This window comes from Clostridium algidicarnis, from assembly GCF_000703125.1.
Taxonomy (GTDB): domain Bacteria; phylum Bacillota; class Clostridia; order Clostridiales; family Clostridiaceae; genus Clostridium_L; species Clostridium_L algidicarnis.
In genome coordinates this window covers 1377613-1435283 of the sequence record NZ_JNLN01000001.1, presented here as the reverse complement: position 1 = coordinate 1435283, position 57671 = coordinate 1377613, and the positions used below count along the sequence as shown (strand labels likewise).

48 protein-coding genes, 3 tRNA genes and 6 rRNA genes (2 of these 57 only partly in view) are annotated in these 57671 nt (G+C 32.9%); 14 read left to right on the top strand and 43 right to left on the bottom strand.

The genetic code is table 11. From position 1 onward, the window contains the following. On the top strand, window positions 1-582 hold the 3' portion of the coding sequence (locus tag BV55_RS0107105) for a M15 family metallopeptidase (protein ID WP_207640793.1). The gene continues 141 nt to the left of window position 1, outside the view; only the last 582 of its 723 coding nucleotides appear in the window; the start codon falls outside the window, past its left edge; it ends in the stop codon at window positions 580-582. A gap of 645 nt (window positions 583-1227) precedes the next feature. Here the strand turns inward: BV55_RS0107105 and BV55_RS15320 are convergent. From BV55_RS15320 to fsa, 3 genes are all read right to left on the bottom strand, one after another. After that, window positions 1228-1380, bottom strand: coding sequence for a YvrJ family protein (locus BV55_RS15320; RefSeq protein WP_084170506.1), 153 nt, complete (start codon window positions 1378-1380; stop codon window positions 1228-1230). A gap of 85 nt (window positions 1381-1465) precedes the next feature. Then, on the bottom strand, window positions 1466-2008 hold the full coding sequence (locus tag BV55_RS0107090; protein ID WP_051652540.1) for a DUF1836 domain-containing protein: 543 nt from the start codon (window positions 2006-2008) through the stop codon (window positions 1466-1468). Between the two features lie 306 nt (window positions 2009-2314). Beyond that, window positions 2315-2956, bottom strand: a complete 642-nt coding sequence (gene fsa, locus BV55_RS0107085; RefSeq protein WP_029452124.1) for a fructose-6-phosphate aldolase — start codon at window positions 2954-2956, stop codon at window positions 2315-2317. Window positions 2957-3594: 638 nt separating this feature from the next. On the opposite strand from fsa, the gene BV55_RS0107080 reads away from it, so the two are divergent. Continuing rightward, on the top strand, window positions 3595-3834 hold the full coding sequence (locus BV55_RS0107080) for an AbrB/MazE/SpoVT family DNA-binding domain-containing protein (protein WP_029452123.1): 240 nt from the start codon (window positions 3595-3597) through the stop codon (window positions 3832-3834). A 320-nt stretch (window positions 3835-4154) separates the two neighbouring features. Here BV55_RS0107080 and rsmI read toward each other — a convergent pair whose 3' ends face one another. From rsmI to BV55_RS0107055, 5 genes are all read right to left on the bottom strand, one after another. Then, on the bottom strand, window positions 4155-4991 hold the full coding sequence (gene rsmI, locus BV55_RS0107075) for a 16S rRNA (cytidine(1402)-2'-O)-methyltransferase (RefSeq protein ID WP_029452122.1): 837 nt from the start codon (window positions 4989-4991) through the stop codon (window positions 4155-4157). Between the two features lie 53 nt (window positions 4992-5044). Then, window positions 5045-5815, bottom strand: a complete 771-nt coding sequence (locus tag BV55_RS0107070; protein WP_029452121.1) for a tRNA1(Val) (adenine(37)-N6)-methyltransferase — start codon at window positions 5813-5815, stop codon at window positions 5045-5047. Between the two features lie 345 nt (window positions 5816-6160). After that, window positions 6161-7384: a C40 family peptidase gene (locus tag BV55_RS0107065; protein WP_029452120.1), complete on the bottom strand. Its 1224-nt coding sequence runs from the start codon at window positions 7382-7384 to the stop codon at window positions 6161-6163. 184 nt (window positions 7385-7568) lie between these two features. Beyond that, window positions 7569-7757, bottom strand: coding sequence for a hypothetical protein (locus tag BV55_RS0107060; protein ID WP_029452119.1), 189 nt, complete (start codon window positions 7755-7757; stop codon window positions 7569-7571). A 50-nt stretch (window positions 7758-7807) separates the two neighbouring features. After that, a complete protein-coding gene (locus BV55_RS0107055) occupies window positions 7808-8008 on the bottom strand; it encodes a hypothetical protein (protein WP_029452118.1) in 201 nt (66 codons plus the stop codon). A 164-nt stretch (window positions 8009-8172) separates the two neighbouring features. Here BV55_RS0107055 and BV55_RS0107050 point away from each other — a divergent pair, with 164 nt between their 5' ends. Further along, a complete protein-coding gene (locus BV55_RS0107050) occupies window positions 8173-9510 on the top strand; it encodes a peptidoglycan bridge formation glycyltransferase FemA/FemB family protein (RefSeq protein ID WP_029452117.1) in 1338 nt (445 codons plus the stop codon). A gap of 64 nt (window positions 9511-9574) precedes the next feature. On the opposite strand, the gene BV55_RS0107045 is transcribed toward BV55_RS0107050, so the two are convergent. Then, complete coding sequence (locus BV55_RS0107045; RefSeq protein ID WP_029452115.1) at window positions 9575-9874, bottom strand: hypothetical protein; 300 nt, start codon at window positions 9872-9874, stop codon at window positions 9575-9577. Window positions 9875-10036: 162 nt separating this feature from the next. Between BV55_RS0107045 and BV55_RS0107040 the strand changes: the two genes are divergently transcribed. Together BV55_RS0107040 and BV55_RS0107035 are read left to right on the top strand one after the other, a co-directional pair. Then, a tRNA-Pro gene (locus BV55_RS0107040) sits at window positions 10037-10112 on the top strand. Between the two features lie 259 nt (window positions 10113-10371). Then, a complete protein-coding gene (locus BV55_RS0107035) occupies window positions 10372-11718 on the top strand; it encodes a [Fe-Fe] hydrogenase large subunit C-terminal domain-containing protein (RefSeq protein WP_029452114.1) in 1347 nt (448 codons plus the stop codon). 114 nt (window positions 11719-11832) lie between these two features. Here BV55_RS0107035 and BV55_RS0107030 read toward each other — a convergent pair whose 3' ends face one another. The 6 genes from BV55_RS0107030 to BV55_RS0107005 all read right to left on the bottom strand — a co-directional run bounded on the left by BV55_RS0107030 (window position 11833) and on the right by BV55_RS0107005 (window position 18393). After that, a complete protein-coding gene (locus BV55_RS0107030; RefSeq protein ID WP_084170505.1) occupies window positions 11833-12720 on the bottom strand; it encodes a LicD family protein in 888 nt (295 codons plus the stop codon). A gap of 138 nt (window positions 12721-12858) precedes the next feature. Continuing rightward, window positions 12859-13968, bottom strand: a complete 1110-nt coding sequence (locus BV55_RS0107025) for a glycosyltransferase (protein ID WP_029452112.1) — start codon at window positions 13966-13968, stop codon at window positions 12859-12861. A 66-nt stretch (window positions 13969-14034) separates the two neighbouring features. Continuing rightward, window positions 14035-14886, bottom strand: coding sequence for a LicD family protein (locus BV55_RS0107020; protein ID WP_029452111.1), 852 nt, complete (start codon window positions 14884-14886; stop codon window positions 14035-14037). A gap of 17 nt (window positions 14887-14903) precedes the next feature. Continuing rightward, window positions 14904-15893, bottom strand: a complete 990-nt coding sequence (locus BV55_RS0107015; protein WP_029452110.1) for a LicD family protein — start codon at window positions 15891-15893, stop codon at window positions 14904-14906. Between the two features lie 56 nt (window positions 15894-15949). Then, window positions 15950-17038 carry a glycosyltransferase family 4 protein gene (locus tag BV55_RS0107010; protein ID WP_029452109.1) on the bottom strand — a complete coding sequence of 363 codons (1089 nt, stop codon included), beginning with the start codon at window positions 17036-17038 and terminating at the stop codon, window positions 15950-15952. A 5-nt stretch (window positions 17039-17043) separates the two neighbouring features. Continuing rightward, a complete protein-coding gene (locus tag BV55_RS0107005) occupies window positions 17044-18393 on the bottom strand; it encodes an O-antigen ligase family protein (protein WP_029452107.1) in 1350 nt (449 codons plus the stop codon). Between the two features lie 318 nt (window positions 18394-18711). On the opposite strand from BV55_RS0107005, the gene BV55_RS0107000 reads away from it, so the two are divergent. Further along, window positions 18712-19536, top strand: coding sequence for a polysaccharide deacetylase family protein (locus BV55_RS0107000; protein WP_051652433.1), 825 nt, complete (start codon window positions 18712-18714; stop codon window positions 19534-19536). 116 nt (window positions 19537-19652) lie between these two features. Here the strand turns inward: BV55_RS0107000 and BV55_RS0106995 are convergent, their stop codons facing one another. Beyond that, window positions 19653-20399, bottom strand: a complete 747-nt coding sequence (locus BV55_RS0106995; protein WP_029452104.1) for a peptidylprolyl isomerase — start codon at window positions 20397-20399, stop codon at window positions 19653-19655. Window positions 20400-20708: 309 nt separating this feature from the next. Here BV55_RS0106995 and BV55_RS0106990 point away from each other — a divergent pair, with 309 nt between their 5' ends. Beyond that, complete coding sequence (locus BV55_RS0106990; RefSeq protein WP_242850859.1) at window positions 20709-21452, top strand: hypothetical protein; 744 nt, start codon at window positions 20709-20711, stop codon at window positions 21450-21452. A gap of 57 nt (window positions 21453-21509) precedes the next feature. Here BV55_RS0106990 and BV55_RS0106985 read toward each other — a convergent pair. The 6 genes from BV55_RS0106985 to BV55_RS0106960 all read right to left on the bottom strand — a co-directional run bounded on the left by BV55_RS0106985 (window position 21510) and on the right by BV55_RS0106960 (window position 29022). Beyond that, a tRNA-Phe gene (locus BV55_RS0106985) sits at window positions 21510-21585 on the bottom strand. A 9-nt stretch (window positions 21586-21594) separates the two neighbouring features. Further along, a 5S ribosomal RNA gene (gene rrf / locus BV55_RS0106980) occupies window positions 21595-21711 on the bottom strand. A gap of 48 nt (window positions 21712-21759) precedes the next feature. Continuing rightward, a 23S ribosomal RNA gene (locus BV55_RS0106975) occupies window positions 21760-24663 on the bottom strand. A gap of 486 nt (window positions 24664-25149) precedes the next feature. Next, a 16S ribosomal RNA gene (locus tag BV55_RS0106970) occupies window positions 25150-26661 on the bottom strand. The 16S, 23S and 5S rRNA genes sit together here with 1 tRNA gene alongside, the layout of an rRNA operon. A gap of 523 nt (window positions 26662-27184) precedes the next feature. Continuing rightward, the gene (locus BV55_RS0106965) at window positions 27185-27931 is read right to left on the bottom strand and encodes an NAD-dependent protein deacylase (protein WP_029452102.1); all 747 of its coding nucleotides are present in this window, start codon (window positions 27929-27931) and stop codon (window positions 27185-27187) included. A gap of 41 nt (window positions 27932-27972) precedes the next feature. Further along, window positions 27973-29022 carry a patatin-like phospholipase family protein gene (locus tag BV55_RS0106960; protein WP_051652431.1) on the bottom strand — a complete coding sequence of 350 codons (1050 nt, stop codon included), beginning with the start codon at window positions 29020-29022 and terminating at the stop codon, window positions 27973-27975. A gap of 214 nt (window positions 29023-29236) precedes the next feature. On the opposite strand from BV55_RS0106960, the gene BV55_RS0106955 reads away from it, so the two are divergent. Further along, complete coding sequence (locus BV55_RS0106955; RefSeq protein ID WP_198023202.1) at window positions 29237-29605, top strand: hypothetical protein; 369 nt, start codon at window positions 29237-29239, stop codon at window positions 29603-29605. 224 nt (window positions 29606-29829) lie between these two features. Next, window positions 29830-29982, top strand: coding sequence for a hypothetical protein (locus BV55_RS15565; protein WP_157469625.1), 153 nt, complete (start codon window positions 29830-29832; stop codon window positions 29980-29982). Window positions 29983-30221: 239 nt separating this feature from the next. On the opposite strand, the gene BV55_RS0106945 is transcribed toward BV55_RS15565, so the two are convergent. From BV55_RS0106945 to BV55_RS0106920, 6 genes are all read right to left on the bottom strand, one after another. Then, entirely contained in the window at window positions 30222-31205 is a 984-nt protein-coding gene (locus BV55_RS0106945) for a CPBP family intramembrane glutamic endopeptidase (protein WP_051652430.1), read from the bottom strand. A gap of 292 nt (window positions 31206-31497) precedes the next feature. Then, window positions 31498-32736: a competence/damage-inducible protein A gene (locus BV55_RS0106940; RefSeq protein WP_029452098.1), complete on the bottom strand. Its 1239-nt coding sequence runs from the start codon at window positions 32734-32736 to the stop codon at window positions 31498-31500. Between the two features lie 285 nt (window positions 32737-33021). Continuing rightward, window positions 33022-33159 (bottom strand): hypothetical protein, encoded by a 138-nt coding sequence (locus BV55_RS15685; protein ID WP_169994233.1) that lies wholly within the window; start codon window positions 33157-33159, stop codon window positions 33022-33024. Between the two features lie 42 nt (window positions 33160-33201). After that, entirely contained in the window at window positions 33202-33366 is a 165-nt protein-coding gene (locus BV55_RS15680; protein ID WP_169994231.1) for a hypothetical protein, read from the bottom strand. Between the two features lie 159 nt (window positions 33367-33525). After that, window positions 33526-34473 (bottom strand): ROK family protein, encoded by a 948-nt coding sequence (locus BV55_RS0106925; RefSeq protein ID WP_029452097.1) that lies wholly within the window; start codon window positions 34471-34473, stop codon window positions 33526-33528. Window positions 34474-34600: 127 nt separating this feature from the next. Further along, window positions 34601-34840 carry a hypothetical protein gene (locus BV55_RS0106920; protein ID WP_029452096.1) on the bottom strand — a complete coding sequence of 80 codons (240 nt, stop codon included), beginning with the start codon at window positions 34838-34840 and terminating at the stop codon, window positions 34601-34603. A gap of 393 nt (window positions 34841-35233) precedes the next feature. On the opposite strand from BV55_RS0106920, the gene rbr reads away from it, so the two are divergent. Further along, window positions 35234-35821, top strand: coding sequence for a rubrerythrin (gene rbr / locus BV55_RS0106915; protein WP_029452095.1), 588 nt, complete (start codon window positions 35234-35236; stop codon window positions 35819-35821). Window positions 35822-35962: 141 nt separating this feature from the next. On the opposite strand, the gene fusA is transcribed toward rbr, so the two are convergent. From fusA to BV55_RS0106870, 8 genes are all read right to left on the bottom strand, one after another. Continuing rightward, window positions 35963-38038: an elongation factor G gene (fusA, locus tag BV55_RS0106910; protein ID WP_029452094.1), complete on the bottom strand. Its 2076-nt coding sequence runs from the start codon at window positions 38036-38038 to the stop codon at window positions 35963-35965. A gap of 220 nt (window positions 38039-38258) precedes the next feature. Beyond that, window positions 38259-38333 (bottom strand) — tRNA-Asn (locus tag BV55_RS0106905). A gap of 29 nt (window positions 38334-38362) precedes the next feature. Beyond that, window positions 38363-38479: ribosomal RNA gene (gene rrf, locus BV55_RS0106900) — 5S ribosomal RNA — on the bottom strand. A 48-nt stretch (window positions 38480-38527) separates the two neighbouring features. Beyond that, window positions 38528-41431, bottom strand: a 23S ribosomal RNA gene (locus BV55_RS0106895). Between the two features lie 486 nt (window positions 41432-41917). Beyond that, window positions 41918-43429 (bottom strand): 16S ribosomal RNA (locus BV55_RS0106890). Window positions 43430-44237: 808 nt separating this feature from the next. Continuing rightward, a complete protein-coding gene (locus tag BV55_RS0106880; RefSeq protein ID WP_029452093.1) occupies window positions 44238-44633 on the bottom strand; it encodes a hypothetical protein in 396 nt (131 codons plus the stop codon). A 97-nt stretch (window positions 44634-44730) separates the two neighbouring features. After that, complete coding sequence (locus BV55_RS0106875) at window positions 44731-45840, bottom strand: M20/M25/M40 family metallo-hydrolase (RefSeq protein ID WP_029452092.1); 1110 nt, start codon at window positions 45838-45840, stop codon at window positions 44731-44733. A gap of 169 nt (window positions 45841-46009) precedes the next feature. Continuing rightward, a complete protein-coding gene (locus tag BV55_RS0106870; RefSeq protein WP_029452089.1) occupies window positions 46010-47581 on the bottom strand; it encodes an AbgT family transporter in 1572 nt (523 codons plus the stop codon). A 364-nt stretch (window positions 47582-47945) separates the two neighbouring features. Between BV55_RS0106870 and cls the strand changes: the two genes are divergently transcribed. Further along, on the top strand, window positions 47946-49376 hold the full coding sequence (gene cls, locus BV55_RS0106865; RefSeq protein ID WP_029452088.1) for a cardiolipin synthase: 1431 nt from the start codon (window positions 47946-47948) through the stop codon (window positions 49374-49376). Between the two features lie 54 nt (window positions 49377-49430). Here the strand turns inward: cls and BV55_RS0106860 are convergent, their stop codons facing one another. Then, window positions 49431-49880 (bottom strand): VanZ family protein, encoded by a 450-nt coding sequence (locus tag BV55_RS0106860; RefSeq protein ID WP_029452087.1) that lies wholly within the window; start codon window positions 49878-49880, stop codon window positions 49431-49433. Between the two features lie 168 nt (window positions 49881-50048). Here BV55_RS0106860 and BV55_RS0106855 point away from each other — a divergent pair, with 168 nt between their 5' ends. Continuing rightward, entirely contained in the window at window positions 50049-50648 is a 600-nt protein-coding gene (locus BV55_RS0106855; RefSeq protein WP_035794624.1) for a uracil-DNA glycosylase, read from the top strand. A gap of 134 nt (window positions 50649-50782) precedes the next feature. On the opposite strand, the gene BV55_RS0106850 is transcribed toward BV55_RS0106855, so the two are convergent. From BV55_RS0106850 to BV55_RS15755, 6 genes are all read right to left on the bottom strand, one after another. Next, window positions 50783-52399: a bifunctional metallophosphatase/5'-nucleotidase gene (locus tag BV55_RS0106850; protein WP_029452084.1), complete on the bottom strand. Its 1617-nt coding sequence runs from the start codon at window positions 52397-52399 to the stop codon at window positions 50783-50785. A gap of 316 nt (window positions 52400-52715) precedes the next feature. Further along, entirely contained in the window at window positions 52716-53369 is a 654-nt protein-coding gene (locus tag BV55_RS0106845) for a hypothetical protein (RefSeq protein WP_029452083.1), read from the bottom strand. A gap of 14 nt (window positions 53370-53383) precedes the next feature. Next, window positions 53384-54034 carry a PspA/IM30 family protein gene (locus BV55_RS0106840; RefSeq protein WP_029452082.1) on the bottom strand — a complete coding sequence of 217 codons (651 nt, stop codon included), beginning with the start codon at window positions 54032-54034 and terminating at the stop codon, window positions 53384-53386. A gap of 25 nt (window positions 54035-54059) precedes the next feature. Further along, window positions 54060-54824: a hypothetical protein gene (locus BV55_RS0106835; protein WP_198023201.1), complete on the bottom strand. Its 765-nt coding sequence runs from the start codon at window positions 54822-54824 to the stop codon at window positions 54060-54062. 518 nt (window positions 54825-55342) lie between these two features. Then, window positions 55343-55543, bottom strand: coding sequence for a hypothetical protein (locus BV55_RS0106830; protein ID WP_029452080.1), 201 nt, complete (start codon window positions 55541-55543; stop codon window positions 55343-55345). 89 nt (window positions 55544-55632) lie between these two features. Then, window positions 55633-55845: a hypothetical protein gene (locus BV55_RS15755; RefSeq protein WP_029452079.1), complete on the bottom strand. Its 213-nt coding sequence runs from the start codon at window positions 55843-55845 to the stop codon at window positions 55633-55635. 577 nt (window positions 55846-56422) lie between these two features. On the opposite strand from BV55_RS15755, the gene BV55_RS0106820 reads away from it, so the two are divergent. Together BV55_RS0106820 and BV55_RS0106815 are read left to right on the top strand one after the other, a co-directional pair. Continuing rightward, window positions 56423-57244 (top strand): transporter substrate-binding domain-containing protein, encoded by an 822-nt coding sequence (locus tag BV55_RS0106820; protein WP_029452077.1) that lies wholly within the window; start codon window positions 56423-56425, stop codon window positions 57242-57244. Between the two features lie 15 nt (window positions 57245-57259). Continuing rightward, on the top strand, window positions 57260-57671 hold the 5' portion of the coding sequence (locus tag BV55_RS0106815; protein ID WP_029452076.1) for an amino acid ABC transporter permease. The gene runs 245 nt beyond the window's last position; only the first 412 of its 657 coding nucleotides appear in the window; it begins with the start codon at window positions 57260-57262; the stop codon falls past the right edge of the window.

Below are 57671 nucleotides of genomic sequence, written 5' to 3'. Positions count from 1 at the left end.
GACATTGATTACACAAAAGATCTTAGTGGACTAGTTCCTATAAATATAAGTGAATATGATTTTGTTTTAGATCTTAGATATGCTACAGACAATAACTTCACTGGTAAAAAGGTATATGATGCTTACGTTTCTGTACTCCAAAAGGATACTTTAAATAAACTTATAAGTGCTAATGAGGACTTTAAAGCTTTAGGTTATAGAATAAAGATTTGGGATGCTTATAGACCAGGGCAGGTCCAAGAATACTTTTGGAGTATAGTTCAAGATAGAAGATATATTGCAAGTCCTTACTATAATGGTTCTCGACATAATAGAGGTACTGCTGTGGATTTAACCTTAGTGGATAGCAAAGGTAAAGAGCTTGAAATGCCTACGGGTTTTGATGAGTTTAATACAACAGCCTACAGAAACGCCGTTATGACAAATAGCGCTAAAAAAAATGTGGATTTGTTGACAGAGGTAATGGTCAAAAATGGATTCTCTCCTATAGAAACTGAGTGGTGGCATTTTGATGATATCAATGCAGATAATTATTCTATACAAAACTATCCTCTTTCTAAATTTTTAGTAAATGTGAATTAATGATTAAATAATTTTACTTATATATTAATTAATTTGACATTAAAGATTAATTAATATATAATCTTATTATACCCCCTAGGGGTAGCAAAGCAAATTTAATAATTCTTATATATTTTGGATAACTTTCATTTATTAATACACTATAAATTCATAAATATAAGGGAAACTAATAATATATATTTTATAAGGAGGCAATATAATGAAATTTAATATTGATGAAAATACATCTATTGCTCTAAAAAAATCTTTAGATACTAAAAATAAAGATGCAGTAAGGGTAGTTATAAAAGGTTTTGGCTGAGGTGGCCCTAGTTTTGGAGTTGTTCTGGATGAACAACAATCAGAGGATGATATCTATGTTGAAAACGGAATAAAGGTTGTAGCAGATAAGGAATTTTCCTTTCTATTTGATGATGCTAAAATAGTTCACACTAAAGGAATCTTTGGAGATAACTTTAATATAGTAACAAAATCATCTGATGATGCTGGAAGCTCTTCTTGCAACTAAGCATAAATATATAATAACAAACAAAAAGTCATAAGATTATGTATCTCATGACTTTTTTATTAATTAATTATTTATCTATCTGCATTTCTATCTATCTTCCTACTCACCTATCTGACTACCTACTAACATTCTACCATTCAAGAACTCTTAAAAAAAGTATTTAAAGCTGTGGATAAGGCATTTATGCTTGTAGTTAAGCTTTCTAGCTTTCCTTCGATCCTTATAAGTAAGTATAAAGATACCGCTATAGGAAATCCTACATTGCCTATAAGTGAAATAAAGCCTTCCATATTTATCATCTCCCCTCAATGACTAAATATGCAATTCTTTATAAAGTTCTACATTATATAATATGCCAGTAAAACAAGTTTCCAGTTACTCGTGGTAATCTTCTATTATTCTTTGTACTATTTTTTTTATTACACTAGCTTGTGCTACTAGATTCATAACCATTATGAAGATCTTTATCCTGCCTTCATCACTGTCTTTTAAATTAAGTTCAGCTACTATACTGTTTAGTTTTTCTTCGTTAAAAAATTTATGTTCTGTTAAAAATTCATTTACGCTTTCTTTTTGTATATCTGAAAAAATCTTGTATGCTTTTTCAAAGGATATTATATCATCTGATCTATCATTTATGTCGTTAAATGCTAATCTGAAAACCTTTCTTATTTCTTCTGTAGTAAGCACTGGTCTCATATAACTTAGTAATAAAAGTTGTGCTAGATGAAGCTTTGTATATCCTCTTTTTTTGCTATCTTCTGGCTTTGATATAGCCTCGCTTTTAATGTAGTTTTGAACTATATTATTTGTATATTTTTCTTCTACAAATTTATCATTTAAATAATCAATAACCTGTGATAAAAACAGATCATATTGAGGTAAATCTTCATAGGGTACTAAATTACTATTGGACATCTCTTCTGCTAATTCTAATATGTAATTTACATCAAATTTCTTATCACTCAATAATAAAACCTCCTTTTAATTAATAAATTAAAATTATAAAATATAAGTTACATTTTATAATCCACACTTTATAAGTATTTTTAATATATAATAACATTATACGGTATTCATAAACCCTTTACAAGGTTTCATTATTGGTTATATTGAAATAATCTGTATTATTGTGTATTAATATAATTGATTATTTAAAACAAATAAAGGGATCAGAAAGCTTAATTAATTAGAATTCTGATCCTTTTATACTGCTATATTAGCTTATTTTGATGATTCATAGTCTTCTATGAATTTTTTAATTCCTGAATCTGTTAATGGGTGACTTATCATTTGAACTATTACTTTATATGGTATAGTTGCAATATTTGCACCTGCCTTTGCACATTCCAAAACATGCATTGGTGTTCTTACACTAGCTGCTATAATTTCTGTTTCTATTCCATAAATACTAAATACTTCTGCAATGTCTTGCACCACTGGAATACCACCGTTTCCTATATCATCAAGTCTTCCAACAAATGGGCTAACGTAGCTTGCTCCTGCCTTTGCAGCCAAAAGTGCTTGTTGAGCTGAAAATATTAAAGTTACATTAGTCTTGATTCCTTTTTTTGATAAAGCGCTTACAGCTTTTAGCCCTTCAGCACACATTGGGATCTTAATCACTATGTTTTTATGAAGTTTTATTAATTCTTCAGCTTCTTCTATCATCTTAGTATGCTCTAAACTCATAACTTCTGCACTTATAGGTCCATCTACTATAGAGCAAATTTCCTCTATAACTTCTTTAATATTTCTTCCCTCTTTTGCAATTAAACTAGGATTAGTGGTAACACCATCTATAACTCCAAGTTCTGCTGCCTTTTTTATCTCTTCTATATTAGCAGTATCAATAAATATTTTCAAAATAATTCCTCCTCTTATTTTGGACTTGCTTTGCAATAGTTTACATCTGAATATTTATAAAGTTATCCTTCATAATCTAAAATGGTTTTACTTGTTTTATATACTTGCAAAGCTTTACCTATAATGTATATAATTATATCATATAGCATCATAACTTTACAATTTTAAAACTTTATTAATTAATACTCATTTAAATTTTTTCTAAATATTATTTAATCAATTAATATATTTTCTATATCTTATTCATAAATAAATCTTTAATGGGAATTTTATCAATATTTTTCTTTACCACTTTCTGCCTACTCCTGCTACTCTAATAAATAATTTGACAAAATATCCAGTGTAAAAAAAAACTTTCTTATAAGTTTGTGAAATATTTTTGTGAACTTTATTATCACCTTCTTCATTGTATTGCTATTACATCCTTGTATACCAGGCCTTAAGCTTATTCAAAATGTTTATTATACTTTTATTAACATACTTGACATTTCAATAATATGGTAGTATATTAACATTTGAAACAAATCTTCTAGTTAATATTTCAATTAGAAAAACAGTATCTTAAAAGGTTGACTTTAAGTGGGATTTTTGTTATTATTTAAATGTAAATGTCGAAAGATGTAGAAGGAGGAAACATGATGAAATCAACAGGTGTTGTTAGAAGAGTAGATGAACTTGGTAGAATAGTAATTCCAATAGAACTAAGAAGAACTTTGGATATTGCTGAAAAGGATGCTTTAGAAATATATGTAGATGGCGAACAAATCATATTAAAGAAATATGAGCCAGCTTGTATTTTCTGCGGAGACGCTAGAGATGTAACAAACTATAAAGGAAAAAATATTTGTAAAAGCTGTATGGAAGAATTTAAGAAGTAGTATCTTTTAGATAAATACTTTCAAAATACTTTTAAATAAGTTTATTTAATATTTTAACTTTAGAGTTATTCTAACCTTAAATTACATGCGAATGTAATTTAAGGTACTTACAAAAATTAAACTGTTATCTTTAGGATACAGTTATTAATAAAACCAATAAGATATTGTAGCATTTAAGTTAATTTTACTAAAACTAACTTAACCGCTACATGACTTATTGGTTTTTTTATTTAATATAAACTTATCATAAAAATAGCTTTTGGCTTACATTCCTAATCTTTTCCTTAAAATATATAATAGTATCACTCACTTAATACTATTTACTCAATGCTGTGCTTATAAACCTCTGACTTTGGCATCTTTCTATCTTTTGCTACCATTTTAATTGCTTCCTTTTTTGATATACCACCAGCTATATATTTTTTTATATGTTCTTCAATAGTCATATCTATCCAAAGACTTTCTTTTTCCTCTGATATCTCTTCCGCACTTTTACCTGAGATTACAATTACATATTCTCCCCTAGGCTGAACTGTATCATAGTGAGAAATTATATCATCAATGCTTCCTCTTAAAATTTCTTCATATAATTTAGTAAGTTCTCTGCAAATTCCAATATTTCTATTACCTAAATTTTCTCTTAAAAATGCAAGTGTATCCTTTAATCTATGTGGCGCCTCATATAATATAAGAGTTTCTGTCCTATCTTTTAAGTCTTCTATTATCACTTTTCTATCCTTGTTTTCTCTTGGTAAAAACCCTCTAAATAAAAATTTAGTTGAGTCAAGTCCAGAATAAACCATAGCTGTAATAAGAGCTGTTGCTCCTGGAAGAACTTCTATTTCTATAGACCTTTCTATACACTTTTTGATTATAATACTTCCCGGGTCAGAGATGCCAGGGGTTCCAGCATCACTTACAATTGCAATGTTCTCACCTTGTACTATCTTATTTAATAATTCTTCACTTTTAAATTGCTCATTATGCATATGATAACTTATAAGTGGCTTTTTAATATTAAAATGATTAAGTAACTTTAAGGTTTGCCTTGTATCTTCTGCTGCTATTATATCCACCATATTAAGTACTTCTAATGCCCTTAAAGTTATATCTTTTAAATTACCTATTGGTGTTGGTACTATATAAAGTTTTGCCATATCTTCCTCCTATTTCAACAACTTCTAATGACTTTAAATAACTTCAGATTATTTTAATCACCTTTAACCGTTATATTTTCATTATAAATATTTTTTATTTCTTCGCTATACTCTCCATTTTCCTCATAAATATACAGGGGTGGCTCAAATTTTAGGAAGGCTCCACCATCTCTTTGCCCTTCCACTAAAACTATGTTAGGTGCCTTTTTACTATTAGGATGTACAAGCCTTATAGTCTTAGGTTCTATTTTATGCTTTCTCATAGTACACAGTATGTCTGCTAGCCTTTCTGGTCTATGTACCATGAACATACGACCATTGTCCTTTAATAATATTCTAGAGGCTATTATAACATCTTCTAATGTACAAGCTATCTCATGCCTTGCAATAGCATCCTTATCACTTACATTTAAGATTCCTGACTTATAAACCTTATATGGCGGATTTACTGTTAATACATCTACCTTATCTAAGGTCTTTAAATACTTTAAATCTTTTAGATCTGCACATTTAAAATCTACTTTTTCTTTAAGATCATTTATTATTACAGACCTTTTTGCCATATCTACCATGTCATTTTGTATTTCCAGGGCAGTTATTTTGGAAAATTCTTTTTTACCTGCTATTAAAAGTGGAACTATTCCAGTACCGGTGCAAAGATCCATTATATTACTGTTTCTTTTTGTTTTTGCAAAGTTTGCTAAAAGTACAGCATCTACACCAAATCTAAACCCTCCTGTCTTTTGTATTATATGTATTCCTTTAAGCTGAAGATCATCTAAAGTTTCATCTTCTTTTATGTAGTTTTTATAATCTTCTATCATGATTTAAATCAACCCCTTATTATCCTACTAAATTTTATGGTATTAATATTTTAAACTTAACAAAAAAGCTTTCGGCAAACCCGAAAGCTTTTTTAGGTATTATAAATATATCCTAAATAAGCACGATAGCCCATTTTTCCCCTTAGACTATCATACTTTTAAAGTCTTTATATTTTATCCCATGCTACCATCCGTAACATCCCTATCCTCTTCAAGGTGTGGGATGACGGCTACAACGCCCCTTTATAAGTTCTTCTAAGCATAAGATGGACAGATGTATTCATTATAAGCAAACTCCACCTGAGTCTAAGAATCACTTGATATCTATTAATAATAAGCTACATACTATTTTAAAATTCTTCTAGCACTACTAAATCCGTATATTTGGCCTACTTCTACATTTCTACCTGTACGTGGAGCATGAATCATCTGTCCTCCACCTACGTATATGCCAACATGTCCCACACCATTTGTGAATACTAAATCACCAGGTTGAAGGTCATTATAGGATACAGGAGTTCCACCACCTATTTGATCATAGGTAGTCCTACCTATTCCGTATCCAAAAGCATTATAAACATATGAAGTAAATCCTGAGCAGTCAAATCCTGATGGTGTTGTACCACCATATACATAAGGTATTCCCATAAAATTATAAGCATAATTTACTATGGAGTTACTTGATGCTGGTGCTACGTTACTTCCACCTCTTGATGGAACTATGCTTGGTGCTTTAGCTGCGGCTTCTTTATTCTTAATTACATCTTTACCTTTTTCAATTAAATCAACAACTTCTTCGTCAATAACTACGATGGTTTTTCTAGTTTCTCTTAGTGCTGCTATGGCACTTTTTATATCATCTGATGAACTAGATGAATCTGTAATTATATTTTTTTGAAAAGCTATGATTTTTCTTTCTTTTTCTTTAAGATTAACTTTTATCTTGTCGCTTTCTTCTTTAGCCTTGTCTACTAACTTTTTTTGGTCTTGTTTTTTTATATTTACTTCTGATAATTGCTTTTCATTTTCTATCTTTAATTCATTTAAAGATTTAACTTCACTATCTAAAGCTTGTTTTTTATTATCAAGTTCTAATTTTGTGTCATTAAGCTCTTCTATGATTTTTTTATCTAAATCCATTAATTTGCCTATTGCCTTAACCTTTGAAAAAAGATCTGACATACCTTCAGCTTTAATAATAAGCTCTAGGTATCCTGGTGATCCACTTTTATAAATTGCTCTCATTCTTGTGTCAAAGATTTCTTGCTTTTCTTTAAGCTCTTGTGTTGCCTTATCGATGTCTTTCTTTATTGTTTGTATGTCTTTTTCTTTTTGATTCATAGTAGCTTTGTTTTCATTTAGCTTGTCTTGAAGCCCACCAATTTGTGAATCTAGCTCTTGAAGCTCAGCTTCTAATCCATTTAACTTATCTTCTGCCTTCTCAAATTCTTGTTGTTCTTGCTTTATTTCTGCTTTTTCTGCATCCGTAATCGGAGCTGCAAACGCTTGTACACCAGAAGTCATGATAATCCCCATGGTCATAAAGACTGCTATTAATTTTTTATTCACTATTCCACCCCACTAAAATTTTATTTATACAGGGGTAGTCCCCCATTAGTGTTTCACATCACTGTGACTATTATATACTAAATAAAAACTTCAAACAATAGCAAACTCACTTTTTTACAGACTGTACACAAAGGCTCCTGTCTTGCACCTATTATGATTATATGACTATCTCTTTTTGTAGTATTTATAACCCTTTCCATAAATCACAAGTAGACATATTTAATGTGTTCATTTTATAGAACCCCTGTTTTTCGTTGCAATATCCACCATCGCTTAAAACCTCTATATATCTAGGATTTAAAGCTCTCTTTTTTTGAAAATGTTTACAAGACGCACAAATCTTTTCGTCATAAAAAAATTTACTCATTTTCATAAGATTCCTCCCTTTTTGCTAATATCTACCAATAAACGGGGATAAAGCATTTATGAACTTTTAATGAACATTGTTACTTCATTGTAACTTTTATCTTTTTTATGCCCATTTTTCTTAAACTTACCAATATATCTTTCATTATTATGATGATTTATAATATTTAGATCTTTATTTATTCTATGCTTTATACTGCACTTTATGTGCTTTATTATAATTATTAGCCATTTCCCTTCTTTATATTCACTACTCATATTTAATTCCACCAATTATCTCTATATTGGACATGTCTTTTTTACTTTGGCTAGTCTTGAAATAAGACTTATCTTAATATAAAATATAGTAAGGTAATTCACAAGTTATATATAAATTAAGAGTACAATAAGGATAAACATAGATGAAAAGGAGATTATATAGATTGTATAATTTTATAGAAGTTAAACCTAATGACATTGATAACTTTAGCAAAGAACATTTGAAAGGTCACATATTCCAAACTTCCGGATGGGGTAAGGTAAAAAAAGATTGGATTCCTAAATATATAGCAGGATATGATTCTAATAATAATAATATGATTTTATCTTGTATGATGATTTTAAGGAAAATACCTAAAATGACTTATTACATAGGTTATATTCCTAGGGGCTTCGTGGCAGATTATAACAATAAAGATTTACTTATAGAATTCACAGAATATCTTCGTGAATTTTCAAAATCTAACAAAGTTGCTTTTATTACAATAGATCCTGACATACATTTAAAAGAGGATGAAAAGCTAATTTATAATAGTGAGAAGATTTCAGGATTTTTACAAAGCATTGGATATAATCATAAAGACTCTGTAAACTTTGAAGGAATTCAGCCTAACTTTGTATTTAGGTTAGACCTTCCTACTTCTGAAGACAAGGAAGCTGCAAAAAAGAAGGTGTTTAAAAACTTTTCTAGTAAAACTAGATATAATATAAGAGTTGCTGAAGAGCGTGGACTATCTTATGAAACTTATGATAAATCTAACATAACAGATGAAGTTCTTGAGGAATTTCATAAAATAATGGTGGTTACAGGGAAAAGAGATAACTTTATAACTAGAAATAAGGAATATTTTAAAGAAATGATAAATGACTTATTTCCTTTCTCTAGGTTATATATGATTAAGTATAGTTATGCAAAAGACCTTGAAAGGCTTACTGAGAAGCTTAAAAAACAGCAGGATGCAAATTCTAGAGCTGTTATAAAAATTGAAGAAATTAAAAAAGAGCTCTTAGGAGATATTACTGAAGATAAACTAGAAAAGCTTAATAAAAAGCTTCAAGATAATGAGAATAAACTAAAAGAGTCCGAAAGACAAATAGAAGGCTTTAAAAATAGAATGGAAGATATAAAGCCATATGAAGGCCAGGAGTTCTATATCTCTGGTGCTCTATACTTATATTATGGTGGCAAGGCCTGGTACCTTTACGGTGCCTCTGATGACGTTTTAAGAGATGCTATGCCAAACTTCCTTATGCAATACGCCATGATCAATGACAGTATAGACCTTGGCTGCTATTTATATGACTTTAGAGGAGTTTCTGGAGATTTAAACCCTGAAAACCCTTTGTATGGACTATATAAATTTAAAAAAGGCTTTAATGGAAAGTTTGTAGAGTTTATAGGTGAATTTGATTTGGTAATTAAAAAACCTATTTATAATGCCTTTAAATATGTATTCCCTAGATTTAAAGAAATAAGAAGTAAACTTCGAAATAAAAAGTAACCGTGAAATAATAAATAGACTATAACCTTAAATATCTATAAACAGAGCCTAATATAAGCTATGTTTATAGATATTTTTTTACCTTCATGGATTGCATTAAAGAAGCACCTAGCATAACTCCTATGAACATTACTAATGTAATTTTACCCTCAGATGTAAAATTATCAACTACAGCAACTATTAACCCTAGACTTCCTATAATAATATTATATTTTGCATTAAATCTTATATATCCTTCTTTATCCCTAATATTTTTTGTAGAACTTATCATCTTTTCTCGAAATTTCTTATTAGATAAAACAATTATTCCAAAGATTATAAAGAAGATACTGGTTACAAACATAACTACTGTTGTGGCTTTCATAAACATTCCTCATTTCTAATAATATACTAATACTATTTCCAAAATTGTTCTATAAGAAAACTCCATTTAAACTTAAGACTTATTTTATAATTATATCACACACCAATGTTATTAATATACATTGACTTATAAAAGACATTGTACTATAATAAGTTTTGTTAGCGGGGTGTAGCGCAGATGGGAGCGCGCGTGGTTTGGGACCATGAGGTCGCAGGTTCAATCCCTGTCACCCCGACCAAAAAAAGAGATATAGTTTTCTATATCTCTTTTTTTGATATTATTTTTTATAATACCATGTTTATATATGTTTTATTTTTAAATCTTATGGAAAGTTGTAATTATTATAAATTCCCTATTTTTCTTCGTGAATATTTATGAAAATGTTACATATAAAATTATGTCATATAATCGCAAGTATTGGTATAATATTCATATGTTAATGACAAACTCTTATAATAGGACCTATAGTAAGCTGTTACTATGGAAGGAGGATTTTTATGAATAAAAAGTACAATGATATATTTAAGCTCTTGGTTTCAAGTTATTATAATGATACCTTTGATACGCAGGTAGAAAGCCTACTTAAAGATGAGGCAACTAATAAAGAAACCTTGGGTAAAGTAATTTCCACCTTATGTGGCGTGGACATTGATTATGGTGATGACTTTATAATTAGTTTAAGAAAAGCAATTACTGCTTATCAATCAAAAAATAGAGTAGTAGAAAAATTAAAGGATTGTGATATGAGTTGTTCTAAAGATGGTAAAACTACCGTCTGTCAAAGTGTCTGTCCTTTTAATGCTATATTGGTGGACCCAATTAAAAAAACAACTTACATAGATATGGAAGCTTGCGCTGATTGTGGGCTTTGTGTTGAGGCCTGTGATAGTGGTAACCTTGTAGATAGGGTGGAATTTTTACCTGTACTAGACTTACTTAAATCTGATAAACCTGTAATCGCAGCTGTAGCTCCTGCAATTTCTGGTCAATTTGGTGCAGATGTTACCATGGATCAGTTAAGAGCTGCCTTTATAAAATTAGGATTTAAAGATATGGTAGAGGTAGCATTCTTTGCTGATATGCTAACCTTAAAAGAAGCCGTAGAATTTGATCACCTTGTAAAAACTAAGGAAGACCTTATGATTACTTCTTGTTGCTGTCCTATGTGGGTAGGCATGCTAAAAAGGGTTTATTCGGACCTTGTTAAATATGTGTCCCCTTCTGTGTCACCTATGATAGCTTCTGGCAGGGTTTTAAAAGCTTTAAACAAAGATTGCAAGGTTGTATTTGTAGGACCTTGTATAGCTAAAAAAGCTGAAGCTAAAGAAAAGGATCTTGCGGGAGACATCGATTATGTTTTAACCTTCCATGAGCTTCGTGATATATTTGAAGCCTTAGATATAAATCCTTCAACTCTTACTGGTGTTCCTTCTATGGAATATGCATCTAAGGGAGGAAGATTATATGCAAGAACTGGTGGAGTATCAAAGGCAGTATCCGATGCACTTGAAGATATGTATCCTGAAAAACATAAGTTATTAAATCCAATTCAAGCAAATGGCGTTAAGGAATGTAAGGTTGTGCTAGAACAAGTTAAAAACGGAACTCTTAAAGCTAACTTTATAGAAGGCATGGGCTGCGTTGGAGGTTGTGTTGGTGGTCCTAAAGCACTAATACCTAAGGAAGATGGTAAAAGGTTTGTAGATGACTTTGCTACAGCTTCCACCATAAAGGTAGCCACTCATAGCGAAATAATGGATGATATCCTTGGTAGAATAAATATAACCTCTAGAAAAGACTTCACAGATGAAAAGAAAATAGAAATCTTTGAAAGACATTTTTAACCTTTAATCTAGTAATATAAAAAGCTTACAGTTATAAATTAAACTGTAAGCTTTTTATTATCTCTTTTTATTGTTTTGCTAAAATATATCTGTTTTTGTTTCATCTTTAATTTCTTATTTTAATCCTATAAAGGTTGAATGCATTTCTCGTTCCTCTTCTTTTGGAAGGCTCATGTAATCTCCATAAGTTTTTGTAAGCAAAGAATTGAAATCCTTTGGTCCCCAAAACTTTTCACCTTCAAATTCCATAAGTGTTAGTGGGAAAATTTCCTCTTCACTAAACTCATTTGGCCATGTAAGATCTACTCCATAATAAAAATTAGGTGATTTTGATCTCTTGCTCCACTTTAGTGTAGAATACAATATTTTTCTAACTGTCCTATAAGGTATAAGTTTACCTATAAGTTGAAGAAAGGACCTTGTTATAGACTTTATATTTATACCATCTTCAAAGCTAATATCCATTTTCATATTAATTAAAAGCTTGGATAAACCTTTTTGGATTCCATGCTTTAATCTTGTATCTGGAACCCTATCTAGAGGAAATATGTCAATATATATACCATTATGGTAGGTTTTTTCTTCCTCACCCTTTTCTATAAGCACACTACTGTTATGTCTTATCTTCATAGGTATATTGTACAAATCATAATTTGGATCTGTATCTACTGTCTGTAAAAAAAGCTCCTTTGGTAGCTCATCTTTTGCTACTTCTTTAAATATTTCATAATCATTTCTAGGCATTGCTATATCCAAATCGTCATCCCAAGGTATGAATCCCTTATGCCTTACTGCACCTAAAAGTGTTCCATCTGTAATAAAATATGTTAGACCATACTTTTCAGATAGTTTGTGTACTTCTTTTAGTATATTTAGCATTATACCTTGAGCTTCCTTTAAGGAGCAAGCTGTAGCTATAGTGTTAATATTATTTTCTTTAACTCTACTGCATAAATGATCATCTACATCATCTAGGGCACTTAATTCATCTTTTATCGACATTATTTATCTTCTCTCCATTACAATTATAATTAATCTAGGTTTAACATTTATATTATATAAAACTAGATTATTTAAATATTATTTTTTCTTGAACATTGTTTTTTATAAACTCTATTATACTATATTCTCTAAATTCTATTATACTATATTTTTATAAATATTTTGAAGATTGTTCATATATATATCTATATTATAGTTTTCAAACAAATATTTATATGCGTTTTCCACCATTATATTTCTTTCATCTTTTAAGTAATACATTTTCGTCATTGCTTCATAAAGACTTTTTTCATCTCTTGTTTTTAGTATTATGCCATTATAATTATCCTTAATAAGATTTTTCACACCTGCAACCGGGGTTGAAATCACTGGTATTTTCATTGCCATAGCTTCTAATACAGCCATAGGTAGTCCTTCTAGCTTTGAGGGTAATATAAATGTATCAAACATATTAAGATAGCTATATACATCCTTTTGATATCCTTCAAATAATACCTTTTTCTCTAGTCCATAATCTTTGACCATTGCCTCTAATCTTTCTCTCTCAGGCCCATCTCCTACTATTACAAGCATACTTCCTTGTATCTTTTTAGATATCTCATTAAAACTATTTATCAAAAGGTCTACCCCTTTTATATCTAAAAGCCTTCCAAGAAAACCAAATACATAAGTATCATTTTTAATATTAAGCTTATGCCTCATTTCTTCCTTTGGAATTATGGATTTACCCTTAAGTTCATTAAAATTAAAAGAATTATTTAATACCTTAATCTTATCTTTTGAAATTTTTTTATTATATTTTAGGTAATGCTCTTTTACCATATCCGAACAGGCAATGGACATTTTGTAGCTCCCCCTATAAAATGCATCTATATACTTTAATGGGGACATACCTTCTAACCAAGGATAGGAACTATGCATATGTGATATCATCGGTATATTAAGGCCTTTAGACGCTATCCTAGCTGCTATGGATGCTTTAACGTCATGAGCATGCAAGATATCTATTGAACTTTCTTTTAAATAAGCTTTAAGTTTTTTTATTTCTCTAGGATTTAACGAACTAAGATCTGCCACATAAGTTTTAATTCCTGCGTTTTCGTATAAATCTTTAAGGTCTCCGCCTTTGCAAAGAGCAAAGGGCAAAAATCTTTCTTTATCTAAATTACTTTCAATATCTAAAACTACCTTTTCAGCACCACTTAATTTATCTGTAGTAACTACATGCATGACTTTTAACTTTTCCATAGCACACTCACCTTCTATTTAAATAAACTTTAAGATGCCTACATAATATAAGCACCTTAATTTATCTTACTCTTTAATTATTAGCTCTAAGTTATGCGGTATTCTTTCATTTTCAGGAGGTAACTCCATGTAATTTCCAAAAAGTTTAGTAAGATAAGCATCATAGTTATAAGGTGCATAAAATATGCCATCTTCAAATTGAATTTCTGTTAATGGAAATATATTTTTCTTTTCAATATAAAAGTTCCAATAGGCAACTTCCATTGAATACCCTATAATATCATTGTCTTCACCCTTAGATTTTTGTATGTATTTATCTCTTTTCTTATATATATAATCAAAAACCTTTTTCTTTTCCATGAATGTAAATGGGAATAATATAACCTTTGCAAAAAACTTTATAATATTTTTTATAAATATCTTTTTACTTTTAACCTTTTCGAAGGGCTCTTTTACTAAAATTAATGTTCTATAAATAGGATTAAACTTTTTCTTATACTTTAGATACTTATCTGTGTCAGTGTAATCATCCATTGGGAATATATCAATAAACAAACCATTATGATAATTTCCTATCTTATATTCCACAATTTCACTATTATTATCCCTAACCTTAGTCCATAGCATGTCATATTCTAAATCTGAATAATTAGTTTGTAAAAATAAGTGTTTAGGTAGCTTTTCCTTAGCTATAAGCTTAAATCTTTCATAGTCAGACCTTGGCATTACAATATCTATATCATCATCCCAAGGTATGAAACCTTTGTGTCTTGCCGCCCCTAAAAGAGTTCCAGAATCTAACCAATAGCTTATATCATTTTCCCTACACATTTTATCTACATCTTTTAATATTTCTAGCATCCTTCTTTGAGCTTTTTGCAAATTACTGTCCTTAGTATTATCAGCCTTATTATCCATTTTTACACCTCATAACTTTAATAATAAAATCTTCTATTAAGTTCTTCCTCTTCTTCTTTTGTTAATACAGATTTTAAACTAAGGTTGTGGTAGACCTGCTTGTCTACATTTGGTATTTGCATATAATTTCCATATAGTTCTTTTAGGATAGCATCTGTATTTCTTGGAACCATAAATTCTGCATCTTCAAATTTCATCTTTTTAGTAATTGGTAAAACATCTTCTGCATTAAAACCCACATCCCAATTTAAAACTTCTGTGCCATAACCATAATTAGTCTTAGAATTTTTCTTTATATTTTCTATTCTTTTATTTTTAGATTTTATATTCATCTCATATATTTTATTATAATCAAATATAGCAAATACAAAAAACACTATTTTCAAAAGAATCTTAATTATATTTTTAGGAAAATTCATTCCCTTTAAAATTGGCTTTTTTAAGGGGGCATTTATAGCTTGTACTTTTATATATGAAAGCTTGTGTATTTTTTCAACAAAGTTTCTTTTAAAGAAATTATTAGAATAAGAATCCATTGGAAATATATCAATATAAAGTCCTTGATGATATTTAGCATCTTCTGATAAAACTATCTTACTTTTTCTATCCTTTATTTGAGTCCATGTATTTCCTGCAAATTCTGTAGTATCTAAATTTTGTACATATAGATCATCTGGAAGTTCCTCTTTTGCAACTTTTAAGAACTTCTCGTAGTCCTCTCTTGGCATCGCTATATCTATATCATCATCCCAGGGTATAAATCCTTCATGTCTCACAGCACCAAGAAGTGTACCTGAATCTAGCCAGTATGTTAATGAATTTTTTTCACAAACATAAGTTACTATCTTTAGTATTCTAAGTAGTATTAGCTGACATTGTCTAAGCTCAGTTTCTTTTAAATTTTCTAATCTTTTATCTGGAAACAATTCATCGAAATCAACCTTATGCTGGGTCTTTAAACCTTCTTCAATATTTTCTTTAAGTTTTTCCTTATATACTAATTCCATATATATACCCTCTTTATATTTATTAGTTTAATATTATATATAATATAACCTATAAACTACAATCTCATAAACAAATTATAATAGTCTTCTTTAATCTTATCCCAATGAAATAACTCTCTGGCCTTTTCGTAGCCCTTTTGATTCATATCATCACTTCTTAATGTATCTAATATTAATAAAGACAAATCATCTTTATTTTTATTATAAAATCTAACTTCATCCGCGTTAAAATATTTTGCAATAGGAAGACTTGATGATATTATAACATGTTTTTTATGAAGTAGTGACTCTACTATAGACATACCAAAAGTTTCAAACTCACTTATTTGAATAAATACATCCATTTCCTCATAAATATTATTGATCATATTAGTATCTACATATCCTGTGAACACTATGTGGGCATAATTTTTATATTTGTCCATTATGCTTATAGAATACTCACTATCCTTTTCTCCTGTTACTAACAAACAAGAGTTTTCATAAAGATCTTTATTATTTATAAAGCTTTCTAAAATTGTATCTATGTTTTTTATCTTTCTTACTCCTACAGTAAATAATGTGTTTTTATCTGCTTCAATATTATAAAGACTTCTTATATCTATCTTTTCTTTTATGGGTATTATGCTTACCCCATTATTTATAACTTCAATGTTTTCTTCTAAAAGCGAAGGATAATACTTTAACACTTCTAATTTTAAGTCTTTCGAAACAGCTATTATTTTATCACATCTTTTTAAGAAAACTCCTTCAATAAAAGCATGCCTCGCCTTAAAGGATCCATTTATAACTTTTTCTTTTTTTACGAGTCCATGCATTGTATAAACTATCTTAACCTTATGCTTAAACTTAAGGTAAGTAGCGTATATTGCAATGGATGAATGATACCTTGCAATATAAATTACCTTTATATCTTTATCTTTTATATAAGAAGAGATATGCTTTAAATCTCCTCTTGCTTCTTTTTCATTTACATTTTCAAATTCTACCTTTTCACCTGGTGATTCATTTGTCTGTAATCCATAAAAATAAAAGTTTTCTTTATCTTTAGAAAGTCTATTATAAAGAATATTTCCTATTTTTTGAGGCGCTGAGGTTATATCTTCTTCATTATCCCATCTTACGCCTATAAATAATACATTCATTAACTTCACCTCTGTCTTTTCGTTAAAAGGGTGCTTCCATAGCCCAATACAAAATTAGTTATTATAGACATAAATCCTATTTCCCCTATATAAACCTCTTCCATTTGCATATACATAAATATTACAGCTAATAAAATAATTATAATGGAGGATTCAATTTCTATTTCTCTACGTTTTATCATATTAATAGTAAGTTTTAGCGGTATAGCAAAATACATTGCTAAAAATAGTACAAGTCCAAGCATCCCATTAGATGCAAAATATCTAACTAAAGTGTTATGGTAACTTATTCTATCTACCCCTTCACTTCTTTCACTTATAACATTAACTACATCTATTCTATCCAAAATATTATATTTTAATCCATCTCCAAAATAAATGTATTCTTTGTAGTTATCACCTACAGCCTTCCATATAATATTTCTATTATTAAACCCCTTGCTGTTTTTTTCTTTTAGCATATCATCTGCTGTTCTTTCTTCTGAAACATAATCTTTATTAAGTAACTTATTTATGTATCCTCTATATTCTGGAAGCTTTATAATAGAAAACATTATTAAGTTACATACTATAAATAGTATAACATTATTTTTAGAAAATATTTCAACTAATAATTCTTTCTTTTTAGCCAAAAGGAGAATAAAAATGAATACAAAATATGCAATTAAAGCTACAATACTTGTTCTAGCTACTGTTAAATAAATCATGTACATTTGAAATATTAATAAAAAAGCTGTATATTTATTGCTCTTTTTATTTAATCCTTCTATGAATAAATTAAAGCCACATATAATTGATATAAAAAGATAAGTTCCAAATCCATTTACGTTTCCATACATAGCCGCTGGATTATAAGAAGGCCAATCACTTATAACTACTCCAAAAATCTTGTTAGATAAAGTTATGAATTGATATAGTCCTACCACTGAATGGAATACACCAAGTATGAATATAAATTTTGATATATTATGTATTAAAATCTTTTTATTTTCTTTTGTTATATTATAAATGTAAATTTCAGTTAAAATTATATAAAATATAATCATAAACCAAACTTTGAATGTATATAATAAAGAGCCTCGTCCCTGATAATTATATAAGTAACTTATGCTAACCCATACAGAATATAAAATGAGAAGTATATTATATTTATTAGTTACTAGCTTTTTTATATCTATATTCCTTCTAAAATCTTTTAGGATTAAAAATGCATAGGTAAAGGATAATACTAAAAACCCTATCCAAAAGGCTTTCATCCCTACATAATCTAATGAATACCATCCTGTGGTTGATACAAATAATATAATTATGGGTATAAGTGTCTCTATATACGAATTTTTATTTTTACTGGTCAATCCAGCACCTCCTAGTTATATGAAAGTTTATATTCCAATTTATAATCCTATCACTATAGTTAATTTTGTGCAATAAATAGAGTATATAAATAATTAAATTTACTGTCAAGTAATAAAACTTTTATTGGATATTATACCTATTAATGCGGCCATAATCCACTAATCCGTTTCACATTTTTAATATATTTTATACAAACGTTACTAATTTGTAATTTTTCTCATGTTATTTTAGGTTTATAATAGTAAAGGGTATTTACTTAGTTTTATTTTGAATTATAATATTCATTTATGATTTCCTCACTTATTGGAGGTGTTAATGTGGAAACTAAAAATAGCACAAAGTCTTCTCATCATAAAATTTTGCTATTAATAACCTTTTCTCTTATATTTGTTTCAATTATATCCTTTACGTTTTATCAAAAATTTGAAGATAAAATACCTGTTTTGATGTATCATTCTGTTCAAGAAACTAAGGTTTCTGAAATAACTATAAGTAAAAAATATTTTGTAAAACAACTAAAGTATTTAAAAGCTAACGGTTTTAAAACTTTAACTTTAGATGAGCTATACGACCATCTAAATACTGGGAAAAAGATTCCTAGAAAAAGTGTAGTATTAACCTTTGATGATGGGTACAAAGATAATTACACCATAGTATATCCTCTACTAAAGCAGTATGGATTTAAAGCTACTGTTTTTGTACAAACTGATAAAACAGATAAAGATGATTATTTTTTAACCTCTTCCCAGATTAAAGAGTTAAGTGAAAATGGAGTGGAAATAGGATCACATACCGTAACCCATAGGGACCTTTCTACTTTATCTAACGAGGATCAAGAAAAAGAGTTATCAGACTCAAAGATTGCTCTAGAAAAAATATTAGGTAAACCTGTTAACTACATAGCTTATCCTTACGGTTCTTGTAATGATGAGTCAAAAAAGATAGCCAAGAACTTAGGTTATAAGGGAGCTATAGGCATCTTAGACCAATATACCAATGAGGATACTGATGTGTTTGAAATCAGTAGGAGAGCAGTTATTGAAGATATGGACAACTTTCTTGGTAAAGTTGAAAAAAATAATTATTATATGGGAAAGTATAAATTTAGAAAGCTTAGAAGAATAATATTATCTAAATTTTAATTCCTATTAAAGACCTTACAGATTATATTTAAATACTTAACCAAAAAAAGTGCCTTTATATAAAGACACTTTTTATTTTTTTAATTGTTTTTGTTAATTATCTTCGTTTCTTTTAATTATTTCTCATATTCTACATTATATTTTACTTTTAATTCTTCTGTCATGTCCATATATTTTTTGTTTTGTTTTTCTTGAAGAAGATTATCTTTTATAACATCTTTAACTTCTTCTAATGATTTAACTTTAGGATCTGACTTTTCTTCAGTTTTTATAATATGATATCCGAATTGAGTTTGTACAGGTTCACTTACTTCTCCAACATTTAACTTAAATGCTGCTTCTTCAAATTCAGGAACCATTTTCCCTCTTGTAAAGCTTCCAAGATCTCCACCGTTTTGGCTAGATGGACAAGATGAATATTTTCTTGCAGCGTCTTCAAAACTTAATCCGTCTGCCATTTCTTTTTCTATTTCCTTAGCTTTTTCTAAAGATTCTACTAAAATATGTTTAGCACTTACTGACTCTTCTTCTTTAAACATATTATTATTTTCAGCATAAAATGATGCTATTTCTTCATCTGTAATAGGCATTTCAGCTAAAACCCTAGCTATAGTAAATTGAGTTAATAACTCTTTTTCCATCTTCTTCGCATGCTCTAAAAATTCCTTATCATTATCAAATCCTAATTCTTTTCCATGCTTATACATAAGTTCAAAAGAAATTATTTGCTCTAATAATTGTTTTCTTCCAATCTCTGAATCTATGTAAGCTTGCCTTTCTTGTGGAAATCTCTTCATTGTTTCTTCTACATCATTTTGAGTAATGCTTACATCCCCAACTCTAGCTAAAACTTTATTTTCCATAATAACTCTCCTTAAAATAAGATTATTTCGCCTTAAATTGTTGCGATACTACTATATTACCATAAAGGCTCTAGTGTTTTAAAGAAGAATCAGAAAGAATACATAAAACATGTATAGACCTTGGTTTTATGTAATTCCACTAAATTCTATTTAATTCTATTTAATTACATTTTTATATTAAACCTATATACATCCTTCTAATTAGATGTAGCAATCCCCTATTGTCCCACACAACCTCATAGGAACATTGTATCTATTATGTATATAGTTTTATACTTAATATGTGAAAGTTTTACTTTCAACTAAGGGGTGATTAATATTACAAGCGGTATATATGTAGATTTAGATAAAACTACCCCTAGGTACGGATGTACCTATTGCAACAGGTGTAATAGTCTTTTTGGTGTTAGCTTGTGCAAAATTAAAAACAGAGGATGTTGTTTTTATTTTCCTAAATTTTATTTAGTAGATCTTCACAATATGTGCAAGAGCATAGATGGACTACAAACATTACATAGTATAGTAAATAATCCTGGTACCATACTCCATGAATACTACATTCATGCTAAGGGATACTTTGATAAGGAAGGCTATGAAAACTACATGTCTAATAACTATTTTGATATTGATTCCTATTCAAATAACAATTTTAAAATGGTTATCAATGAAGCTAATTTATCTAATGAGTTAACGAAGATTAATGATAAGACTATGTTTTTTAGATGTTGTCCTTTTGCTAAAGAAGGATATGGTTGTACTATACCAGCAAAATATAGGACCTATGTATGTAACTTCTTTTTATGTAGTGAGGTAATTGACTCTATAAAAGAATTGGATAATTACGATCTTTACGTAAGAGAAAGAGAACGATATATGAGATGGTTAGACTTTGAAAATCAAAACTTAGAGCATATACTAAGAGAAAATCATCTGAGCCTTTCAAGTAATCTAGAAGGTGTTATTAAGGCACTACAAGAATTACCTAAAGAAGACTATGAATTTCCTAAGTTGCCTCCAATAATAACCAGTGATAACTTACCTAAAAATGCTTAATTTAATATAAATATTATGCAAATATAAAAAGCCTAGTATTAACTAGGCTTTTTATGATGGTGGCTAGACCAGGAATCGAACCAGGGACACGAGGATTTTCAGTCCTCTGCTCTACCGACTGAGCTATCCAGCCAAAGTTTTCACCCGGCGACGACTTACTCTCCCACAAGGCTTCCCTTGTAGTACCATCAGCGCTTTAGTGCTTAACCATCCTGTTCGGAATGGGAAGGGGTGTTACCACTAAGCCATAATCACCGGATCTTTGAAAGATTTTGTTCTTTCAAAACTGCATATGGTTTAAAATAATTTGGTCAAGCCCTCGACCTATTAGTATCAGTCAGCTTAATACATTACTGCACTTACACCTCTGACCTATCAACCTCGTGTTCTTCAAGGGGTCTTACTAGCTTACGCTATGGGAAATCTAATCTTGAGGTGGGCTTCACGCTTAGATGCTTTCAGCGTTTATCCCGTCCCGACATAGCTACCCAGCAATGCCACTGGCGTGACAACTGGTACACCAGAGGTCAGTCCATCCCGGTCCTCTCGTACTAGGGACAGCTCCTCTCAAATTTCCTACGCCCGCGACGGATAGGGACCGAACTGTCTCACGACGTTCTGAACCCAGCTCGCGTGCCGCTTTAATGGGCGAACAGCCCAACCCTTGGGACCTACTTCAGCCCCAGGATGCGACGAGCCGACATCGAGGTGCCAAACCTCCCCGTCGATGTGGACTCTTGGGGGAGATCAGCCTGTTATCCCCGAGGTAGCTTTTATCCGTTGAGCGATGGCCCTCCCACGAGGTACCACCGGATCACTAAGCCCGACTTTCGTCCCTGCTCCACTTGTAGGTGTCGCAGTCAGGCTCCCTTCTGCCTTTGCACTCTTCGAACGATTTCCGACCGTTCTGAGGGAACCTTTGGGCGCCTCCGTTACTTTTTAGGAGGCGACCGCCCCAGTCAAACTGCCCACCTAACAATGTCCGGCACCCAGTTTCATGGGTATCCGTTAGAACCTCAGTACTGTCAGGGTGGTATCCCAAGGGTGACTCCACTGAAGCTGACGCCCCAGTTTCTCAGTCTCCCACCTATCCTGTACAGACAATACCGAAATTCAATGCTAAGCTACAGTAAAGCTCTACGGGGTCTTTCCGTCCAATCGCGGGTAGCCAGCATCTTCACTGGCACTACAATTTCGCCGGATTTGCAGTTGAGACAGTGCCCAAGTCATTACGCCATTCGTGCGGGTCAGAACTTACCTGACAAGGAATTTCGCTACCTTAGGACCGTTATAGTTACGGCCGCCGTTTACTGGGGCTTAAGTTCATACCTTCGCTTACGCTAAGCATTCCCCTTAACCTTCCAGCACCGGGCAGGCGTCAGCCCCTATACTTCAGCTTTCGCTTTAGCAGAGACCTGTGTTTTTGCTAAACAGTTGCTTGGGCCTATTCTCTGCGGCCTACTTGCGTAGGCACCCCTTCTCCCGAAGTTACGGGGTCAATTTGCCGAGTTCCTTAACTGCAATTCTTCCGATGGTCTTAGGATTCTCTCCTCATCTACCTGTGTCGGTTTGCGGTACGGGCACTATTTTGCTCCCTAGAGGCTTTTCTTGGCAGCGTGGAATCAGATACTTCGGTCAAAATGACCTTCCCCATCACACCTCAGAATTGTCTGAACGGATTTTCCTATCCAGACTCCCTAAGTGCTTAGACTAGCATCCAATAGCTAGCACATCTTATCCTCCTGCGTCACCCCATTGGTAATAACGCTACATAGTGGTATCGGAATATCAACCGATTGTCCATCGCCTACGCCTTTCGGCCTCGGCTTAGGTCCCGACTAACCCTGGGCGGACGAACCTTCCCCAGGAAACCTTAGATTTTCGACCACTAGGATTCTCACCTAGTTCTCGCTACTTATGCCAACATTCTCACTCCTGTACCGTCCACCGCTCCTTTCGGTACGACTTCAGCCAGTACAGGACGCTCCTCTACCGCGTACATAAATGTACACCCATAGCTTCGGTGATAGATTTTAGCCCCGAACATCTTCGGCGCGGGATCTCTCGACTAGTGAGCTATTACGCACTCTTTTAATGAGTGGCTGCTTCTAAGCCAACATCCTAGTTGTCTTTGAAATCCCACATCCTTTTCCACTTAATCTATACTTTGGGACCTTAGCTGATGGTCTGGGCTGTTTCCCTTTTGACTACGGGCCTTATCACTCGCAGTCTGACTGCCGGACTAATAGTATGTGGCATTCGGAGTTTGATAGAGTTTGGTAACCTATACGGCCCCTAGCCCATTCAGTGCTCTACCTCCACTACTCATATCCGACGCTAGCCCTAAAGCTATTTCGAGGAGAACCAGCTATCTCCGGGTTCGATTGGAATTTCTCCGCTATCCACAGCTCATCCCATGGTTTTTCAACACCAATTTGGTTCGGTCCTCCACAGAATTTTACTTCTGCTTCAACCTGGCCATGGATAGGTCACCCGGTTTCGGGTCTACGACATGCAACTATTTGCCCTATTAAGACTCGGTTTCCCTTCGGCTCCGTACCTTAAGTACTTAACCTCGCTACATATCGTAACTCGTTGGCTCGTTCTACAAAAAGCACGTCATCACACACATAAGGTGCTTTGACCGGTTGTAGGCACACGGTTTCAGGTTCTATTTCACTCCCCTTCCGGGGTTCTTTTCACCTTTCCCTCACGGTACTTCTTCACTATCGGTCATCAAGTAGTATTTAGCCTTGGGAGGTGGTCCTCCCTGCTTCCCACAAGGTTTCACGTGTCTCGTGGTACTCTGGATCAGATCTTTGGTTTTATTCTTTCGCCTACGTGGCTATTACACGCTGTGGCTCAACTTTCCAATTGTATTCGGCTAAAATAACCACCATTTTAATGATCTGTCCGCAACCCCAGAAATAAATTTCTGGTTTGGGCTCTTTCCCTTTCGCTCGCCGCTACTTAGGAAATCGAATTTCTTTCTCTTCCTCCAGGTACTTAGATGTTTCAGTTCCCTGGGTGTACCCTTATATACCTATTTATTCAGTATACAATACATGGGGTTTACCCATGTGAGTTTCCTCATTCGGAAATCTTCGGTTCACAGCCTATTTGCGGCTACCCGAAGCTTATCGCAGCTTATCGCGTCCTTCGTCGGCTCTTGATGCCAAGGCATTCGCCATGTGCCCTTTGTAGCTTGACCTTCGTTCGTTATAATCGTCGCACTACTTCGTCAGCTGCCTCAGTCTGGTGCTCATTTACCATAGGTAAACTCCGCTCCTCCTTCGTTGCTTCCTCGTATTGCTAGATTCTAACTTCACTCAGAGAGTTTTTTAAAGTTTAATCATATTAAAATACAATTAAAACATAATAAATAATCAATGAGTTATCATTTCAATCTTACAAAAGATTTTTCTTTTTAAAGTTTTACTTTGCTTTTAAACCATATGCAGTTTTCAAAGAACATGGCCAGACATCCAAAATCTACGATTTTGAGATGGTCGGCTACTTCTCATGTAATGAGAAGCTCATTTTCGCTTTCATCTCCGTTAGGAGATGTTTCATTAAATCTTAAACTAAGACTTAATTCATGAAAGATACTTGATCTTTCAAAATTGAACAGAAAGATAAATTCCAGCTAGTACTAAGAGTTATAGACGAGCTATAATCTTAATACAGTTCTCCATAGAAAGGAGGTGATCCAGCCGCAGGTTCTCCTACGGCTACCTTGTTACGACTTCACCCCAATCGCTGACCCTACCTTCGGCCGCTGCCTCGCTTACGCGTTAGCGCACGGACTTCGGGTATTGCCAACTCTCATGGTGTGACGGGCGGTGTGTACAAGGCCCGGGAACGTATTCACCGCGACATTCTGATTCGCGATTACTAGCAACTCCGGCTTCATGTAGGCGAGTTTCAGCCTACAATCCGAACTGGGACGAGTTTTTTGAGTTTTGCTCCACCTCGCGGTATTGCGTCTCGTTGTACTCGCCATTGTAGCACGTGTGTAGCCCTAGACATAAGGGGCATGATGATTTGACGTCATCCCCACCTTCCTCCTGGTTAACCCAGGCAGTCTCGCTAGAGTGCTCAACTAAATGGTAGCAACTAACAATAAGGGTTGCGCTCGTTGCGGGACTTAACCCAACATCTCACGACACGAGCTGACGACAACCATGCACCACCTGTCTTCCTGCCCCGAAGGGCTTCCCTAATTACAGGTAATTCAGGAGATGTCAAGTCTAGGTAAGGTTCTTCGCGTTGCTTCGAATTAAACCACATGCTCCGCTGCTTGTGCGGGCCCCCGTCAATTCCTTTGAGTTTTAATCTTGCGATCGTACTCCCCAGGCGGGATACTTAGTGTGTTAACGACGGCACGGAGGATTGGTATCCCCCACACCTAGTATCCATCGTTTACGGCGTGGACTACCAGGGTATCTAATCCTGTTTGCTCCCCACGCTTTCGAGCCTCAGCGTCAGTTATGGTCCAGAAAGTCGCCTTCGCCACTGGTGTTCTTCCTAATCTCTACGCATTTCACCGCTACACTAGGAATTCCACTTTCCTCTCCCACACTCTAGATACCCAGTTTGGAATGCAGCACCCGGGTTGAGCCCGGGTATTTCACATCCCACTTAAGTATCCGCCTACGCTCCCTTTACGCCCAGTAAATCCGGACAACGCTTGCCACCTACGTATTACCGCGGCTGCTGGCACGTAGTTAGCCGTGGCTTCCTCCTCGGGTACCGTCATTATCGTCCCCGAAGACAGAGCTTTACGACCCGAAGGCCTTCATCACTCACGCGGCGTTGCTGCATCAGGCTTTCGCCCATTGTGCAATATTCCCCACTGCTGCCTCCCGTAGGAGTCTGGGCCGTGTCTCAGTCCCAATGTGGCCGATCACCCTCTCAGGTCGGCTACGCATCGTGGCCTTGGTGAGCCATTACCTCACCAACTAGCTAATGCGCCGCGGGTCCATCTCATAGCGGATTACTCCTTTAATAACTTTATCATGCGATAATGCTATGTTATGGGGTATTAATCTTCCTTTCGGAAGGCTATCCCCCTCTATGAGGCAGGTTACCCACGTGTTACTCACCCGTCCGCCGCTAAGTTATTCCCGAAGGAATAACTTCGCTCGACTTGCATGTGTTAAGCACGCCGCCAGCGTTCGTCCTGAGCCAGGATCAAACTCTCAATTTAAAAGTATATCCCAAATCTAGGATTTGGTATAGACTTTTACTTCTCAGCTTTGCTGAGTGAGTTTCCATTTTCAGAATATCTGAATCTGAATTCTCTAAGTAAGTTTAATCTACTCAATTACATAATTCAAAAGAATTGCTGGTCTTTATATATCTTTTCTGTTCAATTTTCAAAGATCAATGTGCTTCTTTACCGAAGCGACTTTGTAAGTATATCATCTGTTTTCTTAGTTGTCAACAAGTTTTTTAGAATTTTAAATCTTCTTATACATTGTAGTCAACTTTTGATGAATCTTGTGCGTCTCTCTCGAGTGCTCATTTATAATAACATGATATTATCTTACTAGAATAGTTATTATATACCGTATAAGTTAATTATATTCCCTTTTCAGCTATTTACTATTTATATCTAATTATATCTTAAGTAGATACACTAGGAAGTGTTTTTCTTATAAAGCACATTAAAACCTTGTACCTTTTTATATTGCAATCCCTAATGTTCCATCTTAGTATTATATTAACTTTTAAGTAATAGCCTTATCTAAACTATCTCCTATACTTCCTTTTATGACCAGATGGCACTTGTTATCATATTTAGTTGGGGTTTTATTAATTAATATTAAATTTTCCCCCTTAAAATACCTGATAAGTCCTGCTGCTGGATATACCACAAGTGAAGTTCCTCCTATAATCAAAGTATCTGCCTTAGTTATAAAGAAAATAGCTTTTTCCATAGATTCATTATTTAGTGGCTCCTCGTAAAGTACTACATCCGGCCTTACAGTTCCACCACAATAGCTACAACTAGGAACTATGCTTTTGCTTTTTAAAACATATTCTAATGAATACTTTCTTTTACACTTAACACAATAATTTTTATATAAAGATCCATGCAATTCAATAACATTTTTGCTTCCAGCCTTTTGATGTAAATCATCAATATTTTGAGTTATTATTGCTTTTAGTTTCCCTTTACTTTCTAGTTTAGAAAGTGCTAGATGAGCTTTGTTTGGTTTGGCATCTGGATATATCATCTTTTCTCTAACAAACTTAAAGAATTCCTCTTCATGATTTAAAAAGAATCTATGACTTAACATCTCCTCTGGGCTATAAAGCTTATTTGTATCATTACCATAAAGTCCATTTTCTGATCTAAAGTCTGGTATATTACTTTCTGTAGATACTCCTGCTCCACCAAAAAAGACTATATTGTCACTTTTATTAATTATTTCTCTTAAGCTATCTATTTCATTATTATCTTGAAGTTTCATATATAAATTTACGCCTCCTTTCATTTAACCTTTGTAAAATCTTATTTAATCTGATTATTTGATATTGTAATCTCTTTAAGTTTTTGAAAAATCCCTTTGCTATTATTACTTCTTCTAAGTTTTCTAACATTTTTAAGATTGTTATCTACTACTCTCATGTGCTTTATCCTTTTTACGTTATCTTCAATAGAAGTTTCATACTCTAAACCTTCTTCTAAGTTCTTTTCTAAGATTTCCATGTTATTTTTTAGGTACAGCTCTAGATCTTCACCTTCTTTAAAATCATCCATTACGCCTTTAAAAATATTAAGTGTATCTTTGTACCCATCAATTATTCTTTCAATAGATCCAAAGTTAGTAAAATCTAATGTACCACTTATCCATCCACCTTGATCCTTTGATGGTAAAATTTCTATTATATTAGAGTTTGGATATTCCTCTTTATTTATTCTATATTCCTTATGGAAGTATATCACTATTATTGTGCTAAATCCTTCATCGTATAGTGGCTTTATTGGTATATTGTCTTTCATACCGCCATCCACATAATAATTACCATCTATTAACACCTTATTAAAAACTAAGGGTATGGATGTAGTTGCTGATAATAATAATTTTATATCCTCTTCTTCATACCCATTTACTTTAAAATATTTTGCTTCTAGATCTGGTACACCTGTGCAAGTTACATAAAAGGGCCGCTTTTCTTTTTTTATAACCTCATAATCAATATTTTTATCGATTATTTCTAAAAGCCCTTCTCTTGTTACAGTTCCGTACTTTTCCACTCTATCAGCCCATTGAAGTATATTTTCTAGCTTCTTTCTAGATATCTCCATAACTATAAGGTTTCTTAATATAAGTCTTTTATCCACTGGAAGCATCTTTTCTTGTGATATATTAAGCCACACATTTTCAGCACTTTCATAACTGTCTTGCAAAAACATAGCGCCATTTAAAGCTCCTATAGAAGTTCCAGATACACCATCCATATGTTTATCAATTCCAAGCTCTTTTAAAGCCTTCCAAACTCCTACTTGGTATGATCCTTTACCTCCACCACCTGCAAATACAACTCCTATCTTACCCATTTTTCCACCGCCTATTATTTTATGAATACCTATATTTAAAATAAAAGTGTTTTCTATAAGTTAATTATATACTAAAATTAATATAAATTTCTTAACATATGGTAAAACTTCTGTGTTTTATGAGTATAAATATAAGGTAACAATATAAGTTTTAGGAGTGAGCTTATTGTTTTTATTCTTTTTAATAGTAATAATACTTTTGGCCTCTTTAGCAATGTACTATTATTTAACTGAAAAGCTAGATAATCAAAGAAAACAACTTTTAATCTTAAGTAAACAAAATGATGTTTTAAGAGGAAAGGCTTCAAAATCTGGCAAATACCCATTTAATTTAAAAGATATTAAAATAAAGTACAGTGCATCAGAGTTTCAAGAAGGTATAACTTTGGAAAATACACCTCTTTACATTGCCCCTTACGTTGAAAGTCCCCTTATTATTTACATGGAAAAATCGCTTAGAGTTAATATCATAATTAAATCAGAATTTTTGAATTGTACTTGGTATGAGGTTTCTTTAAATACAAATTCCCCTATAAACTGTAGGGGATGGATTAAATCTGATTCTATAAAACAATTAAATTGAAATATTTCTAGATTTATTAGCCTTTTATGTCTAAATTATTAATTCATTATAAAACTTATGTGAGTTTTCTGATAAATATGATAAAATTATATAAAGAACTTCTTTAATATATCTTGAATATAATAAAGAAATATTACCCATAATTATAATAAGTTCATTTAATGTAATTAGCTCATTTTACGTACCTGTTACAACCTAATATATAATTCATAGGAGGCTATAATATGGAAGAAAACGTAATTTTTATCCCTAGCAAGAAAAAAGACTTAGGCATAATTAATAAAAAAAGTTTAACCATAGGAGTGGGCCTTGGAATAGCCATAGCAGCTACAGTAGGTGTTACGTTATTTTTTAAGCACTTAAACAAAACCAATTAGTGTTGTTAAAATATGTACTCTCTAAATAATGCATGATAAAACAAATTCATCCATTAGGTTAAATAAAATAAACATATCTAAGGAAAAAAGACTTTCAGTTAAACATCTGAAAGTCTTTTTTTGTTTAGATATATTATGCTTAGACTAAAACTTTATAAAAAATAAATATATTATCGCTGTACTAAGCTTTTATAAAAATATTCTTTTCTTAAATAAATATTTTACCTACACAATGCTTTTTAGAAATATTGAATGTATACATATACACAATAAAATATCACCATGATAATAAAGGGTATATTTATCATGGATTCATTTAATAATTCTAAGGCGCCATAATTTACATTGAAACCTTTCGCAAAGTTTGCCATGGAATTTTCATTTGCATTTTGATAAAAGTGACCCTTTTGGTTAATATTTAAGGATGTTTTGTTATCTGTAGTCCTTTTTAATAGCTTTAATAAAAACACTATTAATATAATTGATAGTATAGCTATTATTCCAAGTGGAATGAGAACTTTGAACATCTCAAGTTTGGATGATGCTTCAAGAGCCTCACTTGCTTCTTTAACTCCTGGAATATCTAGAACTAATTTAGATAATATTACTTGTGTTCCATTAAACATAAAGTGACAAAACATAGTTGCATATATAGAATTTGTAATTCTAACTATATAGGCAAATAATATTCCAAGTGCAAATGCATATAAAAATTGTTGAGGATTCAAATGTATAATTCCAAATATAAATCCACTCATTAATGCTGCTTTTAGTGTGCTCTTTTTAGAATAACCTGAAAGTACTATTCCCCTCATGGCTATTTCTTCACAAATTGCAGGCATTACAGCCATTACGAATATCATAAATGGAAGTGAAAGTCCATCTAAAAGTTCAAAGGCTTCTCCAACTAAATTTTCAAAAAATATATTAGAGATTCCACCTAAAAATCCTGCTACAGGCCAGCTTAATAGCACTATAACTACAAGTATAAGAATTTGTTCAAATCCTATTGGATTTAACTTTAATGTATCTTTAATTGATTCCTTGGTTACAATGAAATATATTATTGCAGGAACTATTAAAAATATTAATTGGGTTAATATCATTAATGTTGGTAGTGTTAAATTCATAGCTTTAAATATTGGTACTAATAGTATTCCTCCAAGTACTTGTCCTACGACAACTATCAGCGCAAAAATATTAGCCTTTAATACAGGTTTCAATATTACCACCTAACTTTCAAAGATTTATGTTAATTAAAACTATTCCTTAATGTATATATTCTAATATGTTGAGCATAATTACATTAAAGAGTTATTTAAATACTTGTTTAAATTTCTCTTCCCTTTTTCATACAATTCCTAAAATTCCTCCAGTTTATAACTGGGGGAATTTAAAAATCAGTTAATATAAAGTAGGTTTTGTGTTTATACTTAACTTATTTAATCCTGTTTATTATTTATAACTTGTTTGTTCAGCTTTGCTACTTATACTTACTTAGTGTTACTTTGTTAATTATAGCTTATTTAATTCTATTCTTAAAAAATTTAAAGCCTCTATAGTAGCTCTAGTCCTTACCTTTTCTCTGTTTCCTTTTATATTAAGTTCCTTTACTAAAGTATTTCCCTTAATATATAAACCTATATAAACAAGTCCCACAGGCTTTTCATTAGTTCCACCATCTGGTCCTGCAATACCTGTAGTTGAAATACCGATATCTGTCTTAGAAGTTTTCGCAATACCTTCTGCCATTTCTATTGCTGTCTCTTTACTAACAGCTCCATACTTTTCTAAGGTTTCTTTTTTTACTGATAGTCTGCTTACTTTGGCTTGATTTGAATAAGTCACAGCACCTTCAATAAACACCTTAGATATAGAAGGAACATTAACTAACCTTGCGGATAACATTCCACCAGTACAAGATTCTGCTGAAGATATTGTAAGATTTTCTTTTATAAGTTTTTCGCCTACTACTGATTCTAATGTATCATCATTTTCTCCATAAATATACTGAGGTAGCCTTTGTCTAATTTGCTTTTCTAAAGGCTCTATAAGTTTTTTTGCTTCTTCTTCATTCTTTGCCTTAGAAGTAATTCTTAATATTAAATCCAATTCCTTAGCATAAGGTGCTACTGTTGGATTAGTTTGACTTTCTAGTATATCTTTTATTTCATCTTCCATAGTAGATTCACCTATTCCAAACAATCTAAGAACTTTAGAATATAATGTACTATCTGTTGTATTTCTTAAATAAGGAACTACGCTTTCCTTAAACATAGGTATTAATTCCTTTGGTGGCCCTGGTAATACGATTATTATTCCTCCATTTTCGCCCTTCATTATTGCTCCAGGTGCTGTGCCATTATTATTTTTTAAAATAATATCATCCTTTGGGAAGTAAGCTTGTTTTCTATTGTTTTCAGTCATCTTTTTCCCTGTTTTATTAAAGTATTTCTCTATATTTTTTAGTTCTTCTTCATTTAATGTTAATTCTTTACCGAAATACTTTGCTGCCATTTCCTTTGTTATATCATCTTTTGTAGGTCCAAGTCCCCCACTAGTTATAACCACATCACATCTTTTAAAAGCTTCATCAAAGGCTTCTAAAAGTCTTTCACCATTATCGCCTATAACTGTTTGGTGATATACCTCTATGCCAAGTATTGCTAACTCTTTAGATAAAAATTGCGCATTTGTATTTAATATATCTCCAAGTAATAATTCTGTGCCAACCGCTATTATCTCCGCTTTCATACTATCAATCTTCCCCTCTATTAAAACAAAGAGTAGATCGTCCACTTCCTTTCTTTATGAGTGTATTTTATAAACATATGTAATAATATTATATCATAATGAATTAAAGCTACCTACCATTTATAATTAAAATGATAGGTAGTTATATAAAAAACCCTTCCCTTTATATAATTTTACTAATCATTTATATATATATTAAAGGAAGATGTTTATTCTATATTATTGTAGATTTGTAAGGGCAGAGCTTACAATACCTGCACTAATAGGGAATATATTTATTCTATGTTATTGTAGATCGCTTTTTATGGACTGTTTTTTTGATGTTTTATTTTTATTTTTTGCAGTTTCTGAAGTAATTGGAGTCTGATTATTACATTTTTCAGCACGAGCAACTTTATTATCAGGTTGACTATCTTTAGTCATCTTCTCGCCTCCTTTACTAATCTTAAATATATAATGTTATATCTAATGAATATCTATTGGTTGTTTTGCCTTTTTATTACCGGTTTTTGCTTTTCCCTGAATTTCAGGAACTGGTTCTACTGAATTTTTAGGGAAGTTTTGTTTCTTGTTACTTTCTGTTCCATGAGGTTCTTTTGGATCTGGTCTTCTCATACCTTTTTTAGCCATATCTCTCACCTTTCTTTTTGCTTTTATATATTACAATCTTATTATTACCAAGTAACTTTTTTATATACTTAAAGTAAAGTTACTATACTAGATGATTAAAAACAAAAAAATAAAAACTCTTAAAATTAATTTTAAGAGTTTTTTAAATTCACTTAATTTTTATTCTGTTTCCATCATGGCAAGTGCTATAGCTCCTATGACTCCTGATTTTTCTCCTAAGGCTGAGGGCACTATCTTACAGGCTGAAGCCATATTTTTAAAGCATCTTTGATCTACAACTTCTTTTATTCTATCAAAGATTATTTGTCCTGCCTTCATTACGCCACCCCCTAAAATTATAACTTCAGGATCAAACAATGTTATTATGTTTGCAATACCAATACCTAGATACTCTAAGCTTGAGTCTATAATATGCCTTGATACGCTATCACCTTTTTCTGCTTCTTTAAATACCTCGTAGGAGGTTATTTTAAAATAATTTAAAAGTGAAGTATCTCTGCCACTTTCTACTGCTTCTTTTGCTCTTTTAGAAATAGCTGTTCCTGATGCTAAAGCTTCAAAACAGCCATAGTTTCCACAGTTACATTTAGGACCATCAGGTAGTAATGTCATATGCCCTATTTCTAATGCATTAAAGGTATTTCCTCTATATATTTTACCATTAATTATTGCTCCTCCACCTATTCCAGTACTTACAGTAATGTATACCATATTTTTTGTGTTCTTTCCAGCGCCTAAGGTATATTCTCCAATAGCTGCCACATTTGCATCATTATCTAAAAATACCGGTACATTAAACTTTTCTTTTATTGGTGTTATAATATCAAAATTTTCAAAAGGTAGATTAGGAGTTGTGATTATTATTCCCCTTTTAGGATCCAAGGGTCCTGGTGAACCAATTCCCACAGCTCTTATATCCTCTAAAGTCTTTCCTGAACTTATTATTAAATCCTCTATTAAGTTTATTATTCTTAAAACAATAGCTTTATCGCCATATTCAGCCATAGTTTTAATGATGTTTTCCTTTATAATATTCCCTTTCAAGTCAGTTATAACTCCCGCTATTTTAGTTCCACCTAAATCGATACCTATAAAGTATTCCTTCATAAAAACCCTCCATAAATTAAAATGCTTGTACAGTTGTGAAAATCCTGTGTCTTTGTATAATAATATTATTATATCATAAAAGCAAAATATTTAACTTATAATATAGAATGATTATCTTTATATTATATTAATTCTTTATTTTATTTGCAAAGATATATACCTTATTATCATCTCTTATTTCGCTTTTATTTATATTAAATCCTTTTTCTTTTAGCATTGCACATATTATTCCTGTTTCACTTTTATTGTTTTCTTCTAATGAAATAGTGAATTTATCACTGATTTCCACAATGTCCATATAATCATTTATGTTGCTATATTCATTTAAGCCTAAATATCCTGATATATCTAACTTATAATCTGACATAAAATACTCACCCTCTTTTCATATTTTACTTAATCTTTGCCTTTTAAATACGATATGTTAAAATACCTTAAAGAATCTTCTATTTGGTTTGTTAATCTTTTTTCATTATGATATACTTTTGACATGGATATAATTTTATTATCACGTAATTTATTATATAACAAATTTATTTGATATCTTTAATTTGTCCATGATTAACATTTTTATTCGCTTATAATTTACAATTAAGTCTGAAGGTTAAATAGATTTATATTTACACATAATATATAATGTAGATACACTATGTATTGATTAAGCATTACTTAACTTTTAAGTTATATGGTGTATACTCTCTGCGTAACTTTTTGTTATACAGAACTTATATAAATTTTAATATACAGGAGGTCATTTAATATGAATTCATTAAAAGGAACTAAAACAGCTGAAAACTTATTAAAAGCTTTTGCTGGTGAATGTCAAGCTAGGACTAGATATGACTATTATTCTTCTACAGCAAAAAAAGAAGGATATGTACAAATATCAGAGATCTTTGCTGAAACTGCTAGAAATGAAAAAGAACATGCTAAAAGATTCTTTAAATTCTTAAATGAAACTTTAAAGGGCGACCAAGTCGTAATAAATGGGGCTGGTTATCCTGTTATGCTAGGAAATACTAAAGAAAACCTTTTATCTGCAGCTGAAGGTGAAAATGAAGAATGGTCAGATCTTTATCCTTCATTTGCTAATGTAGCTGATGAAGAAGGCTTTAAGGAAATAGCTAGAGTCTTTAGAAACATAGCAAAAGTTGAAGCAGAACATGAAAAGAGATATAGAAAATTGTTAGAAAATATAGAGACAAATAAGGTATTTAAGAGAGAAGAAAAAACATTCTGGAAGTGCATTAATTGTGGATTTATAATAGAATCACAAGAAGCACCTAAAGTCTGCCCATCTTGTGATCACCCACAAGAATACTTCGAATTATATTGTCAAAATTATTAATATAAATAAAAGAAGCTGTGTTCATATGAACACAGCTTCTTTTATTTATGCAACCTTTTTAGTTATCTTTTCTTATTAAAGTATTGTTTTTAAATACAAATCCAAATTCACATTTCAACTAAGACTTAATATTTACAATTATTATTCCTTTACTTCTTTTGATTTTTCTATAACCTTTGTTGCCTCTAATTCTGGAACTTCCTCATATCTTTCAAATTTCATAATAAAATCTCCCTTTGCCTGGGTCATAGATCTCAAATCTGTAGCATATTTAAGCATTTCTGATTCAGGAACTTCAGCCATAATCTTTTGAAGTCCTCCTTCTGACTCCATACCTAAAACTCGTCCTCTTTTTTTATTTAAATCTGCGATGATATCTCCCATATATTCATCTGGAACCATGACTTCAACATAAACTATAGGCTCAAGCAAAATAGGATTTGCTTTTTCTAGACCTTTTTTATATGCCATGGCGGCTGCAATTTTAAATGCCATTTCTGAGGAGTCTACGGGGTGATATGAACCATCATATAATGTAGCTTGCAACTTTATAACTGGATATCCTGCAAGTACGCCTTTATTTAAACATTCTCTTAATCCTTTTTCTACTGCTGGTATGAAATTACGAGGAACAGATCCTCCTACAACCTGGTCTACAAATTTAAAGTCTTCATCATTATTGGATTCGAACCTTATTTTAACGTCACCATATTGTCCATGACCTCCAGATTGTTTTTTATGTTTACCTTGAACATCTGATTTTCCTTTAATTGTTTCCCTATAGGCTATCTTAGGTTCTCTTAATATAACTTCTGCTCCAAATTTATTTTTAAGCTTACTTATTATAATTTCTAAGTGAGTCTCACCAACTCCTGATACTATGGTTTCAGCATTTTCCGTATCTCTTTTTATAGTGAATGTAGGGTCTTCTTCCAATAACTTTGTAAGTCCTGAAGATATCTTTTCTTCATCTCCCTTAGCCTTTGGAAGTACAGCCATAGATATTACAGGCTTTGGAAAGTTAAACTTATCATAGATTATTTTAAATGATTGATCACAGAGGGTATCTCCTGTATTAGTAAATTGAAGTTTTGATACAGCACCTATGTCCCCTGCTATTATTTCCTTTGCTGCAACTTGATTTTTACCTCTCATAAAATATAAAGAACCTAGTTTTTCTGATTTTTCTTTATTACTATTCCATACTGTAGTATCTTGCTTAACCTTTCCGGTTATGACTCTAAACAAAGATAACTTACCAACAAATGGGTCTGCCACTGTCTTAAATACCATGGCTGAAAATGGATCATTTTCATTTAATTTTATAAATATTTCTTTATCTAAATTTACATCTTTAGCTTTTTGAGGTATTGCATATTCTGGAGATGGGAAACATTCTACTATATCTTCGAGCAAAGTACTCATGCCCATATTTTTAAGTGCACTTCCACACATAACAGGTGTTATTTCTCCATCAGCACAACCCTTTATAAGTCCTTTATATATTTCTTCATCACTTAATGAACCTTCATTAAAGTATTTATCAAGCAAAACTTCATCAGTTTCAGCTACAGCTTCCATTATCATCTTTTTACATTCATCTACTTTGCCCACTAATTCTTCTGGAACTTCTGATATTTCCATTTCATTAGTCTCTTTATTAAATATTCTGGCCCTTCTAGATATTACATTTACCACGCCTTTAAAATTATCTTCGTTTCCTATTGGATATTGTATTGGAACTACTGAAATTCCAAACTCATCCTTTAAACTTTTCAAAACTCTTTCAAAATTGCTATTTTCTCTATCTAATTTATTTATAAAAAAGGTTCTTGGAAGTTTAATTTTATTAACATAATTCCACGCTTTTTCTGTACCCACCTGTATTCCTGAAACCCCTGATGTTACTATCATAGCCACATCAACAGCTCTCATACCTTGAATAGATTCTCCAACAAAATCAAAGTATCCTGGTATATCAATTAAATTAACCTTTGTATCTTCCCATTGAAAAGGTAGTATTGAAGATGAGATAGATATTTTTCTTTTCTTTTCTTCTGAATCGAAGTCACTTATAGTATTTCCTTCTTCTATCTTTCCCATTCTATCTGTAGTTTTAGTATAATATAGAAGCGCTTCAGCTAGTGTAGTTTTTCCAGAACCACTATGTCCTATTATTCCAACATTCCTTAAATTCTTAGTTTTATACTCTTTCATCAGCACGACCCCCTAATTTAGTTTGAATCATATTATAAATGCTTCTCTTACATTATTATTCTATACAAAGTACTTCTAACCCTTTTTAAAATACAAAATATTATAAATATTCTAACATTATATGATACTTAAGTCTTAATTATATTTTTATAAAAAAATAAAGGATAAATGTATTTAAACATTTATCCTTTTAATATCAATTTACTATTCTAAATATAATTGGCTCCGTGAAGAGGATTCGAACCTCCAACCTATCGGTTAACAGCCGAGTGCTCCACCGTTGAGCTATCACGGAACATTAATTATTGTAATCCCGAAGGATATACCCGGCGACGACTTACTCTCCCACAAGGCCTCCCTTGTAGTACCATCAGCGCTTTAGTGCTTAACCATCCTGTTCGGAATGGGAAGGGGTGTTACCACTAAGCCATAATCACCGGATCTTTGAAAGATTTTGTTCTTTCAAAACTGCATATGGTTTAAAATAATTTGGTCAAGCCCTCGACCTATTAGTATCAGTCAGCTTAATACATTACTGCACTTACACCTCTGACCTATCAACCTCGTGTTCTTCAAGGGGTCTTACTAGCTTACGCTATGGGAAATCTAATCTTGAGGTGGGCTTCACGCTTAGATGCTTTCAGCGTTTATCCCGTCCCGACATAGCTACCCAGCAATGCCACTGGCGTGACAACTGGTACACCAGAGGTCAGTCCATCCCGGTCCTCTCGTACTAGGGACAGCTCCTCTCAAATTTCCTACGCCCGCGACGGATAGGGACCGAACTGTCTCACGACGTTCTGAACCCAGCTCGCGTGCCGCTTTAATGGGCGAACAGCCCAACCCTTGGGACCTACTTCAGCCCCAGGATGCGACGAGCCGACATCGAGGTGCCAAACCTCCCCGTCGATGTGGACTCTTGGGGGAGATCAGCCTGTTATCCCCGAGGTAGCTTTTATCCGTTGAGCGATGGCCCTCCCACGAGGTACCACCGGATCACTAAGCCCGACTTTCGTCCCTGCTCCACTTGTAGGTGTCGCAGTCAGGCTCCCTTCTGCCTTTGCACTCTTCGAACGATTTCCGACCGTTCTGAGGGAACCTTTGGGCGCCTCCGTTACTTTTTAGGAGGCGACCGCCCCAGTCAAACTGCCCACCTAACAATGTCCGGCACCCAGTTTCATGGGTATCCGTTAGAACCTCAGTACTGTCAGGGTGGTATCCCAAGGGTGACTCCACTGAAGCTGACGCCCCAGTTTCTCAGTCTCCCACCTATCCTGTACAGACAATACCGAAATTCAATGCTAAGCTACAGTAAAGCTCTACGGGGTCTTTCCGTCCAATCGCGGGTAGCCAGCATCTTCACTGGCACTACAATTTCGCCGGATTTGCAGTTGAGACAGTGCCCAAGTCATTACGCCATTCGTGCGGGTCAGAACTTACCTGACAAGGAATTTCGCTACCTTAGGACCGTTATAGTTACGGCCGCCGTTTACTGGGGCTTAAGTTCATACCTTCGCTTACGCTAAGCATTCCCCTTAACCTTCCAGCACCGGGCAGGCGTCAGCCCCTATACTTCAGCTTTCGCTTTAGCAGAGACCTGTGTTTTTGCTAAACAGTTGCTTGGGCCTATTCTCTGCGGCCTACTTGCGTAGGCACCCCTTCTCCCGAAGTTACGGGGTCAATTTGCCGAGTTCCTTAACTGCAATTCTTCCGATGGTCTTAGGATTCTCTCCTCATCTACCTGTGTCGGTTTGCGGTACGGGCACTATTTTGCTCCCTAGAGGCTTTTCTTGGCAGCGTGGAATCAGATACTTCGGTCAAAATGACCTTCCCCATCACACCTCAGAATTGTCTGAACGGATTTTCCTATCCAGACTCCCTAAGTGCTTAGACTAGCATCCAATAGCTAGCACATCTTATCCTCCTGCGTCACCCCATTGGTAATAACGCTACATAGTGGTATCGGAATATCAACCGATTGTCCATCGCCTACGCCTTTCGGCCTCGGCTTAGGTCCCGACTAACCCTGGGCGGACGAACCTTCCCCAGGAAACCTTAGATTTTCGACCACTAGGATTCTCACCTAGTTCTCGCTACTTATGCCAACATTCTCACTCCTGTACCGTCCACCGCTCCTTTCGGTACGACTTCAGCCAGTACAGGACGCTCCTCTACCGCGTACATAAATGTACACCCATAGCTTCGGTGATAGATTTTAGCCCCGAACATCTTCGGCGCGGGATCTCTCGACTAGTGAGCTATTACGCACTCTTTTAATGAGTGGCTGCTTCTAAGCCAACATCCTAGTTGTCTTTGAAATCCCACATCCTTTTCCACTTAATCTATACTTTGGGACCTTAGCTGATGGTCTGGGCTGTTTCCCTTTTGACTACGGGCCTTATCACTCGCAGTCTGACTGCCGGACTAATAGTATGTGGCATTCGGAGTTTGATAGAGTTTGGTAACCTATACGGCCCCTAGCCCATTCAGTGCTCTACCTCCACTACTCATATCCGACGCTAGCCCTAAAGCTATTTCGAGGAGAACCAGCTATCTCCGGGTTCGATTGGAATTTCTCCGCTATCCACAGCTCATCCCATGGTTTTTCAACACCAATTTGGTTCGGTCCTCCACAGAATTTTACTTCTGCTTCAACCTGGCCATGGATAGGTCACCCGGTTTCGGGTCTACGACATGCAACTATTTGCCCTATTAAGACTCGGTTTCCCTTCGGCTCCGTACCTTAAGTACTTAACCTCGCTACATATCGTAACTCGTTGGCTCGTTCTACAAAAAGCACGTCATCACACACATAAGGTGCTTTGACCGGTTGTAGGCACACGGTTTCAGGTTCTATTTCACTCCCCTTCCGGGGTTCTTTTCACCTTTCCCTCACGGTACTTCTTCACTATCGGTCATCAAGTAGTATTTAGCCTTGGGAGGTGGTCCTCCCTGCTTCCCACAAGGTTTCACGTGTCTCGTGGTACTCTGGATCAGATCTTTGGTTTTATTCTTTCGCCTACGTGGCTATTACACGCTGTGGCTCAACTTTCCAGTTGTATTCGGCTAAAATAACCACCATTTTAATGATCTGTCCGCAACCCCAGAAATAAATTTCTGGTTTGGGCTCTTTCCCTTTCGCTCGCCGCTACTTAGGAAATCGAATTTCTTTCTCTTCCTCCAGGTACTTAGATGTTTCAGTTCCCTGGGTGTACCCTTATATACCTATTTATTCAGTATACAATACATGGGGTTTACCCATGTGAGTTTCCTCATTCGGAAATCTTCGGTTCACAGCCTATTTGCGGCTACCCGAAGCTTATCGCAGCTTATCGCGTCCTTCGTCGGCTCTTGATGCCAAGGCATTCGCCATGTGCCCTTTGTAGCTTGACCTTCGTTCGTTATAATCGTCGCACTACTTCGTCAGCTGCCTCAGTCTGGTGCTCATTTACCATAGGTAAACTCCGCTCCTCCTTCGTTGCTTCCTCGTATTGCTAGATTCTAACTTCACTCAGAGAGTTTTTTAAAGTTTAATCATATTAAAATACAATTAAAACATAATAAATAATCAATGAGTTATCATTTCAATCTTACAAAAGATTTTTCTTTTTAAAGTTTTACTTTGCTTTTAAACCATATGCAGTTTTCAAAGAACATGGCCAGACATCCAAAATCTACGATTTTGAGATGGTCGGCTACTTCTCATGTAATGAGAAGCTCATTTTCGCTTTCATCTCCGTTAGGAGATGTTTCATTAAATCTTAAACTAAGACTTAATTCATGAAAGATACTTGATCTTTCAAAATTGAACAGAAAGATAAATTCCAGCTAGTACTAAGAGTTATAGACGAGCTATAATCTTAATACAGTTCTCCATAGAAAGGAGGTGATCCAGCCGCAGGTTCTCCTACGGCTACCTTGTTACGACTTCACCCCAATCGCTGACCCTACCTTCGGCCGCTGCCTCGCTTACGCGTTAGCGCACGGACTTCGGGTATTGCCAACTCTCATGGTGTGACGGGCGGTGTGTACAAGGCCCGGGAACGTATTCACCGCGACATTCTGATTCGCGATTACTAGCAACTCCGGCTTCATGTAGGCGAGTTTCAGCCTACAATCCGAACTGGGACGAGTTTTTTGAGTTTTGCTCCACCTCGCGGTATTGCGTCTCGTTGTACTCGCCATTGTAGCACGTGTGTAGCCCTAGACATAAGGGGCATGATGATTTGACGTCATCCCCACCTTCCTCCTGGTTAACCCAGGCAGTCTCGCTAGAGTGCTCAACTAAATGGTAGCAACTAACAATAAGGGTTGCGCTCGTTGCGGGACTTAACCCAACATCTCACGACACGAGCTGACGACAACCATGCACCACCTGTCTTCCTGCCCCGAAGGGCTTCCCTAATTACAGGTAATTCAGGAGATGTCAAGTCTAGGTAAGGTTCTTCGCGTTGCTTCGAATTAAACCACATGCTCCGCTGCTTGTGCGGGCCCCCGTCAATTCCTTTGAGTTTTAATCTTGCGATCGTACTCCCCAGGCGGGATACTTAGTGTGTTAACGACGGCACGGAGGATTGGTATCCCCCACACCTAGTATCCATCGTTTACGGCGTGGACTACCAGGGTATCTAATCCTGTTTGCTCCCCACGCTTTCGAGCCTCAGCGTCAGTTATGGTCCAGAAAGTCGCCTTCGCCACTGGTGTTCTTCCTAATCTCTACGCATTTCACCGCTACACTAGGAATTCCACTTTCCTCTCCCACACTCTAGATACCCAGTTTGGAATGCAGCACCCGGGTTGAGCCCGGGTATTTCACATCCCACTTAAGTATCCGCCTACGCTCCCTTTACGCCCAGTAAATCCGGACAACGCTTGCCACCTACGTATTACCGCGGCTGCTGGCACGTAGTTAGCCGTGGCTTCCTCCTCGGGTACCGTCATTATCGTCCCCGAAGACAGAGCTTTACGACCCGAAGGCCTTCATCACTCACGCGGCGTTGCTGCATCAGGCTTTCGCCCATTGTGCAATATTCCCCACTGCTGCCTCCCGTAGGAGTCTGGGCCGTGTCTCAGTCCCAATGTGGCCGATCACCCTCTCAGGTCGGCTACGCATCGTGGCCTTGGTGAGCCGTTACCTCACCAACTAGCTAATGCGCCGCGGGTCCATCTCATAGCGGATTACTCCTTTAATAACTTTATCATGCGATAATGCTATGTTATGGGGTATTAATCTTCCTTTCGGAAGGCTATCCCCCTCTATGAGGCAGGTTACCCACGTGTTACTCACCCGTCCGCCGCTAAGTTATTCCCGAAGGAATAACTTCGCTCGACTTGCATGTGTTAAGCACGCCGCCAGCGTTCGTCCTGAGCCAGGATCAAACTCTCAATTTAAAAGTATATCCCAAATCTAGGATTTGGTATAGACTTTTACTTCTCAGCTTTGCTGAGTGAGTTTCCATTTTCAGAATATCTGAATCTGAATTCTCTAAGTAAGTTTAATCTACTCAATTACATAATTCAAAAGAATTGCTGGTCTTTATATATCTTTTCTGTTCAATTTTCAAAGATCAATGTACTTATATGTTGAAGTACTTTGTAAGTATATCATCTGTTTTCTTAGTTGTCAACAAGTTTTTTAGAATTTTAAATCTTCTTATACATTGTAGTCAACTTTTGATGAATCTTGTGCGTCTCTCTCGAGTGCTCATTTATAATAACATTATATTATCTTACTACAGTAACCATTATATCTAATTTAACCAGATTAAACTCTCATTTCATCTATTTACTATTAATTTCGCCTTATTCCTTAAGTTGATACACTAGGTAGTGTTTTTCTTGTAATATCAACTCTATATTTGAAAACAAGTAATTTTATCTTAATTTGTTCCCAATATATTCCTAAAGTAAACCCCAACAATCCCTCCTAATTCACTTTAACCATAATTATACTTATATTTTTATACCCTAGCAACTTCAAAATCACTACACTAATAGATAAAACCCATTTAATTATTGAAATAGCAATAATTAAATGAGTTTTAAGTGTTCTTATATCTTTAAAGTGTAAACTACTTACCATCTAAAGATGATTATTCTTATGCAACACTATTAATGTAGTAAGTTTATCCAGATTATAAATTTTATCTAGCATGACTATTAAATATCAATCAGAATAATTCACTTTGGATATATATATCTATATACTTTTTTGTCCTCTTATTCCCTTTACAGGTTTATTGTAAACTCTATTTTTTCTATACATCATAGTTGTTTTGTAAGGTTTGTCATTAAAACTTTCATCTTGTTTTGAGACCTCATCTTTTATATTTTGTCTAACTCTACCAATAATATCCTTTATATTAAATCCTTTAGGCTCTTTGTTATCAGACTTTGTAGCATTATCCATATATTCATCAAAATTATTAGCTATGTCTTCTTTTGTGCTTTGTTTTAATTTATATGCTACGGCTGCCGCTGCTGTTGCAGTTCCTAATATCATCATAGTACCAAATAAGCCACCATTTTTCTTTTTTCCCATATCTTTTACCATAGATCCTTTAAAAATGTTGAATATCTTAATAATATTACACATCTTTAATCTATGATTCGCCTCCTTTTTTTATAATAATAAAACTATGCCCTCTTCCTATATTATAACCTAAAATCCAACAATATATAATGGCCTTTCATTAAGCAAGTTTTATAATTTCTAAAACAAGCTTTGAAGCATTTACTAAGTCTTCTATCTTCATGTGTTCTTCTAATGTATGTGCTTTTCTTTCTCCTATACCAAGGTTTATAGCTTTAATTCCATTTTCATTTAATATGTTAGTGTCACTTCCACCACCTGTAGCTGCTGTAAATGACTTAACTCCTATATTTTTGCAAGCCAGCTTAGCATGATCTACAATTTTATCTTCTTCTTCTATAACAAAAGGTCCGTAAGCTCTTGTAGTTTTTATTTCTACCTTTGCACCAAAGCTTTTTGCTGCCTTTTCAAAACACTGAACCATATGAGCTGTTTGAACATCTAGCTTTTCACTGCTTAGACTTCTTGCCTCTGCGTTTATAATTATTTCAGGACATACTATGTTTGTTACTTTACCACCGTTTATAGTTCCTATATTAGCAGTAGTTTCTTCATCAATTCTTAATAGTTTCATATTAGAAATGGCTTCTGACGCAACCTGTATAGCGCTTATTCCTTCTTCTGGGCAAACTCCCGCATGGGCAGGTTTACCTATTATTTTTACATCTATCTTATCTTGTGCTGGTCCTTTTATTACTATTTGTCCTACATCTCCGCCGCTATCTAATACAAAGGCTCTTTTTGATGATATTTTGTTATACTCAAGATTCTTAGCTCCAAACAAGCCACCTTCTTCAAATATAGTAAATACTAATTCAATGGAGCCATGCTCTAAATTATTTTCTTTTATTACTGTTAATGCTTCAATAATAGCAGCAATTCCAGCTTTATCATCTCCACCTAAGATAGTTGTACCATCACTATATATTATATTATCTTTTATAATAGGCTTTATCCCTTTTCCAGGGCTTACTGTATCCATGTGGCAACTAAATAAAACAGGCTCTCCGCTTCTAGTTTCCTTTAGCTTTGCTATAATGTTTCCACTATTAGATCCTAATTTTTCCCCAGCATTATCTCTATATACCTCTAATCCTAGATTTTCTAACTTTTTAGCTATAAAGTCTGCGAACTCTTTTTCATTTTTAGTTTCACTGTCAATTTGCACATAATCCATGAAACTTTCCACTAATCTTTGTTCTTTAATCATAGTAAAGTACCTCCAAGTCAATATTTTTAATTTTATTTACTACTAATATTATCCCATATTTAAGGGAGTTCTTAAATTATCTTTGTTATACATAATTAGATAGGCTCTTCAAGTATTAACCTTGAAAAGCCTATCTTATATAACTTACTATATTTAACGTATTATATCTTTAGAATGGAAGAACATATTTTAATCCCGCTCCCGGCCCTAGTGGTAATCCAAACAATGTCCATATCATAAGTAGTATGGACCAACCTATTAAAAATACCATAGAATAAGGTAACATGGTAGAAATCAACGTTCCCATTCCCATATCCTCTTCATACTTTTGAGCAAAGGCTACTATTACAGCAAAGTAAGACATAAGTGGAGATATTATATTTGTAGTTGAATCTCCTATTCTGTATGCTACTTGAGTAAGCTCTGGGCTGTAACCCATCTTCATAAACATTGGTATGAATATCGGTGCCATTATTGCCCATTTAGCTGAAGCTGACCCCATAAATAAGTTTATAAATGCAGCCACTAATATAAAGGCAATCATTAAAGGTGCGCCTTTAAGACCTGTTGAATCTAAGAAATTAGCTCCTTTAACTGCAAGGATTATTCCAAGTTTTGAATAAGTAAAGTATGCAACAAACTGCGCTGCAACAAATATTAAAACTATATATCCACCCATAGAAGACATAGCCTTTGACATTCCATTTATAACATCTTTACTGGATTTTACTGTTCCTGATCCTAGACCATAAAATGCTCCCGGCACCAAGAAGAATAATAATATTATAGGTACTATACCATCCATAAAAGGAGTATGTCCTAATATTTTATGTGTTTCTGGATGTCTTAATATGCCATTATACGGAGCTGTTAAAGCTACAATAATAGCTATAAATATTATTAAAGATATTCCGGCATATTTTAATCCCTTTGATTCTAAACTAGTTAATTCGCCAGTTTCTACAGTATGTTTTCCTTTGTATTCACCAAGTCTTGGTTCTACTATCTTGTCTGTAACAAGTGTTCCAAGAATAGTTATTAAGAATGTAGATACTATCATAAAGTACCAATTAGCAACTGGTGTTACTGAATAGCTTGCATCTACCATTTTAGCGGCTTCAGTACTTATTCCACCAAGAAGCGGATCTATAGTTCCTATGAGAAGATTTGCACTAAATCCTCCTGAAACTCCAGCAAAAGCTGCTGCAAGTCCAGCTAATGGATGTCTTCCAAAGCTTAAAAATATTATAGCACCAAGTGGTACTAGCACTACATAACCTGCATCAGATGCAACGTTTGACATAATTCCTGTAAAAACTACAACAGCAGTTATAAGTTGTTTTGGTGTACTTAATACGAGTTTTCTTATAAGAGCTGATATAAGACCTGTTCCTTCAGCTACACCAACACCTAGCATAGCTACTAAAACTGTGCCTAGTGGTGCAAAACCTGTAAAGTTAGTTACAGCATTAGTAAACATATATCTTATACCATCTGCTGATAATAAACTTATTGCATTTACTGTAAGATCTTTAGTCTCTTTAGTCTTTGGATCTATACCTGTATATGTAACTGAGACTCCAGCCTTAGCACATATAAATGAAATAATAACAATTGCAATACATAAAATCAAAAATATACTTACAGGGTGTGGCATTTTATTACCAGCCTTTTCTACCCAATCAAGAAACTTTTGAAACTTTCCCCTCTTTTTTGCATCTTTAGTATTTACTTTATTCATTTTGTCCTCCTTATTAAAGCTAACCTTTTAATGCATTCCCTTATGAATCCCTAAAGGTGCTAACTATATTTAATACATATTCTATAAATAATCTTAGGATTTTGCAAGTGTTATTTTTTCTTGATTCTAAAGGCTATACTTTTCTGAAATAAACTGAAAATATAAGTTTTCAAAATATTGATGTACCATTACCTATAATATTGAATTAGAATATAGTAATAATGCCAAAAACACAGATTTAAAAATTCTAAATATAAATCCTTATCTAAAATATTTTATATTTCGTCGACATTCTATGCTTATAATGGTAAAATATGCTCATAATATTACTAAAGGTTAAGTGATTCATTAAGGAGGTAGCATTTTGAACTTTCAAACCATTGCAACATTTATACTTTTTATAAATATAATAATCTCCATAACCATAATCTCTTTAGAGAGAAAGAAACCAGAAAAGGCCATTGCATGGCTACTTGTTCTTACCTTGCTTCCTCCCGTTGGTTTAATTCTTTACATCTTCCTTGGTCGAAATTGGAAACTGCATAAATTAAATGAAACTATTACTGATGATATTAAAGAACTAATTTATCCAATAACCAAAGATTATAAACATCAAGAATATGTTCCTCTCATGGAACTTTTAGCTAATAATAGTGATTCACCTATATTTATTAATAATGATATAAAGATATTTGCTGATGGAACTGAGAAATTTGCTGCCCTTAAGGAAGAGCTATTAAAAGCAACTCATCACATACACCTTGAATATTACATTGTTAAAAGTGATGATATAGGTAACGAAATCAAAGATATCTTAATTAAAAAATCTAGAGAAGGTGTACTTGTTAGATTTATAATAGATAGAGTTGGCTCCATAAAAATTAAGAAAAGTTACATTAACGATTTGAAAAATGCAGGAGTTGATGTAGTTCAATATTCTTATTTTTTAGCTCCAATTTTAAGGAGTATAAACACTCAAATAAATTATAGAAACCATCGTAAGATTGTAGTAATAGATGGCAAGGTTGGATTTATTGGTGGGGCTAATATTGGAGATGAGTATCTTGGCAAAGGTAAGCTTGGATATTGGCGAGACACTCATATAATGGTTAAAGGGGATTTTGTATTAGGTCTTCAAGCAGTTTTCCTTGATGATTTTATGACTATCCAAAGAGCGAATAATCAATATTCCTTTTATGACCTAGAATTTAAGCATTACTTCCCAACCCCAGAAAAACATGGTGATAAGGTTATGCAACTTGTTAAAAGTGGACCTGACTCTACCTTTCCATCTATAATGCAAGGTATTGTAAAAATGATAAGTATGGCTACACATCATATTTATATAACTACACCATATTTTGTGCCTACTGAAAGTGTATTAGAAGCTTTAAGAATAGCTGCTCTTGGTGGCATAGATGTAAGAATTCTTTTCCCTGGTCGTGCTGACCACCTTGTAGTTTACTACGCTTCAAGAACTTATCTTCTAGACCTTTTAAAATGTGGTGCACATATATATCTTTATGATGAAAAGTCTTTTGTACATGCTAAGGTAACTACTGTAGATGGCAGAATAGCAACTTTAGGTACTGCTAATATGGATATAAGAAGCTATGAATTAAATTATGAAATTAATGCTATGATATATGACTCTAATGTCACAGAAGAACTAGAAATGATGTTTTATAACGATATTTCCAAAAGCAAAAAATTAACCTTAGAAGATTTCCAAAACACTAAAAGAATTTATAAAATTATAGAAGCTGTATCAAGGATGTTTTCAGCTATACTTTAACATCTCTGTGCGGAATTCTTCCATCCTCTTAGGCGAGGAGTAATTCACTTAGTATTAGCTAGGTTCATCTTTTTTTATTTTGACAAAAACAAATACTATTAAAAGAGCAAACAGTCCTCCAGTGCTATCTATTAAAACATCTTTTAATGCCCCAGCTCTTCCTGGTACAAATAGCTGATGGAACTCATCTGTCATAGCGTAAGCCACGGTAATTATATAAGATATAAAAAATAACCTTCCTTTTTCAAAGTAATATTTCATCACATTATAGGTTAAAATAAATAATATAAAGTATTCTGTGAAATGTGCTGATTTTCTTACTATAAGCGTTGAAAGCTCTCCAAAGTAAGTGTTTAAATCTAAACCTAGGACATTAAATATATATATTACAATTTTGCTTTTTTCGCTAGAGACCTCTCCTATTTGAGATGAAAAATAAAATATTAAAACCATCCAACCAATAAGTAGTGCAAAGTTAAGCTGTTTTTTACTAACCTTTTTCATTATTTCCCCTATTCTTTTAAATTTTTTTATATCTTCATTAGATTATTCTATGAAGATACGTATTTATGCTATAAATATAGATTATAATATTATATCACAAAGGAGATAAAAATTTTGAATAAAAACATTGCTATAGATCCCATAAAAATCCCCAATAAAAATGTTACCATAGAGGATATAAAAGATAAGGCAAAGCAAATATCTGAAAACTATAAAGATGAAGCTATAGGTGGATATATGTGTGGAGACGGTCCAATTCCTTCTGATATATTATTTATAGGTGAGGCTCCTGGTAAAAATGAAATAATTGAAGGTAAACCTTTTGTGGGCATGGCAGGGAAAACCTTAGATAATTATCTAAACCTTGCAAACATTAAAAGAGAAGATATACGAATCACAAATACTTGCTTTTTTAGACCCATAAAGATAAAGCAAGGCAAAACTGGCAGGGAAACTATAAGTAATAGAACTCCAAAACCTTCTGAAGTAGAACTTTTTAGAGAGGTTTTAGATGCAGAAATAGCCCTTGTAGACCCTAAAATAATAATAACTCTAGGCAATACTCCTCTTAAAAGACTTACTAAGTTTAAAACTATAGGTGAATGTCACGGAAAACTTTACTTTAACGAGGAACTTAAAAGATATATATATCCAATGTACCATCCTTCATCCTTAACTTATAACAGAAAAGAAAGCTTTAAAATAGCTTATGAAGATGATTGGAAAAGCTTAAAAGAAATTCTAAAAAAGGTCCTTACAGCTAAGTAATTATACCATGGCTGTAAGGGCCTTTATTTTTTCTTTATTTATCTATATCTATCTTTTATCTATATTTTCCTACTTGTTTATATCTATTTACCTATTTACCTATTTACCTATTTGTTTATTTATATCAATTATAACTAGTCATCAAAATAATCCTTAGGATATACAACTTCCCAGTTCCCATCGAACTCAGCTTTTATAACATTTTTCTTAATTATATAGTCTGCTATAAGCTCCGACATATCTATATTTATCTCTCTTATGACCGGTTTATCTTTGAACATATCATAGTCTCCGCCGCCACCTGCTCTATAATTATTCATAACCACATCATATTCTTTATCCATATCTAACTTATCATTTTTATAATTTAGTAGCACTACTCTTTCTCCTAAGGGTTTTGATAAGTCTAATTTATAGTCTATTCCTTCCCACATATCGTAATTATAAGGTTGTATCTTCATATTTTTATACTTACTATCTATATTATTATCTTTACTATAAGTATTATCTTTCACGCCTTTTTGAAAATATGCAGCGCTTCTTTCTAGAGCCTCTTTTATATCCTCACCCTTTATTCTTATAACCTTTAATGTGTTTGGATAAATATAATTAGAAACCACATTTCGCATTGTTATCCCGTCATTAAACCCCTTAGCCTTATTGTCAAAAAGTGAAGTTGCTGAAATGTCCACCTTTGCATATTTCATTTGAACCTTATTTATAAATTCAACAAAAGCATTATCTTTTAACCGAGTTTCCAAATGGTTATTTATGAACATATCACCTTCCACTCTTCCAATTGGAGTGTCAAGCCACTTTTGAGTGGCCTTTTCATAATCTTTAACCTGATTTAATATATTTTCGTCTTCTTTAACCTGCTCTGTATCTAAAAGTTTTGAGTCTTTATCTACAACTTTCCAACTTCCCGAAGAATTTTCTAAGGTTATTTCTACCTTTACTAAAGCTTTACCTTGATACCCTGGTGACACAGTAAGCACACCATTTATGATCTTTTTATTTATAAATACATGTTGATGGCCCGTTAATAGCACATCTATTTCAGGTATATTTTCACATATCTCATAGGCTTGATTTTCTCCTGTTTCACTGATTACCTCATCATTTTTAATGTTTCTTTCGTAACCACCATGGTAGCTAACTATTAACACATCTACCTTTTCTACATTTTTTAAATAACTTACAAATGTCTTTAATGGAAATATAACATCTAAAAAATCTAGTCCTTTTATATTATTACTATCTTCCCAGTTAGGAATATATTTAGTGGTTGAGCCTATTATACCAACCTTTATACCGTTTTCTAATTCCTTTATTATATAAGGTCTTCCGAAATAAGGTCTCCTAGTATCTTTATCTATAATATTAGAGCTAAGCCAAGGAAACTTGGAATCCCCTACAGCATTATTTAAAAAATCCTTACCATAATTAAATTCATGATTACCTATAACTGCAGCATCATAATTCATTATGTTCATCACCTTAATTAAAGGATTAATACCCTTGCTATCTATATTTGCATAATGATATATTAGCGGTGTGCCTTGAAGCATATCACCATTATCTATAAGTATTAAGTCTTCCTTTTTCTCTCTCTCTTCTTTAACTAGAGTAGCGATTTTTGAAAGTCCAACCTCTTTTCTAGTATTATCTGAATAATCAATAGGAAATATTGCACCATGAACATCACTGGTTTCCAAAATCACTACCTTATAACTCTTACATTTATCCATAATATCACCCTTATAAGTTTTATTTATGATTTAATAATTCACTATAATAAATTCTAACCTAATAACCTTAAACTATTACCTTTTTAAAGTTATTTATTATAATAGTTTATACTTCTTATTTAATTATTATCTAATGTCATTTACAACATTATACCAATAAGTACACATTATATACATCTAAATATTTCAAGTATTTAGATTTTAATGCGAAGAATTTTAAAAGGGCCCTGAAAATCAAATTCTTCAGAACCCTTCTTTTATTAAGTTTAAGATATATTTTGATTGTTTATATTTTTTGTAGCTATTTCCTTTTTTATTACACTCCAAATGTTTCAACTATAAAATCAAATTCCTCTGCATCAGAGATTTCACCATAGTCATCCTCGCTTATTCCAGGATAATAGTAGAGAACAAATTTGTCTTCTTTGTCTATAATGTTTTCAATAATTATATATTGTCTTTGAAATTCACAGTCCTGTAATGTTGCAAGAACCTTATAGCTTGAAGGACGTCCAGTACTATTATTAGTTAAATTTAATATAAAGTTATCATGCACTGTCATATTAATCTTTTCATGATCGCATTTCTTTATAAAAGAATTTTCCCTACAACCTCTGCAACTATTAAAGTTACAGTCTTTAGGGCAATTCAAACAGGCACACTTTGAGTAGTTTTTTAATTGATTAAAGTCTCCTATATTATCATTTTTATAAGAGGATATTAAGGAAATAGAATTATTCTCTTTAAACCTTCCAAGAAAAGATGATGCGTTTTTCTTGCATTCTGCTTCTGAACTCTCTAAAAGTGTTATATACCTTTTTAATACATCTACTTTCCCATAATACTTTCTTACTTTAAGTGTATTTTCATTAAGAAAAGGTGCTACATTATCAATGCCGTAGCTTATATCAACATAAACCTTTCCCAAAATATCTTTTTCTGACTTTAAAAATTCTAAATCTTTACTCATATTATCACCTATTATTAATTCTTATATTTTGCAAGTTCAGCATCTAAATCAGTTGTATTACCAAGAGCTTCAAACTCATTTTCTAAGCTGTCTACTTGTTTTAAATCTCCTAGTCCTTCAGCAAGTGCTTCTTTCTTTTGGATCTTTCTTTCGATATCATCAATTTTGATTGAGTTAGTTTTAGTTTGAACATTTGCAAGTATTTCGTTAACTTGTTTTGATGCCTCAGCGTTATTTATTCTAGCAGCGGCCTCATCTCTATAACTCCTAGTTTTTTGAATTTCATCTTCTAATTCTTTTAAGTTCTTTTTAAGAAATTCAGCTTTAGTACTAGCTTCTGTATAGCTACTTTGAAGAGATAAATACTTTTTATCTGCATCTAATTTTCTTTCGAGTGCCCTTTTAGCTAAATCATCATTTCCTTTAGAAACAGCAAGCTTTACTTTTTCTTCCCAATCCTTTGATTCATTTTGAGCTGCCACCATTTTCTTTTCTGTTTCACGGACATTTCCTAAAACCTGCGCTGAGCTTAATTTAGCCTTATTCAAATTTTCTTCCATATCCCTTATTTTTTGATCTAAAAGTTCTATTGGATTTTCTGCTTCATCTAATGCGTTATTCACCTTTGCCTTAAACATATTTGATACTCTTGAAAATACTCCCATTTGTATTACCTCCATATTTTTTTAATTATTTTTTCCTTTTAATGTACTTCCTAATAACATTTATGATTATAACTATCAATATAATATATACTAATAATTTAAACATACCTCCTATGAAAGATGTTGATCCGCCATAACTTCCTACCCTAGCTCTCCCTCCAAAAAAAGGAATGGGTATTGGTATAAAGCTCTTTTTTGAATTTTCATATTTACTACTTTCTGAGCTACTCTTGCTATCTTTATCCGACTTTGCATTATCAGTTTCTTTAGTGTTTGAGAATCCTCCCGATTTAAATCCACCAGGAGCTGCCTTTGATGGATTATCCTTTGAATCATTTTTACTCTTAGTATCGCTACTACCTTCTTTTGGACTAGAAAAGTCTCCTGATTTAAATCCCCCAGAGGGTGCCTTTGATGTCGACTTAGGTTTTGCTGGAGTTTTAGTACTATTGCCGTCACTTTTTTTTGTATTAGAAAATCCTCCAGATTTAACCCCACTAGAGGGTGCCTTTGATGGTGCTTTTGATGGAGCTTTAGGTGTACTTGGACTTTTAATTCCACCACCACTAGATTTTGGACTAGAAAAACCACCAGATTTAAATCCCCCAGATGATGGTTTTGCTGCAAGAAGTTTAGTATAACTAATATCAAAATCCATAAATTCATCACTTATTATTTTATTTTCACTTGTTATCTCAGCTGCAAAGGCAACATTATGATCTGAGTCTTTATATCCAATTGCCTCCATGCTATCAAATACCAAACTACTAGTTAAAAAAACAAACACCATAGCAATTCCAAATAAAATACGGTTTTTTGTGAACTTACTTATTACAATCACCCCACTTATTGTTTTATAGTTTTATTTAAAATTCTTAAATGAAAGCTTTTATATTTTTAAAAAATGTTCCACTAAGAATTATTAAAACCTTATCAATTAATAATAGATAGAACAATTTAATATATTCATATTATAACAAATTTGTCTTAGTTTGCTTATAAGGAATACATCTCTCCATCTGAGTATTAGAAGAACTTATCCAAGAGCGTAGCAGCCGTCATCCCCACCTTGAAGAGGATAGGGTGTTACGGATGGTAGCCATGGCATAAATTTCATGCGCTTACCATAATTACATTATACAGTATATATTACTATATATCAAGTTTAGAATTAACCCTTTTTGAGATTGAAATACTGGTCTTAACTAATTAAAGCTATTTAAATAGTATAATCTCTGTTTCTCTTATGTTACCTTTATATTCCTATCCCCCGCCTTATAACTTCTAACTTTTAAATGAATAATCTTTTTATTTATTTAGATCTTTTATAAAAAGGATTATTCCTAGAACAACTGCAATAACTATAATTATAAAAACAATTAAAATAACTATCATCTTCTCTTTTGATCCGTCTTTAAACGCAAAATATAACTGTGCGCCCATAGAGCTTGCTAAAATTATAGCTATAATAAGCATAATTTTAGATTTCGAACAACAAGTTTCTTTCAATACTATTCACTCCTTTATAATGAAATAAACTGTTAATCATATTTCTTAATTATTTTATTTTAAGGCTTTAATAAGCCGAATTTTCTTTGTCACTCAATTATTGCTGTATAATTTAATTTTGCTTTTATAATACTAATATTGAATACTCTAACAATAGCACTTTGTCTTATTTCCCTTTTCCAATTTATTTTTAGTGTGCACTGAGTTGTTTTAAGACCACTTTTTATGTATTGTACTAACCCAAAACATTTTCTAACCTTTATACTTATACTTTCAGCATATACTCCGTATAATCTAACCACTTAAAATATTCTACTAAGAATAATTAAAACCTTATAAATTAATAATACATAGAACAATTCAACATATTCATATTATCACAAATTTCCCTTAATATGCTTTATTTATTCCATATAAATAAGCTGCTACGCACGCTTATTACAACTATATCTATATACCATTAATTAGAAGGCTTATTAAAATTATAAGTTTTCATTACATACTTATACATTACGTGTTTAAATGCTAACTACATAATGTATACCTTATTATAGCGTGCATAATCATGTTAATACGTATCTCCTAACGGAATACTTTGTTAAATTTTTGTGCAATTAATCTTATATTTAAAAATATTTTATAAATATACTTGCATATTTATAACTATTAGTTGTATAATTATGCACATGCCAATTAATTAACCAAACAATGAAAATTAGTTTAATTTAAATGTGGACAATACTAAAAACATATTACTTATCCACAGGATAGTAAACAAATTTTATTAAATGTTTATGTAAATAATATTAAAAAACATCAAGTGATTCTTAGACCATGATGGTAGCCATGGGATAAATTATTTTAGGGGGAGATTTTAAAATGAAAAAAACAGTATTAAAAACAATATTATCTGTAGCAATTATCGGAGTTATGGGATTTTCCTTATCCGCTTGTGGAAAGAAGGATAATAATACAAATCAAAGTCACTTAGATAAGGTTAAGACTTCTGGAAAGCTTGTCCTTGGTACAAGCGCTGATTATCCACCTTATGAATTTCATAAAAATATAGATGGTAAGGATACTATTGTAGGTTTTGATATTGCTATAGCAGAAGAAATAGCTAAAGACCTTGGGGTAACTCTTGAGGTAAAGGATATAGATTTTGATGGTCTTTTAGCTGCTTTAAATACAGGTAGTGTGGACATGGTTATGGCGGGTATGACTCCTGATGATACAAGAAGAAAAAAAGCTGACTTTTCAAATATATATTATAATGCATTGCAGGACATAATAATAAGAACTGAAGATAAGGATAAATTTAATTCTTTAGAAGATTTTAATGGTAAAAAGATAGGTGTTCAAAAGGGTTCTTTGCAAGAAAAGATGGCAAATAACCAATTAAAAAACAGTGAAATTAAAGGTCTTGGTAAGGTTACAGACTTAGTTCTTGAACTTAAAAATAACAAGGTAGATGGCATAGTTGTGGAAAAGCCAGTAGCTGAAGCTTACATAAAAAGAAATTCTGATATGACTTTATCTACTCCAAAACTTGAAGAAGAGGGAGAAGGCGGATCTGCTATAGCACTTAGTAAGGATTCAGGCGAATTTTTAGAAACTATTAACAATACTTTAGATAGACTCGCTAAAGATAATCTAATTGAAGGTTTTGTTGTTAAATATAATGAATTAATGGAAGAATAGCAGGGGGGATTTAAATTGGATTTTAGCTTTTTAGGTGAATATTCAGGGTTTTTCTTTAAGGGTACTAAGTTTACCCTTATCCTTGCTTTTTTCACAGTAATAATTGGGTCATTAATAGGTCTTTTACTTTCTCTTATGAAGCTTTCAAATAAAAAGATATTAAAAGTTATATCCTCTATTTATATAGAATTTATAAGAGGTACTCCGGTTCTTGTTCAACTTTATATTATATATTACGGTCTTCCAGCTATTGGAATAGAGCTGCCAGATCTAGTGGCTGCAACTATTACCATGTCTATTAACAGTGGTGCATATGTAGCTGAAATAATTAGAGCTGGTATAAATGCAGTAGATAAAGGACAAACAGAGGCTGCAAGAAGTCTAGGTATGGGAAGCTCTATGACTATGGCAAATGTTATAATTCCTC

Coding starts and splice junctions, on each gene's coding strand:
- BV55_RS15320 (WP_084170506.1), bottom strand. CDS start 1,380: ATGGAAGGCTTTATTTCACTTATAGGCAATGTAGGATTTCCTATAGCG.
- BV55_RS0107090 (WP_051652540.1), bottom strand. CDS start 2,008: ATGTCCAATAGTAATTTAGTACCCTATGAAGATTTACCTCAATATGAT.
- BV55_RS0107080 (WP_029452123.1), top strand. CDS start 3,595: ATGAAATCAACAGGTGTTGTTAGAAGAGTAGATGAACTTGGTAGAATA.
- rsmI (WP_029452122.1), bottom strand. CDS start 4,991: ATGGCAAAACTTTATATAGTACCAACACCAATAGGTAATTTAAAAGAT.
- BV55_RS0107070 (WP_029452121.1), bottom strand. CDS start 5,815: ATGATAGAAGATTATAAAAACTACATAAAAGAAGATGAAACTTTAGAT.
- BV55_RS0107060 (WP_029452119.1), bottom strand. CDS start 7,757: ATGAAAATGAGTAAATTTTTTTATGACGAAAAGATTTGTGCGTCTTGT.
- BV55_RS0107055 (WP_029452118.1), bottom strand. CDS start 8,008: ATGAGTAGTGAATATAAAGAAGGGAAATGGCTAATAATTATAATAAAG.
- BV55_RS0107045 (WP_029452115.1), bottom strand. CDS start 9,874: ATGAAAGCCACAACAGTAGTTATGTTTGTAACCAGTATCTTCTTTATA.
- BV55_RS0107035 (WP_029452114.1), top strand. CDS start 10,372: ATGAATAAAAAGTACAATGATATATTTAAGCTCTTGGTTTCAAGTTAT.
- BV55_RS0107030 (WP_084170505.1), bottom strand. CDS start 12,720: ATGTCGATAAAAGATGAATTAAGTGCCCTAGATGATGTAGATGATCAT.
- BV55_RS0107025 (WP_029452112.1), bottom strand. CDS start 13,968: ATGGAAAAGTTAAAAGTCATGCATGTAGTTACTACAGATAAATTAAGT.
- BV55_RS0107020 (WP_029452111.1), bottom strand. CDS start 14,886: ATGGATAATAAGGCTGATAATACTAAGGACAGTAATTTGCAAAAAGCT.
- BV55_RS0107015 (WP_029452110.1), bottom strand. CDS start 15,893: ATGGAATTAGTATATAAGGAAAAACTTAAAGAAAATATTGAAGAAGGT.
- BV55_RS0107010 (WP_029452109.1), bottom strand. CDS start 17,038: ATGAATGTATTATTTATAGGCGTAAGATGGGATAATGAAGAAGATATA.
- BV55_RS0106995 (WP_029452104.1), bottom strand. CDS start 20,399: ATGGAAAATAAAGTTTTAGCTAGAGTTGGGGATGTAAGCATTACTCAA.
- BV55_RS0106965 (WP_029452102.1), bottom strand. CDS start 27,931: ATGAAACTTCAAGATAATAATGAAATAGATAGCTTAAGAGAAATAATT.
- BV55_RS0106960 (WP_051652431.1), bottom strand. CDS start 29,022: ATGGGTAAGATAGGAGTTGTATTTGCAGGTGGTGGAGGTAAAGGATCA.
- BV55_RS0106955 (WP_198023202.1), top strand. CDS start 29,237: ATGTACTATTATTTAACTGAAAAGCTAGATAATCAAAGAAAACAACTT.
- BV55_RS15565 (WP_157469625.1), top strand. CDS start 29,830: ATGGAAGAAAACGTAATTTTTATCCCTAGCAAGAAAAAAGACTTAGGC.
- BV55_RS0106940 (WP_029452098.1), bottom strand. CDS start 32,736: ATGAAAGCGGAGATAATAGCGGTTGGCACAGAATTATTACTTGGAGAT.
- BV55_RS15685 (WP_169994233.1), bottom strand. CDS start 33,159: ATGACTAAAGATAGTCAACCTGATAATAAAGTTGCTCGTGCTGAAAAA.
- BV55_RS15680 (WP_169994231.1), bottom strand. CDS start 33,366: ATGGCTAAAAAAGGTATGAGAAGACCAGATCCAAAAGAACCTCATGGA.
- BV55_RS0106925 (WP_029452097.1), bottom strand. CDS start 34,473: ATGAAGGAATACTTTATAGGTATCGATTTAGGTGGAACTAAAATAGCG.
- BV55_RS0106920 (WP_029452096.1), bottom strand. CDS start 34,840: ATGTCAGATTATAAGTTAGATATATCAGGATATTTAGGCTTAAATGAA.
- rbr (WP_029452095.1), top strand. CDS start 35,234: ATGAATTCATTAAAAGGAACTAAAACAGCTGAAAACTTATTAAAAGCT.
- fusA (WP_029452094.1), bottom strand. CDS start 38,038: ATGAAAGAGTATAAAACTAAGAATTTAAGGAATGTTGGAATAATAGGA.
- BV55_RS0106880 (WP_029452093.1), bottom strand. CDS start 44,633: ATGTGTAATATTATTAAGATATTCAACATTTTTAAAGGATCTATGGTA.
- BV55_RS0106875 (WP_029452092.1), bottom strand. CDS start 45,840: ATGATTAAAGAACAAAGATTAGTGGAAAGTTTCATGGATTATGTGCAA.
- BV55_RS0106870 (WP_029452089.1), bottom strand. CDS start 47,581: ATGAATAAAGTAAATACTAAAGATGCAAAAAAGAGGGGAAAGTTTCAA.
- BV55_RS0106860 (WP_029452087.1), bottom strand. CDS start 49,880: ATGAAAAAGGTTAGTAAAAAACAGCTTAACTTTGCACTACTTATTGGT.
- BV55_RS0106850 (WP_029452084.1), bottom strand. CDS start 52,399: ATGGATAAATGTAAGAGTTATAAGGTAGTGATTTTGGAAACCAGTGAT.
- BV55_RS0106845 (WP_029452083.1), bottom strand. CDS start 53,369: ATGAGTAAAGATTTAGAATTTTTAAAGTCAGAAAAAGATATTTTGGGA.
- BV55_RS0106840 (WP_029452082.1), bottom strand. CDS start 54,034: ATGGGAGTATTTTCAAGAGTATCAAATATGTTTAAGGCAAAGGTGAAT.
- BV55_RS0106835 (WP_198023201.1), bottom strand. CDS start 54,824: ATGGTGTTTGTTTTTTTAACTAGTAGTTTGGTATTTGATAGCATGGAG.
- BV55_RS0106820 (WP_029452077.1), top strand. CDS start 56,423: ATGAAAAAAACAGTATTAAAAACAATATTATCTGTAGCAATTATCGGA.